We start from the raw sequence: 57671 nt of genomic DNA on the forward strand, positions 1-57671 counted from the left end.
TCCTGAAAAATCGTTAGTAGTTAAAATCAACAAGAAATCAGGCGGTCGTAATAACTCCGGTAAAATGACTATGCGTTATCTCGGTGGGGGACATAAAAAAGTATACCGATTAATTGATTTCAAACGCGATAAAAAAGATATCCCTGCAAAAGTAGCTACTATTGAGTACGATCCAAATCGTACTGCTCGTATTGCATTGTTGCATTATGCAGATGGTGAAAAACGTTACATTCTTGCTCCAGCTGGTTTAGTAGTTGGTCAAACTGTAATAGCAGGTGATAAAGTTGCCCCAGAAGTTGGTAATACATTACCATTAGCAAACATTCCATTGGGTTCTATCATCCACAACATTGAATTAAATCCTGGGCAAGGTGGTTCAATTGCTCGTTCGGCTGGTACTTATGCTCAATTGTCTGCTCGTGATGGTAAATATGCCATCATCAAATTGCCTTCGAGCGAAACACGTATGATCTTATTGACTTGTGTTGCTACGATTGGTTCAGTATCGAACCATGAAAGATCTAACCAAGTGTTAGGTAAAGCAGGTCGCAAACGTTGGTTAGGTCGTCGTCCAAGAGTTCGTGGTGTTGCGATGAACCCAGTAGATCACCCTATGGGTGGTGGTGAAGGCCGTACTTCAGGAGGTCACCCACGCTCACGTACAGGTGTATTAGCTAAAGGCTTCAAAACACGTTACAAGAAGAAAACATCGAATCGTTACATCATTGAGAGAAGGAAAAAATAATGGCTCGTTCAATTAAAAAAGGTCCTTATATCGATCACAACTTAGAGAGAAAAGTTCTTTCTATGAATGAAACTAACAAAAAGTCAGTTATCAAAACATGGTCTCGTAGATCAATGATTTCCCCTGATTTTGTTGGCCATACCTTCGCAGTGCACAACGGGAATAAATTTATCCCTGTTTATGTAACAGAGAATATGGTAGGTCACAAGCTTGGTGAATTCGCTCCTACGCGTACATTCAGAGGCCACGCAGAAAAGAAAAAATAATAGGTAATGGAAGCAACAAAAAAACTTAAAAAGTCTGTCTTAATTAGACAACGCAAAGAGCAAGAGAAAGCTCAAAAAGGAGGAGCTTCGGATGCCAAATTATTGAACTGCCCGACTTCGCCTCGTAAGATGCGCTTAGTGGTAGATTTAATTCGTGGTCAACGTGTTGAAAATGCATTATACATTTTAAAACACTCAAGTAAAGAAGCTGCTGCTCGTGTAGAAAAATTATTATTATCTGCAATCAAAAACTGGGAAGCCAAAAACGAAGGTAAATCAGTGGAAGAAAGCGAACTAATTGTAAAAGAAGTATCAGTAGGTGGTGGTCGTCAATTGAAAAGATTACGTCCGGCTCCTCAAGGTCGCGGATACAGAGTTCGTAAACGTTCAAATCACGTTACGTTGGTAGTTGATAGCAAATTAAACGTTGAACAAAACTAATTTATTGAGAAATGGGACAAAAAGCAAATCCAATAGGTAGCAGATTAGGAATCATCAAAGGTTGGGATTCTAACTGGTTCGGAGGTAAAAACTATTCCGATAAATTAGTTGAAGACGAAAAAATCAGAAAATATCTTTCTGTTCGTATCGCAAAAGGTGGTGTAGCTAAAGTTGTTATCGAAAGAACGTTAAAACGTATCACTGTTACAATTCACACTGCTCGTCCAGGTATCGTTATCGGAAAAGGTGGTCAAGAAGTTGACAAGATCAAAGAAGAGTTGAAGAAACTGACTAAAAAGGATGTTCAAATCAACATTTTCGAGATCAAACGCCCTGAGTTAGATGCTAAGTTAGTAGCAGAAGGTGTCGCTAAACAATTAGAGGCACGTATTTCATTCCGTCGTGCAATGAAAACTTCAATCGCTTCTACCATGCGTATGGGTGCAGAAGGTATCAAAATCATGTGTTCTGGTCGTTTAGGCGGTGCTGAAATGGCGCGTACTGAACAATACAAAGAAGGAAGAACTCCTTTACACACATTGCGTGCTGATATCGACTACGCTTTAGCTGAAGCATTGACTACATACGGTAAAATTGGTATCAAAGTTTGGATCTGTAAAGGTGAGGTTTACGGTAAACGTGACTTATCTCCAAACATTGGTCAAGCATCTGGTGTAAAATCACGTGGCAACCACGAAGGTGGTGGCGAACGTCGTGACAACCGTAATAACAAAGGTGGTCGCGGTGGAAATAACCGTGGTGGAAACAACCGTGGTGGAAGCAACCGTGGTCCGAAAAAAGATTAATAGTTTTATTTAGATTACAACAAAAACCTGCTGAAGAAGCAGATTTAAAAAGTATACGAACATGTTACAGCCAAAAAGAACGAAGTTCAGAAAGATGCAGAAAGGCCGCATGAAAGGTAACGCTTCTCGTGGAGCGGAGTTAGCTTTCGGTTCTTTCGGTATCAAAACAATGGAGCAAGCATGGATCACTAGTCGTCAAATCGAGGCAGCTCGTATTGCGGTTACACGTTATATGAAACGTGAAGGTCAAGTTTGGATTCGTATTTTCCCTGACAAACCGGTTACGAAAAAACCTGCAGAGGTACGTATGGGTAAAGGTAAGGGTGCTCCAGAATACTGGGTAGCAGTAGTACGCCCAGGCCGTATGTTATTTGAAGCAGAAGGTGTGCCTTTGGAAATTGCCAAAGAAGCTTTACGCCTTGCCGCTCAAAAACTTCCGGTTCAAACTAAGTTTGTGATTCGTAGAGACTACGTTGAAGCATAAAATCTTGGTAATGTCATCATTTAAGCGTTAGGGCCGTTACCCCTAACGCTATATATAAACCGATGATAACCCAAATAACAACTGAAAAAACATGAAAAATTCAGAAATTTTAGAATTATCTAATGAGGACTTAAAAGCTCGTCTTGTAGAAGAGAAAACAGCCCTTACAAAATTGAAATTTGCACATGCTGTTTCAGCTATTGAGAACCCTAACGTGATCAAAGCAGCACGCAGAACTATCGCTCGTATCAGTACAGAGATCAGTGCACGCAAAGCTGCAGCTAAAAATGAAACAGCCTCTGAGGCATAAATTTAAAGTCGAAATGGAAAGAAATTTAAGAAAAACAAGAATCGGCTTAGTAGTTAGCAACAAGATGGACAAATCTATCGTGGTATCAGTGGAGCGTAAAGTGAAACACCCGATCTATGGTAAGTTCGTTAAAAAAACTACTAAATTTAAAGCTCATGACGAAACTAATACCTGCGGTATCGGCGATACGGTATTAATTATGGAAACTCGTCCGCTGAGTAAAACAAAAAACTGGAGATTAGTTGAAATTATAGAAAGAGCTAAATAACATGGTACAACAAGAATCAAGACTTAATGTAGCTGACAATAGCGGTGCTAAACAAGTTTTAGTAATCCGTGTATTGGGCGGTACGCGCAAGCGTTATGCATCAATCGGAGATAAGATTGTTGTATCGGTGAAAAGCGCTATGCCTTCAGGAAACGTGAAAAAAGGTTCCGTTTCTAAAGCAGTAGTCGTTAGAACGAAAAAGGAAATCCGTCGTAAAGATGGTTCATATATCCGTTTCGATGACAACGCCGCTGTATTATTAAATAATAATGATGAACCACGTGGTACACGTATCTTTGGCCCTGTGGCTAGAGAGTTGCGTGAGAAACAGTTCATGAAAATTGTATCATTAGCACCGGAGGTTTTATAATTATGGCACAGAAAACAAAAACAACTACGCACAAAATCAAAATTAAAAAAGGTGATTTAGTGAAAGTTATCGCTGGTAACTCTAAAGGTGTTCAAGGAAAAGTATTAACTGTTTTAGTGGATAAAAATAGAGCTATCGTTGAGGGCGCTAACATCGTGAAAAAACACACTAAACCAAGTGCAGCTAATCCTAATGGTGGTATCATTGAGAAGGAAGCTGGTATTCACATCTCTAATTTAGCTGTTATCGATCCTAAAACGGGTGCAACTACACGTGTAGGTCGTAAGTTAAACGCAGATGGTAAATTAGTTCGTTACGCTAAAAAATCAGGGGAGGAAATTAAATAATGACTTACGTACCAAGATTAAAAGTGAAATATGCGGAGGAAATCCGTAAAGCACTTCAAGAAAAATTTCAGTATAAAAGTATTATGCAGGTTCCTAAACTTGAGAAAATCGTTGTTTCACAAGGCGTAGGAGCTGCAACAGCTGACAAAAAATTAATCGATAACGCTATCGCTGAGTTGACTTTAATTACAGGTCAACAAGCTGTCGCTACAAAATCGAAAAAAGATATCTCGAACTTTAAATTACGTAAAGGTATGCCTGTAGGGGCACGTGTTACTTTGCGTGACAACAATATGTTTGAGTTCTTGGATCGTTTGGTAGCCGTATCGCTTCCACGTATTCGTGACTTCCGCGGTATCAACGATAAAGGCTTTGACGGACGTGGTAACTACAACTTAGGTATCACTGAACAGATCATTTTCCCTGAGATCAACATTGACAAAATCAACAAGATCCAAGGTATGGATATCACTTTCGTGACTTCTGCTCAAAATGATGTTGAGGCTTTAGAATTGTTGAAACAATTCGGTTTACCATTTAAAAATCAAAATACTAATAACAATGGCTAAAGAAGGATTAAAAGCACGCGAAGTAAAACGCGCTAAATTGGTAGCTAAATATGCAGCAAAACGTGCAGAATTAAAAGCTGCTGGCGATTACGCTGCATTAGATAAATTGCCTAAAAATGCTTCTCCAGTACGTTTACACAATCGTTGTAAATTGACTGGCCGTCCTAAAGGATATATGCGTCAATTCGGTATCTCTCGTGTAACATTCCGTGAGATGGCTTTAGATGGCAAAATCCCAGGGGTGAAAAAAGCTTCTTGGTAATTAAAAAAAAATACTTAATTTTGCCCGGGCAATTCAACTTAGGATTGCCGGGTTTTTTGCATTTTAAAATCGTTTAACAGATAGAAGGTCCCATACCAACGGTTGGGAGGGAAACCGCTGTCACAAATTTTCATATATAATGACTACAGATCCAATTGCGGATTACCTTACACGAGTAAGGAATGCCATCAAGGCCAACCACAGGGTTGTTGAAATTCCTGCATCGAACCTAAAAAAAGAAATCACTAAAGTTCTTTTTGATAAAGGTTACATTGCTAATTACAAATTTGATGAGAATGGCGTACAGGGTACGATCAAAATCGCATTGAAATATAACCCAATTAGCAAAATTCCGGCTATTCGTACGTTGACACGTGTGAGTAAACCTGGTTTAAGAAAGTATGCAAGCGTTGATACTATGCCCCGTGTTTTGAATGGTTTAGGTATTGCTATCTTGTCAACATCTAAAGGTGTAATGACAGATAAAGAAGCTAGACTTCAAAATGTTGGTGGTGAAGTTTTATGTTACGTTTATTAATCTAGGTAAAAGCACAAAGAAATGTCAAGAATTGGAAAAGCGCCTATCGCTATCCCTGCTGGGGTAACTGTTACTATTTCGGACAAAAACTTAGTTTCAGTAAAAGGTCCTAAAGGCGAATTAACACAACAAGTTGACCGTGACATCACGATTGCTCAAGAAGAAGGCAATATCGTTGTAACACGTCCAACTGATCAAAAGAAACACAAAGCATTACACGGTCTATACCGCTCCCTGTTGGCTAACATGGTTCACGGTGTGACTGAAGGTTACAAAACTACGCAAGAGTTAGTCGGTGTAGGTTACCGTGCTTCAAGTACTGGTAACGTATTAGAGTTAACTTTAGGTTTCTCTCACCAGATTGTTTTTGTATTGCCAAACGAAGTTAAAGTATTAACTACTGCTGAAAAAGGTAAAAACCCTACAATCACTTTAGAGTGTGCCGATAAACAATTGATCGGACAAGTAGCGGCTAAAATCCGTGGCTTCCGTAAACCAGAACCTTACAAAGGAAAAGGTGTTAAGTTTGCAGGTGAAGTATTGAGAAGAAAAGCAGGTAAATCAGCTAAAAAATAATAATCATGGCAGGACAAAAAGCATCTCGTAGAGAGAGAATCAAAAAAGGAATCAGAAAAAACCTTGCTGGAACGTCTGAACGTCCACGTTTATCGGTTTTTAGAAGTAACAAAGGTATCTATGCGCAAATCATCGATGACAATGCAGGTAAAACATTAGTTGCTGCATCTAGCTTATCAAAAGAATTTGCTGCATCAGGTAACAAAGTGGAACAATCTAAAGCTGTCGGTAAATTGGTTGCTGAAAAAGCAGTAGCAGCAGGTATTAATAAAGTAGTTTTTGACCGTAATGGGTACTTATACCATGGCCGTATCAAATCTTTGGCTGAAGGTGCTCGCGAAGGCGGTTTAGACTTTTAATCATAGAAAAAAATGGCATTAAGCAATATAAAAAGAGTAAAATCAAGCGAAATTGAATTAAAAGATCGCTTAGTAAGTATCCAACGTGTAGCAAAAGTTACTAAAGGTGGTCGTACTTTCAGCTTCTCTGCAATTGTTGTAGTAGGTGATGAAAACGGTATTGTTGGTTATGGTTTAGGTAAAGCTAAAGAAGTAACTGAAGCAATCACTAAAGGTATCGATGACGCAAAGAAAAACTTGGTAAAAGTTCCTATTATCAAAGGTACTGTTCCTCACGCACAATATGGTAAATATTCTGGTGGTTCAGTTTTGATTAAACCAGCAGTAGGTGGTACAGGAGTTTTGGCTGGTGGTGCAATGCGTGCAGTATTGGAGTCTGCTGGTATCAAAGATGTATTGGCTAAATCATTAGGTTCTTCTAACCCACACAACGTGGTAAAAGCAACTGTAGCAGCTTTATCAGATATGCGTGATGCATATACAGTAGCACAACACCGCGGTGTCGATTTGAACAAAGTATTTAACGGTTAATTATCATGGCAAAAATCAAAATCACCCAGATAAAGAGCGTTATCGACAGAAGCGAGCGCCAAAAGAAAACTATTGAGGCATTAGGTTTGAAAAGAATCAACCACTCAGTAGAAGTTGAAGCTACTCCATCAATTATTGGAATGGTACGTAAAGTAAACCATTTAGTAGCTATCGAAACTATTTAATATTAGCATATGGAAGAGGTCTTTTGACTTCTTCCATTACTTGTTATTAATAATCATTATTTTTTAATCGCTAGTACCTGTTTAGTGAGAGCGAAGGGCTAGCACAATTTAGTTTAAAAATGAACTTAAGTAATTTAAAACCTGCAAAAGGTGCAGTAAAAAGTAGCAAACGTATTGGCCGTGGTACTGGTTCTGGTCGTGGTGGTACTTCAACACGTGGTCACAAAGGTGCTGGTTCTCGTTCAGGTCACTCTACGAAAATCGGTTTCGAAGGTGGTCAAATGCCTTTGCAACGCCGTGTGCCTAAATTTGGTTTCAAAAACATCAACCGTGTTGAGTATAATGGTGTAAACTTAGATACTTTACAAGCGTTGATCGAGAAATACAATTTGACAGCTGTAGATTTCGACGCATTGAAAGCTCATGGTTTAGTGTCTAAAAATGACAAAGTTAAAATCTTGGGTCGCGGTGAGTTGAAAGCTAAAGTTGAAGTAACAGCGCACGCGTTTACTGCTTCTGCTCAAAAAGCTATTGAAGCTGCAGGCGGTTCTATCGTTAAAATTTAATAAATGAAGAAACTAATCACAACCTTAACCAATATTTGGAAAATCGATGATTTACGTACGCGTATTCTAAATACCTTACTTTTTCTTTTGATTTACCGTATTGGATGTCACGTGGTATTACCAGGTGTAAATCCTCATGCGCTGGCTTCTGGTCAGAAAGAGGGTTTATTGGGCTTACTGGATATGTTTGCGGGTGGTTCATTCTCCCGTTCAGCTATCTTTGCTTTAGGGGTAATGCCATATATTTCGGCATCCATTGTTGTTCAATTGCTGGGCATCGCGGTTCCTTATTTCCAAAAGATGCAGAAAGAAGGGGAAAGTGGTCGTCAAAAAATGAACCAAATTACTCGCTATTTAACTTTAGGGATTACTTTGCTTCAAGCTTTTGCCTATGTGCGTACTCAGATCGAGCCAAGTGCTAAGACAATTGCAGATCCATTGTTCACTATTCTTACTGCAGTAGTTTTGACAGGCGGTACTTTATTTGTGATGTGGTTAGGGGAAAAAATTACAGATAAAGGTATCGGTAATGGTATTTCTTTGATCATCATGACTGGTATTATCGCTCAATTGCCAAGTGGTATCACTGCGGAATGGGTTTCGAGAATGGCGAAAGGTGGTGGTGGTCCAATTCCATTGTTGCTCGAATTTGTGGCTTTGTTCTTTGTTGTGATCTTTACGATCTTGATCGTACAGGGCGTTCGTAAGATCCCTGTGCAATACGCGAAGAAAATTGTTGGAAACAAGCAAGTCGGTGGGGTGCGTCAGTATATTCCTTTAAAGGTAAATGCTGCAGGTGTAATGCCTATCATTTTTGCGCAGGCAATTATGTTTGTGCCGATGAGTTTGGGGCAGTTCTTCCCAAATCTTCAATCGGATTTTTTGACTTCGTTGAGTAACTATACTTCTGTAGCGTATAACGTAACATTTGCGGTGTTAATTATCGCATTTACGTTTTTCTATACAGCAATCATGGTGAATCCTCAACAGATGTCGGACGACATGAAGAAGAACGGAGGTTTTGTTCCGGGTATTAAACCGGGATTAGAGACGAGTAATTTTATAGACCGCGTAATATCAAATATTACATTTCCTGGCGCGATTTTCTTAGCGATCATTGCTATTCTTCCTGCTATTGCAAGTTTGTTTGGTATTAATAATCAATTTGCGCACTTCTATGGAGGTACGTCTTTATTGATTTTAGTAGGTGTGGTGTTGGATACTTTGCAACAGATTGAATCTCATTTGTTGATGCGTCATTACGATGGATTAATGAAAACAGGTCGTATTAAAGGCCGTTCGGCTGCGTCTGTTGAGGGAATGGATCATTCGGCAATTTAATTTCTTTAGATGTCTAAAGTATTTTATAAGTCAGCAGAAGATATAGAGCAATTGCGAAAGTCAGCAGATGTTCTTTCGCAATTGCTTGGTGAAATCGCAAAAGTGATTAAGCCCGGGGTAAAGACTATATCTCTTGATAAATTAGCTTATGAGTATATTCATGATAATGGAGGGACGCCAGCGTTCTTAAATTATCAGGGATTTCCATATTCTTTGTGTATATCTGTCAACGATCAAATTGTACACGGTTTTCCCAGCGATTACGAAATTAAAGACGGAGATCTTGTTTCAGTCGATGGAGGTGTTAATTTGAACGGTTTTATCAGTGACTCTGCTTATACCTTTGGTGTAGGTGAAATATCTGAGGAAGCACAATTGTTGTTGGATGTAACAAAGGAATCATTGTACAAAGGTGTTGAGCAGGCTGTTGCTGGTAAGCGTGTTGGAGATATTTCTTCGGCTGTCCAGGAATATGTGAGCAAATTCGGATTCGGAATTGTTCGGGAACTGGTAGGACATGGTGTAGGTTACCACTTACACGAAAAACCTGAGGTTCCTAATTATGGAAAACGAGGTGCTGGCCCAAAACTGGAAGAAGGTTTGGTCATTTGTATCGAACCGATGATCAACGCAGGGCGTGCTGGGGTTCGTTTTTGGGACGATGGTTGGACAGTAAGTACAGTGGATGGAAAATTATCAGCGCACTTTGAACAGATGGTTGCAATCCGAAAAGGAGAACCCGATGTGTTGCTGACATTCGAACATGTTGAGAAAGTTTTGGGTAAAAAGTAATTGGTTTTCAATTATTTTATTTATCTTTGCACTCCTGTTCGCAGGCTTTTAAATTAAATTTAATCGAGAATATATGGCTAAACAAGCCTCAATAGAACAAGACGGTATAATTAGAGAGGCACTTTCTAATGCTATGTTTAGGGTAGAGTTGGAAAATGGACATGAAATCATTGCCCATATTTCTGGTAAAATGCGTATGCACTATATCAAAATTTTACCTGGTGATAAAGTTAAATTGGAAATGTCTCCGTATGATTTGACTAAAGGAAGGATTACTTATCGCTACAAATAGCAGTAAGCCCTTGTATTAGCACAAGCTTTTGAAAAAATAAATATCATGAAAGTAAGAGCATCAATAAAAAAACGTAGCGCGGACTGTAAGATCATCCGTCGCAAAGGTAAAGTTTTTGTAATCAACAAAAAGAATCCTAAGTTTAAACAACGTCAGGGTTAATTCATTAAAAAAATAATAGCTTAATATTATATGGCAAGGATAGCAGGTATTGATTTACCTAAAAACAAAAGAGGTGTGATCGGCCTTACCTATATTTTTGGTATCGGTCGTACAAGAGCTGAATATATCTTGGAAAAGGCTGGTATCAGCGAAGATGTGAAGGTACAAGAATGGAATGATGACCAATTGGCAGCAATTCGTACTATCATTAACGACGAACTGAAAGTTGAAGGAGCATTGCGTTCCGAAGTTCAATTAAACATCAAACGTTTAATGGATATCGGTTGTTACCGCGGATTGCGTCACCGTAAACATTTACCAGTTCGTGGTCAACGTACTAAAAACAACTCACGTACTCGTAAAGGTAAACGTAAGACAGTTGCAAACAAGAAAAAAGCTACTAAATAATAAATAAGAAATGGCTAAAACTAAAAAAGCTGCAAAAAAGCGTATCGTTGTTATCGAACCTGTAGGTCAGGCTCACATTAACGCAACGTTTAATAATATCATTGTAACTTTGACGAATAATCAAGGTCAAACTATTTCTTGGTCTAGTGCTGGTAAAATGGGTTTCCGTGGTTCTAAAAAGAACACGCCATATGCTGCTGGTCAAGCTGCACAAGACTGTGGAAAAGTTGCACACGACTTGGGTCTACGTAAAGTTGAAGTGTTTGTAAAAGGTCCTGGTGCTGGTCGCGAATCTGCAATCAGAACATTACAAACTGTGGGAATTGATGTGACTACTATTAAAGATATCACTCCACTTCCTCACAACGGTTGTCGTCCTCCAAAACGTAGAAGAGTTTAATTAATTTAAAGATAAGATTCATTGGCTATAGGCTGATAGATACTTTAATTGTAAAAAAAAATGGCTAGATATACAGGACCTAAGTCCAAAATTGCCCGTAAATTTAGAGAGCCGATCTTCGGCCCAGATAAAGCGTTAGAAAAGAAAAATTACCCTCCTGGACAACATGGAGCTTCTAAACGCAGAGGTAAACAATCTGAATATGCTATTCAGTTGTTAGAAAAACAAAAGGCAAAATACACTTATGGTGTATTAGAGCGTCAATTCGCAAACTTATTTGCTAAAGCTTCCTCTAAACAAGGTATTACAGGTGAGATCTTCTTGAAATTACTAGAAGCTCGCTTGGACAACGTAGTTTACCGTTTAGGTATTGCTACTTCTCGTGCCGCTGCTCGTCAGTTGGTGTCCCATAAACATGTTACTGTTAACGGCGAAGTTGTTAACATTCCATCATATAGCTTACGTCCTGGTGACGTTGTAGCAGTTCGTGAACGTTCTCAAACGCTTGAGGCCATTACAAATTCAGTTGCAGGTCGTACTGTAAATAAATTTTCTTGGTTAGAGTGGAATGCGAAGGAATTGAAAGGTACTTTCTTAAGCTATCCAGAAAGAGCTGATATTCCTGAAAACATTAAAGAGAACTTAATCGTTGAGTTATACTCTAAATAATAAATAAAATAGAAGAATGCATAGTCCAATTTTGGGGTATGCATCTTCTATTGTATTACTATTATTATTACAAATAAAAAATTAAAAGAAAATAAATGGCAATTTTAGCATTTCAAAGACCGGATAAAGTTATCATGCAAAAATCTACGGATTTTGATGGTACGTTTGAATTTCGTCCATTGGAGCCTGGTTTTGGTGTAACCATTGGTAATGCTTTGCGCCGTATTCTATTGTCCTCTTTAGAAGGATATGCAATTACGTCGATAAGGTTTTCTGGCGTTTCGCACGAATTTTCAACGATAAAAGGTGTTGTTGAAGACGTAACTGAAATTATCTTGAACTTGAAACAAATCCGTTTCAAAAAAACAGGTGAGATTGGCGACAACGAAAAGGTATTTGTAGTAATCAATGGTCAAGAACAGTTCTTAGCTGGTGATATCACCAAGTTCTCTAATAACTTTACGGTCTTAAACCCTGACATGGTAATCTGTAACATGGATAATTCAGTGACAATTGAATTGGAATTGAGTATTGCCAAAGGTCGTGGATACGTAAATGCTGATGAGAATAAAGTCGTTGATGCGCCAGTAGGTGTTATCGCAATCGATTCGATCTTTACTCCGATCAAGAATGTTAAATATACCATTGAGAATTACCGTGTAGAGCAAAAAACTGACTACGAGAAATTATTGTTGGATATCTCTACTGATGGCTCAATTCACCCTGAAGAGGCGCTGAAAGAAGCTGCTAAAATCTTAATTCAACATTTTATCTTATTCTCTGATGAGAATATGCTTCTTGAGTCTCAAACTAAAGAAGAAACTAAAGTTGTTGATGAAGAAATCTTACACATGCGTAAGATCTTGAAAACAGAGTTAGTAGATCTTGATCTCTCCGTGCGTGCATTGAACTGCTTGAAAGCTGCTGATATTCGCACATTAGCTGAGTTGGTTACTTACGACGTAGCTGATATGTTGAAATTCAGGAACTTCGGTAAAAAATCGTTAAGTGAAATTCAAGAGTTGGTGAAATCGAAAGGTTTGTCATTCGGAATGAACTTGGCAAAATACAAATTAGACGAAGAATAATAATTTAATAAGCGACCACTATATATAATTCCTCTTGTGCTAATGGCTCAATTTGATGGAATATAAACCATTGAATGTGTAGTAGATTAGGGAATGCAAGAACGGTATATGTAGTATAATAAAATCCAAAATGAGACACGGAAAAAAAGTAAATCACTTAGGCCGTACGGATAGCCATAGAAAAGCAATGTTGGCTAACATGGCAACGTCATTGATCAAACACAAACGTATTACAACTACTTTGGCTAAAGCAAAAGCGTTGCGTACGTATGTTGAGCCTTTGATTACTAAATCTAAAAATGATACGACTCACTCTCGTCGTACAGTATTCGCTTACTTGAAAGATAAAGATGCAGTTTCTATCTTATTCCGCGAAGTATCTGAAAAAGTGGCTAATCGTCCAGGTGGTTATACACGTATCATCAAAATGGAAAACCGTTTAGGTGATAATGCAGAAATGGCTTTCATCGAGTTAGTTGATTACAACGAAATCTACGGTAAAAAAGCTGCTGCTTCTGAGAAAAAAGCTACTCGCCGTCGTGGTGGTGCTAAGAAAGCTGCTGCTGCCGAAACTGAAGCTCCTGCAGAAGTTAAAGCTGAAGTAGAAGGTGAAGAAAAAGTTGACGGAGAATAGTCTTCTTCTGATATAGCATAAAAAAGTCCTCTTTTTAAGGGGACTTTTTTTATTTTATAACCATTCCTACCGTTATAACTAATATATTTGTATTGCTAAAATCTGATAGCTTTTTCTATTACTAGCTATTTCGTTTATCAATCTATAATTCATTAAGATGAAACCATTTAATGTTTATCCCATTAATCCCATTAACATTGTAAAGGCTAATGGATCGACGGTGTGGGATGCCGAAGGAAATGCTTACTTGGACTTGTATGGTGGCCATGCGGTGATATCGATAGGACACACGCACCCACATTATGTACAACGTATCACAGAACAATTGAACCGTATTGGCTTCTATTCAAATTCTGTTGAAATTCCAATTCAGCGTGAACTTGCCCGATTACTAGGGGAAGTTTCCGGTAAGGTTGATTATGATGTATTCCTTTGTAATTCGGGCGCGGAAGCAAACGAAAATGCGCTTAAGCTAGCTTCTTTTTATAACAAACGGAAAAAGGTTATAGCGTTTTCAAAAGCTTTTCATGGCAGAACGTCACTTGCAGTGGCAGCAACAGACAATCCAAGTATCGTGGCGCCCGTTAATGAGACAGACCATGTTGTATTCCTTCCTTTTAATGATGAAGAAGCTTTAAAGGCCGCCTTCGAATCATATGGCAATGAAATATCGTCTGTGATTATTGAAAGTATTCAAGGGGTAGGAGGGATCAGAGAAGCTTCAGTCTCCTTTCTTCGCTTGATCCGATCTCTTTGTAACCAATATAAGGCTGTGTTTATTGCCGACGAAGTACAATGTGGGTATGGAAGAACTGGCTTGTTTTATGCGCAAGACTACTCCGGAGTTGATGCAGATATTTATACCATGGCAAAGGGTATGGGAAATGGTTTCCCTATTGGCGCAATTAGTATTTCACCGAAATTTGAGGCTAGTTATGGCAGCTTAGGAACGACATTTGGAGGAAATCATATGGCCTGCGCAGCTGCATTGGCTGTATTGGAGGTTATCCAACAAGAGAAGCTTATGGAAAATGCTGCTCAGGTGGGACAATATCTTATTGATGAACTTAAACAGATTGAGGAGATTATAGAAGTAAGAGGTCGAGGTTTAATGATCGGTATAGAATTGCCGGAATCTTTGGCTCATGTAAAGAAAGATCTCTTGTTAAAGAATCGTATATTTACTGGAGAAGCTAAGCCTTTTGTCATTCGCTTGCTGCCTGCTTTGAATATTACGAAGGAGCATGCTGATCAATTTTTAGTAGCATTGAAGAAGCAGATCAGTGCAGTAACGGTTGCATAAGACTGTCGCTGGGTTTAATCCATGATGGTTTAGCCTGAGCAGATTTATTGTGTTGTATTAGTTTAAATATATACTGAGTGTGACGTGTCTAAATATTGTCCGTTGAAGTGCACTCGAATAAATAAATATAGATGAAAAGATTTTTCTCTGTTAAGGATGTACCTAGTATAGCTGACGTTGTTCAAGAAGCGTTGGTTTTGAAGGCTGCACCCTATGATAATCAGGAACTTGGTCAGCATAAGACGTTGGGACTTGTTTTTTTGAATCCGAGTTTGCGTACGCGTTTAAGCACACAAAAAGCGGCGATGAATTTGGGGATGAATGTCATGGTCATGAATATGGATAAAGACGGCTGGGCTCTTGAGACACAGGATGGTGTTGTGATGAACGGGACAACTGTTGAACATATTCGTGAGGCCGCAGCTGTAATGGGTGAATATTGTGATATCTTGGGACTACGGTCGTTTCCAAAACTGAAAGATCGGGAAGAAGATTATAGCGAAGACCTCTTTAACAAATTCATGAAGTACTGTGGCGTTCCTGTTGTTTCCTTAGAGAGCGCAACACGTCATCCGCTACAGAGTTTGACGGATATGATAACCATCACGGAGTACAAGAAAGTTGAAAAACCAAAGGTAGTATTAGCTTGGGCTCCCCACGTTAAGGCTTTACCTCAAGCAGTACCCAATTCTTTTGCAGAGTGGATGTGTAAAGCACAAGAGGAAGGATTGGTCGATTTCACGATAGCTCAGCCTATGGGATACGAGTTAAGTGAAGAGTTTACTGCTGGTGCAACAATATCAAATAATCTCGAGGAAAGTTTAAATAATGCTGATTTTGTTTATGTAAAAAATTGGTCTTCTTATCAAGAATATGGTGAGGTATATGGTGTGGAAGATAATTGGATGATGGATAATAAGAAGCTAAGTTTGACGAATGACGCTAAAGTCATGCATTGTCTGCCTGTAAGAAGAGATCTGGAGTTATCATCTGAGATTTTGGATGGGCCAAATTCACTTGTGATTAAAGAGGCTAGCAACCGTGTATGGGCTGCTCAGGTTGTTTTGAAACGTATGTTAGAGGATTTGGTATAATCCAGTCCTATTGATTATTGAAAAACTATTTTTATTGGGAAAAGTTGCGTAATGGCTAATAGTGTATTAAATATAATTAAAATTGGTGGCAATATTATTGATGATGAGCACCAATTGGATTCTTTTTTAGAAAAGTTTTCCGCATTGTCAGGAAAGAAAATTCTTGTCCACGGCGGGGGTAAAATTGCGACTCGTTTAGCCAATGAATTGGGGATTCAAGCCCAAATGATTGAGGGACGTCGTGTCACAAATGAGGAAATGTTACGTGTGGTAACGATGGTATATGCTGGATTGACAAACAAGACTATCGTTGCCAAATTACAAAATCTGAAATGTGATGCTGTTGGATTAACAGGAGCGGATGGTGATGTTATAAAAGCTATAAAGCGTCCCGTTAAGGATGTCGATTACGGTTTTGTGGGTGATTTGCTCCATGACTCTGTGAACACCCTTGCGATTAAGAAATTTCTAGAAGCCGGGTTTGTTCCTGTATTTTCAGCGATTACACACAACGGCCTTGGTCAATTGCTTAATACCAACGCGGATACCATCGCCTCCTCATTGGCGGTGTCTTTGGCTTCGTTGTATGAAACGTCTCTGGTTTACTGTTTTGAGAAGAACGGTGTTTTACGTGATGTAACAGATGAGAATTCTGTCATCCCAACCATTAAGTCTGAAGAGTTTGAACAGCTGAAGGAATCCGGTGTCGTTCATGAAGGAATGATTCCTAAGTTGCAAAATGCATTCAATGCTATAAATAAAGGTGTACAAGAGGTCTATATTGGAAATGCTAATAATTTGCATTTATTCCAGCAAGGGCAGTTTGGTACCTGTTTGACATTAAAATAAAAATCTAACCTAAACCTAACGATCGCTATGAAAAAGGTCACCATTATCGGAAGTGGTAATATCGGTCTTTCTTTGGCAAAGGGACTTGTAAAAAGTGAATTTGCGCATGCTGCTGATATTACATTGACAAGGAGAAATCTGAACGCTTTGGCCGAAGAAGCGAGCCGTGGCTTTTCAGTAAGCAATGATAATAAAACCGCAGTACAGGGGGCTGATATTGTCGTCTTTGCTATCTTACCGCAACAGCTTAAAAAGGTGCTGCTAGAAGTAGCCCCTGTAATTGAAAAGACAAATCAAATTTTTGTGTCCATTGTATCGGGAGTTTCCTGTGCTGATTTAAAAGCAGAGTTGGGTGAGGATGCCACGGTAATACGTGCGATGCCAAATACGGCCATAGCAATAGGTCAATCAATGACATGTATCGCCAGTGACAATGCTTCGGACGATAGTTTGAAAGAGGTTGAAAATATGTTTGAATCGGTGGGTTCAGTGGTTGTCATTAATGAAGATCTCATGACATCGGCAACGGCATTATGTGCATGCGGTATCGCTTTCTTTCTTCGTGCTATCCGTGCAGCTTCACAAGGCGGAGTTGAAATTGGATTTCATGCACATGATGCACTTAAAATGGCTGTTCAGACCGCAAAGGGGGCTGCTGACTTGTTGCTGCATACCAATGCTCATCCTGAAGGAGAGATTGATAAAGTAACCTCACCAAAGGGCTGTACAATTGCGGGACTAAATGAGATGGAACATAACGGTTTTAGTTCTGCCTTTATAAAAGGGATTAAGCTGTCTGCAGATAAGGCAGGAGGATTGTATCATGAAGGATAAGGAATGCCTGTTTGAGGATGCCTTAAATCTTTTGAAACAATTAATTGGATTATCCTCTTTAAGTAGAGAAGAGGAACTTACAGCAAATCTTATTTATGGTTTCTTTGAGGAACGAGGCATCAAAACCTATCGAAAGGGCAATAATATTTGGGTATATAATGCCCATTATGATCGTGCTAAACCAACAATACTGCTCAACTCTCATCACGATACAGTAAAACCAAATACAGGTTATACAAGGGATCCGCTAAAGGCTACGGTAGAGGACGGGAAATTGTACGGTCTGGGAAGTAACGATGCTGGTGGCTGTCTGGTTTCTTTGATCGCAACTTTCTTGTATTTTTACCAGCAGTCGGATTTAAAATATAACTTCTGTCTCGTTGCAAGCGCCGAAGAAGAGATTTCTGGTAGGAATGGTATAGAATCTGTTTTGGATGAAATTGGTCCTATTGATTTTGCTATTGTGGGGGAGCCCACCTTGTTGGATTTGGCTGTTGCAGAAAAAGGATTGATGGTATTGGATTGCACCACTGTGGGAACCGCTGGCCATGCTGCTCGTGATGAAGGAGATAATGCGATCTATAAAGCGATCAAAGATATTGATTGGTTTCGAAATTATTTGTTTGAGAAAACTTCACCGACCTTAGGTCCAATTAAGATGTCGGTAACAGTTATTCAGGCGGGATCGCAGCATAATGTTGTACCGGCTACCTGTAGCTTTGTTGTCGATGTGAGGACTACAGACGCTTATTCGAATGAAGAGACATTAGCTATTATCAAAGCTCATGTGAAATCGGAGGTCTCAGCGCGTTCGACACGTTTGAAGTCTTCTTCGATTTCTGACAGCCATCCAATCGTTAAAGCGGGTATTGCACTGGGACGTAAAGTTTATGGCTCACCTACGATGAGTGATCAGGCTCTTATCCCTGTTCCCTCTTTGAAGTTAGGGCCTGGCGATAGCGCACGCTCACATATGGCGGATGAATTTATTTATATTGACGAGATTAGGGCAGGAATAGATCTCTATATCGGCATGTTAGAAATGATAGTATAAAAAAAGCTTCCATTTTTTGATGGAAGCTTTTTTTATACTAGACCAAGCTGATTTGACGTTTTATACTCTCTTCGAGAGAGATAATGGTCTCTGTACGTTGGATTCCAGGCACAGATTGAATATCTTCATTCAGTACTTTTCTGAGGTGCACTGTATCTCTACAGATTATTTTGGCAAAAATACTGTATTGGCCAGTACAATAATGTAATTCGACCACTTCTTTGATTTCTTTCAATTTATCTACTGCATCTGCATATTGTGAACCTTTTTCAAGATAGATACCCAAAAAAGCTGTAATATCAAATCCGACTTTTTGAGGATTGATAATCAGATTTGATCCTCTAATGATACCTAGTTCTTCCATCTTCTTCATTCTAACGTGAATTGTACCACCTGACACGATTAGCTTTTTTGCTATTTCGGTATAAGGAATAGAGGCATCGTTCATTAGAATAGACAAGATTTGGATATCCAAATTGTCTAGATCATAGTTTGCATATTGATTTTCCATTAACAATGGGTTTTGTGTTCATTAACTGGCCGTTGCATCAGAATCGGACCAATAGCTAAAATAATTAAATTTATTTCAAAATTACTAAGAATTTTCGGTTTATAGATGTAAATTTAATAAAAAATACGAATTGATATTGATAATGTTATATGTTTTTGATAGAAAGTGGTTATACTTATTTTAGCGCATATTTTGTTGTTGGATAAGTAATTGCTATCATGGACGATAGCAATATTGGGCTAGATTATTTAAGTATATATTGCGAATAATTAAAGAATATCGATTTACTGTACTATAAATTTGATGATTTTGTTTTATCGTATGATCATTTAAAAATTTGAACGCCATATTTTGATAGAGTAAATAAAATAAAGAGGAAAAGGAGATGGAAGAAGTTCAAGACGTAAAGATTTCGAAGAAGAAACCAATTTTTGAAGTTGGTGAGGGACTGCATAAGTATCTTAAGCTGTATCAGCGCGATGAAAAGCTGCCAATAGGATATAAGGATCTTCTGAATTTCACGGAAACAGTACCTGTCATGGATAAATTTGGCAACGACACCTTTTGGGAGACTCCACTATATCCACACTACTTTATGGATCAATTGTATGACGGACTAAAGGTGATTTATGCAAAATTGAAAGCATCGGGTAATACGCGTATAGTACAACATAAATATATTGATCGTGTAGAATATTGCGGTTTTGGTAATACGAAGCCATTTCGTATACGGATCGTAAATCGTCTAAATGATGTTTACGATTATTTCTACATCAAACAGGCCGACGCCTCGAGAATATATGGATTGGAGCTGGAAGAAATATTGTCTCCCAATCAGGTAAATTACATGGTAGACCACGATACGCTGGTTGAAGAACATATTGTCGGAATTCCTGGAGATACGTTTTCAAAAACACGGATGTTTTCTCCGGATTATAATTTGACCCGAATTTCCAAAGAATTTGTAAAATTTAATGAGAGATGTATTATTACCTTATTGGGTGATATGCGAGCCTATAATTTCGTCATGCAGATTACGCCTGATTTTGATGATTTTCAATTTAGAATTAGAGCTATTGATTTCGACCAACAGTTTTATGAGGGGAATCCGAAAGTTTATATGCCTCAATTTTTTAAGGAAAACCTTCCCTATGTTAAGCTGGCCATGGAACATTTGAACGAAAAGACAGTATTACAATATCAACAAGAGGAGCGTTCTTCTATTGTACACAGAGTTCGAAGCGAAAGACACCGAATTGCTGATTTGAGGGATGCTTCGCAGACGCAGGTACTCTCCACTTTAGAAAATATTAAACAGCTACGCGAGGGCTATGCGGAATTCTATCAGAATAACTCCTACCTCAAATGTAAAACGATGACCGATATCGTCGAGTTAAACGTAAAAAGTGTGATTCGTCAGGTGCAGATGTAATTACTTGACGCGATCCTTATTGTCTTTGATGAAGGAGGACCATCCTGAGTAGGATTTACTGCTGCCCGATACCGCATTCTTCTGAAAAGAATGGCAGACAGCAATTGCCAAGCCGTCGGTAGCATCTAGAAACTGAGGTGTTTCTTCAAATTTCAATAGATTCTTTAACATTGCAGAAACCTGCTCCTTCGTGGCATTTCCATTCCCTGTGACAGATTGTTTTATCTTTCTTGGAGAATATTCGAAAATCGGAATATCTTGTGCAAGTGCTGCCGCCATGGCAACACCCTGTGCTCGTCCTAACTTAAGCATTACCTGTATGTTTTTGCCATAAAACGGTGATTCGAGTGCTACACAGTCGGGATTATATTCTTGCATCAAAGCAGAGGTTTTTTTGAAAATACGTTGTAGTTTTAGTGCCTGATCATCTAAATGGCCCATTTTGATCACACCCATGGAGATCAGTGATATATTATTGCCCACTTCTTTGATGATACCATATCCGAGTACGACTGTTCCAGGATCGATTCCTAAAATTATTCTTTCTTTCGCCTTTTCCTTCTGCATATGCAATAATACAAATTTTGCGTTTTATTCGTGGATTGCATGCGACAAAACTTAATCATTTGGCTAAAATTTAGTAACATTGCTCTCTAATTATCAAAAGTTGACTGGAATACAAAAAAAATACGTCAGTCTTTTATTGAAGATATTGGTGTTTGCCCTAGCGACCTGGTATATCGTCGTGAAAGTATCTGATAAAAGCAATATTGAGAAGTTTAAGACACTAATTGCTGGCTTGGAACAACATTCTGTTGCATGGACGCTTGTCCTGATCGTAGTATTAATGCTTGTCAATTGGTTGCTTGAGGTCGTAAAATGGCGATACCTCGCATCTAAATTGGAAAATATTTCTTTTTGGAGGGCATTTCAGTCAGTTTTTTGCGGACTCTCATGGGCTATTTTTACCCCTAATAGGATTGGAGAGTATGGCGGGAGGGTACTTTTTCTACAACCCCAGCATAGGGCTAAGGGCGCTGTGGCGATGGGAGTAGGATTATTTGCGCAATTGGTTTTGACAAGTGTTGCCGGCGCGTTGAGTATTGCTTGGTTTGTCTGTAAATTTCTTTCGCCCCCTTTATCGGTACAATTTGGCGTATGGCTGCTCGCTATTATCTATGCTGCTGGATTTGTCATATTATATTTCAACGTAAAATGGATTGACTTGTTGGTCGGTAAAATTAAGTTTTTGACCCGTATTAAACCTTTTTTTGAAGTATTAGAGCATTATTCAATGTCCGAACTTAGTATTGTTCTTTTAAATTCCTTAGCACGATTTATCATTTTTACATCTCAGTATATCATCTTAATGAAGCTTACATTGCCTGAACTGCCGCTGTTATCCATGATTCTGATGATTTTTATCCTGTTTTTTGTCCAGGCCGCCTTACCAACATTGGATATTTTTGATTTCAGTGTAAGAAGTTTTGTAGCTAGTAATCTATATAGTTATATCACGACACAGGAAATAGCTGTCATGGCTATTGTTTCCTGTATTTGGTTTGTGAATTTGATTATTCCGGCAGTATTTGGTTCTATTTTTGTTTTTAAGATTAATTTTTTCGGTGATACAAATACTTAACTATTTATTGATCAGTTTTGCCTGCGTTTACGCAATTCTGGTTTTATGGATGGGTAGAGGCTGGTTCTTAATCCCAGTACCCAGCAATCTTATTCAGCCAACAAAAGCGATTTCTGTGATTATAGCTGCGCGGAATGAAGAGCTCAATATAGGCCGTACCATCGACTGCATATTGGCCCAGGATTATCCTGCAGCACTCTTGGAACTTATTATTATTGACGACCATTCAGACGATAATACGTCGTTGATTGTGAAGAAATACGCTGGAAAGGGGGTGAGGCTAATTCAATTGAATGAAAATGGACGTTTGAATTCATACAAAAAACTGGCAATTTCAAAGGCCATAGCATGCTGTAAGGGCGATATTATTATAACCACTGACGCAGACTGCCGTATGGGACCAAATTGGTTAGCAACGGTCGTCGGTACATTCGAAAAAGAAAATGCCTATTTACAGTCTTCTCCGGTAGTGTATTCAGAAGAAAAAGTTTTTTTTGAACGACTCCAGACCTTGGAATTCCTTTACTTGATAGGCCTTGGCGCTGCGGGTATTGGAAATAAGAAACCAACAACTTGTAATGGGGCGAATCTGGCATATCGGAAAGATATTTTTGAACAGATGGGTGGATTTAAAGGAATCGATGAGCTTGCCTCGGGAGATGATGAACTTTTCTTACATAAAGTCGCAGAACAGTATCCTGAAAAAATAACGTTTTGCAAATCAAAAGATGCTATTGTTTACACGGATGCCAAACCAGATCTAAAGTCATTTATCAGTCAGCGCCGACGCTGGGCTTCGAAAAGTACCAAATATAAAAATAAAGGTGTGATCGCCTTGGGAATTTCCATTTGGTTTTTTAATGTATTGATTTTAGTTGCTTTGGTTCTCGCTCTTTTTGGCGTAAATTTCGTTGCCTGGGTCGTACTTTTTGCATTGCTGTTAAAGATGATCGTCGAATTTCTTTTTATTCGGCCCTTAACTGTATTCGCAAGCAGAAAGGAACTCTTATGGTATCTGCCTTTACTGAGCTTAGCGCATATCTTTTACCTAACTTATATCGGCATATTGGGTAATGTTGGGAAGTATGACTGGAAAGGTCGGCAAGTCAAATAATTTTTTCCTATTTTTCGACCCTCAATCTTATGGCTTCTTCAGCTGATTTTACGATTTCCTCAATTGTCTTTCCTTCCGTATCTAAGGGATTGAGTACCTCCCACGTCATATGGAGAAACGGTGTCAGTGGGTACATCCCATATTGTACCATTTCGTAGGACCCGGTGATGGCAACCGGAACAACGAGTGCATTTGGATTTTTCTTTAATAATGTGGCAATTCCACCAACATGGAAGGCTTTCATTTTCCCCGTCTTTGATCGCGTTCCTTCCGGAAAAATAAACGCCGACCAGTTTTTGGTTTTCATATTGTTGGCGAGTTTCAGTATCTCGGCAATAGATTGTTTGGGGTCATTGCGATCGATATTTGCGGCGCCGCCATGTTTCAGGTTAAAAGAGATACTCGGTATACCACTAGCAAGTTCTATTTTGGAAATAAACTTCCCATGAAATCTACGTAAGAAATAGATCATTGGGGGGATATCAAACGTACTTTGGTGATTGGCTACAAACACAATGGGCTGTCCCGTTGGAATATTTTTATTGTCGATAAATGTCACGCGGTTAAATAGCGTGTAATAGGAAGCGACAAGACAGGCATTTAATATATCTACACTCCTTTTATGGGCATTGTATCCTCCTAGCTTCAAACATAGCCACTGTATGGGGTGGAAGATAATCAAGGATAAACCAAAACAAAACCAAAATATTATAGATAGGAAATAGCCTAAAAACTTCTTCATAAACGTTATTTAATGATACAAATATATCATTAAGCAATGGTTTTTGAAAGATATTGATTTTATAGCGTTTTGTTTTAATATTATTAATGTTATCTTTAATAATGTTAATATACATATTGTTTAATGAAAAAAATACCAATTGATTGTCCCTGTTGTGAAGCGAAGTTAACGGTTTCTAAGTTGGTGTGTGACTCTTGTGAGACTGAGGTTGTCGGTAAATTTTCATTGCCCTTACTCATGCAGCTCACTGTCGAGGAACAGGAATTTGTCATGAACTTTTTGAAGCATTCAGGAAGTTTAAAAGAAATGGCAAATCAAATGGGAAAATCCTATCCGACAGTCCGCAATATTCTCGACGATCTGATTTATAAATTGAAATCTCTTGCTCCTACAACGACCTAGACAAATTCTCCGATTAGCGGCTGAAAGCGGTGTAAAAAGGCGATCATACATTGGAGGGAGTTGGTAAAACGGAGATGCTTTTGTTTGGTATGTTTGGAATCATCAGTTTATTATTGCTGTTTTATCAGTTCAATTTGTTGGTGAGGGGTATGAATGTAATCGTTAACAATAAGAAAATGGAGATCAGTAAACTATTTGTGGCATTATATTTTATATTGCATCTAAGTAACAGTTATATTTTTAGTAGAAAACGACAATGAGAAAAATTTTATACCTATTTATCATTTATTTCCATTTTTCATGTTCCCATGCACAGACATTTGATGGCTCATGGAAGGGCGAGGTAAGTGTTTCGGGGCAGAAGTTGCTATTGGTATTCAATCTACAGCAAGATAGCACAGGAAACTGGAATGGAACCTTTGAAAGTCCAATGCAAACGTCACAAAAATTTGCAATAAGCCAAATACGGATCCAACACGATTCAATTTGGATGGATGTGAAAAATATCGGTTTAGCTTATGCTGGTTTTTTGGATCGGGACAAAGATGTGATGAAAGGCGGCATGAAGCAGGGAACTTTTGAATCTGCGATGATTCTGGTTAGGAGCGAAAATGAACAGAGTGGACTGTCTCGTAAGCAGGATGTTTTTCCTCCCTATGACTATATGGAAGAGGAAGTATCATTTAAAAATAACAAAGGTAATTCATTTTTAACGGGATCCTTAACCTATCCAAAGGGTAAAGGACCATTTCCTGCAGTAGTATTGGTCAATGGTAGTGGACAACAGAACAGAGATTCTGAAATGTTTGGCCACCGACCTTTTAAGGTTCTCGCTGATCATCTTACTAAAAATGGTTTTGCGGTACTGCGTTATGATGACCGAGAAATAGGTGGATCGAAAGGCGAAGTGAATTTAGCGACAACGATCGATTTTGCTTCTGATGCGAACGCCGCAGTAGATTTTTTAAGCAAAAAAAACATCGTTGACGTTGATAAAATCGGGATGATTGGCCATAGCGAGGGTGCTTTAATTGCCGAAATAGTCGCATCCGAGAATGATAACGTAAAGTATATTGCAATGCTATCTGGACCGGTATTAAAAGGAGACTCATTGTTAATCTTACAGAGTTATGCTTTAGGAAAGGCGGGTGGATTGTCGGAAGCTGCATTAACGATCAATAAAGCAAATAACAGAAAATTATATACTATTTTAATGAGGGATGAACCACCAAAGGTTTTGTCTGAAACTTTGGAACAGGAACTTATTCATCAAAATAACAACAATCCGTTGACTCCCGATATGAGAATTAAACTCAGTCCGATGATGAGTCCTTGGTTTAGGACTTTTCTCAGAATTGATCCGGCTTATTATCTGAAGCACCTGAAAGTACCTATTTTTGCTTCTTTTGGCGGGAAAGATGTTCAGGTGCCTGCAAATGAAAATATTTATAGCCTTCAGCGTCTGCACCTAAATACGACAGATGTGACAATTAAAAATTATCCAAACTTAAACCATCTTTTTCAAAATTCTCAAACGGGTAAAATCGAAGAATACTTTGAGAATTCAGAAAGCTTTAACGAGCAACTGATGGATGATCTGACAAAGTGGCTTAAGATGAAAACCAAGTAATTCATTATCTATCCGCATAGTTTTAAACAAAAAGAAGGTAATTTAATAAGCGGCTAAATTACCTTCTTTTTGTTTTTGTAACGATTTTAAGTTGGGGCAGATCGTATACTTACTAGGGTGTTGTATTCGCTACAGGAAGTATTTTTCCATTAAAATAGCGGTGTCCATTTTGAGCGAAATCCGCGATATAGCGCCCCATTTCGAAGGCCAATGTACCGGCTTCAACACCCGGAAAAGCGGCCTCAAACATTTCAGTCTGAGAAGATCCCAACGCTAAACAGTTAACCTTAATTCCCTTTTCCTTAAATTCTTCAGCCAAACACTCTGTGAGTATCGATAATGCTCCTTTGCTGGCTGAATATGCTGAAAGACCAGAAAACTTCATGGATCCCTGGAAACCGCCCATGCTGCTGATATTTAAGATATGTGATCCTGCCTGCATCATGGGAACAACATGTTGTATCATATTAACGTGCCCCATTACATTGATCTGCAACATTTCAGCAAAATCTTGTCCATCAGTTTCCATAAATGGCTTATAGATGAGTGCACCCGCATTGTTTATCAAAATATCAACCTTATCAAATTTTGACTGAATGAAGGGGACTAGCGTAGCATAGTCGTCGTAGACAATATCAAATTGGGCAGGATATAACGCTCCGCCATCAAAATTGAGTTGGCCTGCAATTTCGTGAAGCTTTCTTAGTTTGTCCGCTGATCTGGCCAATGCAATTACGTTGTTGTCCTTTTTAGAGGTCAAATCCAATACCGCTTCAAATCCAACACCACTGCTGGCTCCTGTAATAATAATATTTGCCATGTTATTCTTCTAGTTTTTGACTTTGTTCAACTTCTTCGACAGTAGGCAATTTATCTTCCCCGATGGCTTTGGGATGGAAGATATAATAAATTCCCGAAAGCGCAACGAGAGCAGAAATAATATAAAATAACAATGTGATTAATACCGCATTGTGTGAGTCGACATGAAAGATACCAGCTCCCCACATAATCACAAGTTCACGCATGCCTAAACCTCCAACGGAAAAGGGGATGATTGAAACTAGTGAAGAGGCCAGGAATAAAAACAGGTAAGGGGAGAATTTGCCGCTAAAACCCAAAGCATAAAGTATGAGGATTGCTGCTATAACTTGCATCGACTGTACGCCGATGGCCTTTAAATACGCTTTTAAAAATGTTGATTTGTATTCCTTAAAGAACTTGGTGACGATAAAATAATAGAGAATGCTCCCTAAAATAAATAAAATAATGGTCAGATAGTTTGGAATTCCCAGCTGTGGCATATAGGTTACCAGTGCTGCAATGATAAGGCATAATGCCCATAAACCACTTAATCTGTCTAAAAATAGAGCCGTAAATAGTTTTCTTCCTTTAATATTAAATCGTTTCCTGAGGAAGAATATCTTGTACCCATCTCCGCCCACACCACCAGGTAAAATAAGGTTATAAAATAGGCCGAGTTGATACAATTTTAAATTATATCTTTCGGTGACATCCAGGCCGATCGCTTTTAAAAACGTCAATAAGCGCGAAGAGGAAATAAAAATAGAGATACTATACGCGACTAAAGCAAAGAATAGATAAAGTGGGTTGGAATGGATGATGGCTTCTTTTAGATCTTTTACTGATACCTTGCTGAATACCCAATATAAGGCGCCCACTGTAACAACAATCTTTGCTATATTTTTGGCTATTTTGAGCCCCTTCTTTCTATCCATATAAAGTTATGCGTTCAATCCTCTTGGCTGTAATTAGCGATTTGGCGAATCCAAAGTTAGAAACTTTGTGGAAATGTGCAATTGTGCTTAAGCAATCGTTGGGTAAATTCTTGAATACAATAATATCAAATACAAAATACCAAAGATAGTCGCGAGCGAAAATAGCCAATTTAGGTCAATTCTGTTATATTTGTGCTTGAGTACAGCAATCATTAATCCAATGATGATGCAAAATAATAAAATAGGCGCTACCAGGGCTATCTTATTCGTAAATGCAAGGCTTATCTGATCCAATTTGCTTTTTGCTTCCTGTCCTAAGAAAAGCGGATAAGTAGCAAAGGCCAATAAAATGACGAATAACCGCAGTAGAGTTTTTGCTATTATTTTGCTTATGGTATGATTTTTGGCTGTAATCTTCATGATTTGTGAATTAATTTACTCCAAAAATACAATTTGAAATTAAAATTTATACATATGAATCGATTCGTTTTATCATTAGCAACTGTTTTTGCTATCGTGACCTTATTTTCTTGTGGAGCACAAAAGCAAGGTACATCAACTGGAAGTCCTTCTTCCAATACGAGTGCAGCTTCTGGTCCAAGCGCTTCTGATTGGAAATCTGCCGTTAAAGGAACTTGGACATTGAATACAATCGATAGAGAAAATTTACCATCTTCATTCACAATTAAAAGTGTTTTTGAAGAAGCTCCTGCAGAATGTTTTGTAGGCAGTACATGGAATTTTATTGGAAATGGCAAGGGGTCAATTACCTTTAACGCTCAGGGAACTTTGTGCGCTCCAGGTGCATCACGCGAGATCTTTTGGTCTATCTATAATCCTGGAAAAGGTCTAGGGGAACCACAGTTTCAGTTTAAAAAAATCTATGCAGGCGACAAAGCAAAGAACGTAACGACTGGTTATCGCTTAGATTTATCTTATTCGGATGGGAATAAATTAGTTATGCGCATGCCATTGACAGTTGCTAATGGAGAGGCGTATTTAGTCTTTAATTTCACGCGTTCTAATTAATCGCAAAACGATAAAAGTAGAAAAACATTAAGCTATAGGATTTCCTATGGCTTTTTTTGTTTAAAATTTAATACTTTTACATTCCCAATTCATTATGATTATTTATGCCATAGCTGGGGGGATTCACAACATTTTGAAGCAGTGCATGCATAGAATCTTGTGGACGGATACGCTTATCGTAGATATGATGATGGGACAAATACCTGGTGATTCGTCGGGTATTGCATAATCTAGAGAGAAACATGGCTGAACAACACACCAAAACTGCTTTAATAACGGGTATAACAGGACAAGATGGTGCCTATCTAGCAGAATTCTTATTAAAAAAGGGATACAAAGTACACGGCTTAAAGCGTCGAAGTTCTTTATTTAATACGGATCGTATTGACCATCTTTATCAAGATCCTCATCTTGACAATAGAAATTTTACTTTGCATTTTGGCGATTTGACTGATTCAACCAATTTAATTCGTATTATACAAGAAACCCAACCAGATGAGATCTACAATCTTGCTGCTCAGTCTCACGTAAAAGTTAGTTTTGACACCCCAGAATATACTGCAAATGCAGATGGTATCGGTACATTACGTATTCTTGAAGCGGTGAGGCTATTGGGGATGATTGAGAAAACCCGGATTTATCAGGCCTCTACTTCTGAGCTTTATGGTTTGGTGCAAGCGGTTCCACAAAGTGAAACAACACCTTTTTATCCCCGAAGTCCTTATGCTGTAGCCAAAATGTATGGTTATTGGATTACTGTAAATTACCGCGAAGCCTATAAGATGTATGCCTGTAATGGTATTTTATTTAATCACGAGAGCCCGGTAAGGGGAGAAACCTTCGTGACACGTAAAATCACCAGAGCAGTTGCAAAGATAGCTCTTGGACTTCAGGATAAGCTATACCTCGGTAATCTGTCCGCGCAACGCGACTGGGGGCATGCGAAGGATTATGTGGAAGCGATGTGGTTGATTCTTCAGCAGGAAACACCCGAAGATTTTGTAATAGCAACAGGTGTGACCACTACCGTTAGAGAGTTTGTGCGGATGGCATTTGCTGAATTGGGTATTGAGATTGAATTTAGTGGAAAGGGAGAACAAGAAAAGGGTGTTATTATCGATATTGATGAAGAGCGTTTGCTGCAGTTGAATATCGATCAGTCAATGATTAAATTTGGTCAGACTGTTGTCAAAGTTGATCCTGCATATTATAGGCCGACTGAGGTCGACTTACTTATTGGTGATCCGACAAAAGCAAATACAAAACTTGGATGGCAGCCAAAATATGATCTCCAAATGCTGGTAACAGATATGGTACAATCTGATCTTCACTTGATGAGGAAGGAAGAATACTTGAAAAAAGGAGGATTTGAGACTTTAAATTATTTTGAATAAGTTACAATCTGTAGCAGAAAATAAAACTGGAATAATTTTTGTTTAAACATTCAATGGTATAGATCTATACTATGAATATGACAGTATATTATGATAAATTCAGACGTTGTTTCGAGTAAGAAAGAAGAAGAAAAAAAGAAAGATTCTTCGAAAATTTACTTCTTTATCATTGCGATAGCAGCATTACTTGCAACGAATATATATTTTTATGTTAAGTTTAAAACCAACGGTGAAAAGGTTTATACGCTTACAGTAGAAAAAGAGAATCTTCAGGTACAGATAGATCGTATTGAGGCTGAATTGGATAAAATTGATGTAGAAAATGTGCAATTGACTCCTGAGATGACGCTGCAAAAAGAGGATTCCAGAATGGAGATTGCGGTGCTTCGTAAGAAGCTCGAAAATAAAAGTATTACTCCCAAAGATATCGATGAAGCGCAACAGAAGATCAACCAGCTTAAAAAACAGGTTGATACCTATCGCGTAAATGTTCAAAGGCTGATTCAGGAAAATCAAATTTTATCCAAACAAAATCTCAACCTGAACGAATCTGTAGTCGAAAAGGAAAAGCAAATTACTTCATTGGTTACTTCAAATTCTGAATTGAAAGAGAAGGTTGCAACAGCTTCTGCCCTGAAAGTTTCAAGCATTAGTATGAATGGCCTTGAAGTCAAAAAAAATGGAAAGGAATTAGTTGAAGAACGTGCGAAGAAAATTGACAAGTTAAAAATCAGTTTTACCATTGCTGATAATCCTTTAGCAAAAAATGGAGAACGTGATATATATGTTAGAATTATCGACCCACAAGGAAATCTAGTCGTGCAGGACGATAATATTTTCTATGTACATGGCGAGAAATTACAGTATACATTTAAACATAATATTTTGTTTACCAACAAGGGGGAAGATTATATCATTTATTGGGCAGCAGAGCAGGGATTTTCTAAAGGTGCCTATACGGTATTGTTATATGAAGATAATGCAATCATGGGACGATCTACGATTGTATTGCGTTAAGAGGAGATAAACAAATAAACTAAAAGCTCTTTACATGATTGTAAAGAGCTTTTTTTGTGAAGTACAAATTCTTACTATATCGATCCGTAACCATAAGGGCATGGCTTTCAAGTAGCTTTAACGTATCAAAATCCATCAATACTGAGCTATAAGCTGGATATACTTGGTTTCTCCAATTTCTCTTATCTCTGTTGTGGCTAAATCACTATTAAGATTCTGCCTGCTGTAAGGGAAGCAGGATATGAAATGTCGTGCCTTCGCCTTCTACGGTCTCAAAATAGATCTGACCGTTACTGGCTTCGATTGTTTTCTTGACAAGTACCAATCCTAAGCCATTTCCCGAACTTTTTGTGGTGAAATTTATCTGGAAAATTTTATCCTGCATTTCCTTCGGAATTCCATACCCATTGTCTTTGACATCGATTTTAACAAAATTATCCGAGTAGCGTTCAATGGAAATTTCGATCTTCATGTTTTTTCGGCCATAGCCACCCTCGATAGCATTTTTTATTAAATTATTGAACGTCCGCAAGAGTTCATTACCATCCGCTTTTACAATCAATGTTTTATGATCAGCGTTATTGATGAGACGGATACTTACACTCGGCGTATTATTGTATAACGAAATAGACTTTGTTATTTTTTCAACGATATTGATATTCTCCATCATCGTATTTGGAAATTTTGCAAAATGCGAAAATTCGGATGCAATATGCGTTAGAGCATCGATTTGCTCGATAAATGAAATAGAGAATTTATTAAATCTGTCTGGAAATTTAGGATCATCATCTTTGTAAGATCTGCGTAGTTGCTGAATACCCAATTTCATTGGTGTCAATGGATTTTTAATTTCATGTGCTATCTGCTGAGCCATCTCACGCCAAGTGGATTCCCGCTCCGTATCTTTGATTTTATTGGCATAGTCTTCAAGCTTTATGATCATAAGGTTGTATTCTTTGATCAATGTACCTATTTCATCATTTCGCTGCCAAAATAACGGCTCATTGGGTTGTCCCAAGCGCAGCTGTGAAATTTTCTTACTGATGATGCTCAGTGGATTGGTGACACTGTTGGCAACAAACGTGGCATAAAACCCAAAGCCAATGATGATCAGCGAATAAATGTTTACTATGGTATTTAATAGAAGATTTTTATTGATATTTTCTTCTTTTTGAAGGGAGAAGTTTGGTATGCCAATATAAGCCAGGGTATTGTAATTTTTGTCCCTGATGGTGGCATAACTAGTTTCAAATTGGAAAGTACCTATCCGCTCATCTTCAATCGTCTCTGACTTTTTTAATATCGATAGATTCTTCAGTGCAGCGGGATTGATGAATGTAGAGAAAAGCTCCAAATCGTAAATTCTACGCTGTGAACTATAGAGCAACCTGCCTGATTTGGAATAAAGATTAAAGTCCTTGGAAATTGTTTCGGACAATGTCTTTAGAATGCTGATGAGTTGAGTTTCGGTGGAAATTTCATCCGTATATGTCAGCATATTTTCCATCCGTTTGCCAAGTTCAATTATAAAACGTTCTTTACTTGTTTTATTGTTGTTATAAAGTTGTTTATTGATACTGATATAAGAAATTACACCTGAAATAAGAATAGCGAGTATAACGGAGGAGATAATAGATGTCTGAATACGTGTAGAATATTGTATCTTATTCACAATTCTGTAGAACTGATACTTTAAATTTCGGAAAGTAAGCTTGGTGTTTTTAAGAAAAATATAGAGTGATTTTATGAAGTGGTACAGCATAAAAATCATAAAGAACACCAGGAATAGAAAAGATGTCGTTGCTAAATAGTCCCAAAAAGAAGGTTTTTGTTTACTGATAACATAGGTTGAAAATTTATTGGCGATGTAGGCCATGTGCAGGTATGCATCTTTGTCTAGGATCTCAATATATTCTCCAGGAGTACCTTTGAGACCTCTTAAATTGTTTTCATATGTATATTTTCCAAATTGTGTTATTAGAGAACCTGCTTTATAAAGGGCTATCGAATAGTCTCCTTTATTATAATACTGTGAGTTGTTGATCCGCATATCGGTAAGGATTTCGGGATAAGGGACCGTGTAACTGAAGTCTTTATTGGAGAGATTGATAATAACGTTGACGATTCTATTTTGGTCAATCGACACTGGAATGATAGAAAAGTATTCATGTGTACCGAGTTCTCCGCCGGCACGATAGAAGTTTTGAGTTACTTTTATCGACTTATTGATCACTTTTTCGCGATACTCATTGAGCTTATTCTGGCTTGCAGCATTCAGCGGATTATTGTTCTGATCATAATAATAGGCTTTGAATTCGTATTTGGAGAGATAGCCGCTAAAGTATTTTTTCTTAATGAAGTCGTTGATGCCCTCTGTGTTTGTGTAGGGTAGACTGATATTAAATAGATGCTTTAATTCTTGATCGTTTGCCAGGCTGCTTTCAATATCGGAGAATAACGACACAGCATTCACATCATCTTCGGACTGTAGGTTGCCCAACAATATCTTCATATCAATCAAGTTTCTTTCCTGGTAGAAACGAGCGTGCGTAATAGCACTTATGATTGCCCAAAGTATCAGTACCGCGATATAGTTTGTGAGTATATGCCGATTGAAATATTTCTCACCGAAAGATTTAATAAGAATAATTAGCGCGAGTAGTAAGTTGACAAGGCTATTTTTTTCTATATAAAAGGAAATGATCAAAATGACAAAGATGACGCATGCCAGTTGGATATTTAGTAACTGTGTTGGCTTTAACTCTAATTTTTTAAGAAAAAAGAGCACAAGGTCGATGTAAATACTTAAGGCCAAAATACCTATGCCGACAATGCCAAGATCGACCCAACTTAAGAAATGTAAATCGACCAGTTTTGTAAAATCAAAATAAATATTGTTGGAGTGCGTAATTAACGTTCCGGCGATATCGTATAATAGCCCGAACGACAGGTATATACTCAGAATAAATCCGATGGCTATGGGCACTCTAAAGAGCCGGATATTTTTTATTTTGTCAAAATTAAGCTCTTTGCGAATTGAATAGATAAATAGAATGAGCCATAATATTAAAATTGTGGTGGACATGACCGACCAGATGTTCGGGAAGAAACGATTATAGGCATAGTTGCGCGAGTCGAAAATTGAAAATGTCGCATTTTCAGATAGCAAATTCCATTTGAGATCGGCGAATTTGACCAAACTAAATATCGCCAACAGCAGTAGTATAGACCACCAGGCCCTGCCTGTTTTGGCCATATGAAGGCAAAGGCTATTGAAGAAGATCAACCATGCAATTAAAGCAAGTAACCAGCAGAAAAATTGCAAAATTGTGTAAGCATTTTCATGCTCTCCGTCTTTGAGCTTAACAGAAAAAAGGTAAGATCCCTCTTTACTGTAAATGTTTTTAATGGTTACCGTATCTGTATAGGAGGCAATATCAATATTTCTGGAGTCGAAGAAGTTTCTCCGCAGTGAACTGCTTAAATAGAGATTGTTGTTATTGGTATATCCTTTTACAATAATATAGGCGAGTATACTGATATTACCAATTGTTTTCTTTCTAACGACGTAAGAGCGGTTATCATCTTGGATAAAATTGGATTTTTCAGGAAATCCCTGATCAGTAATCGGTACAAATAGATGTGTGCTCCACATCTTCGGCTCGTGGTCCTTAAAAAGAAATAGATAGACATTTTCTTTGGTTTTGAATTTTTCAAAGGCCTGATAAACCGCGATTGGATACTGATCGTAGTTTTTGAAAGTTTTGAGCAAAAGAGAATCGTTGAAAATACGGTCTACTTTTTTCTCTTGCTGAGCGATATAGTTATTTAGTGATTTTGTATCAATGTCTAATATTTCCTTATTGGTAACAGATTCTTTGATGGTGATAGCTGTTCCTATAAAGCATAGCGTTAAGATAAGTAAGAGTAGTCGAATTTTTATACCAGAATTCACGTTCATCAATTTACATTATTGTAAATATAAAAAAAAGTCCTTGCTTTCTTAGGGCAAGGACTTTTATATTATTTTTCTACATGACCTCCTTTGATTGGTCAGAGAGAATTTTTGCACTATTTTCGCTGCTTTGTAAGCTATTGAAAACACGAAAGGTATCGAATACCAATAATTAAACGTGAGGCTCTTCTTGTCTGAAGATTTTAGCAGTCAAGTACTCACGGTTTAAGCGAGCAATGTTTGTTAATTTGATACCTACAGGACATTCAGCTTCACAAGCACCAGTATTGGTACAGTTACCGAAACCTTCAGCATCCATTTGATCTACCATTGCCTGTGCACGTTCGTAACGTTCAGTTTGCCCTTGAGGTAACAAAGCAAATTGAGATACCTTTGCCGATACGAATAACATTGCAGAAGCATTTTTACATGCTGCAACACAAGCACCACAACCGATACATGTTGCTGATTCGAAAGCTTCGTCAGCAATACGTTTAGGAATAGGAATAACGTTTGCATCAGGAACACCACCTGTATTGATATTCACATATCCACCTGCTTGTTGGATACGGTCAAATGCGGTACGGTCAACCGCAAGGTCTTTCAATACTGGGAATGCCGCAGCTCTCCAAGGTTCAATCACGATAGTTTGTCCATCATGGAAGCTACGCATGTGCAATTGACAGGTTGTAGTACCTTCTTTAGGACCGTGAGGGCGACCATTGATTACTAATGAACACATCCCACAGATACCTTCACGACAATCGTGATCGAAATATACTGGATCTTCTCCTTTACGAGTCAATTCTTCATTGACAATATCAAGCATCTCTAAGAAAGACATATCATCAGCGATATCGTTTGCCTGATAAGTTACAAATTGACCTTTATCTTTATCATTTTTTTGACGCCAAACTTTCAGCGTTAAATTCATATGTTGTGCCATGATAATTTTCCTTCTTATTTATAACTTCTTTGTGTTAACTGAACGTTCTCGAATACCAAGTCTTCCTTGTGTAATTCCTCAGGTACATTGTCTCCTTTGTATTCCCAAGCAGATACATAGGCGAATTCATCATCGTTACGTTTTGCTTCACCTTCTTCAGTTTGGCTTTCCAAACGGAAGTGACCACCACAAGACTCAGCGCGTTGTAAGGCATCAACAACCATTAATTCACCCAATTCTAAGAAGTCAGCTACGCGACCAGCTTTTTCTAACGAAAGATTTAATTCTTCGTTCTCTCCTAGAACTCTAACATTTGTCCAGAATTCTTTTTTCAACTCTTGGATCAAACCTTGTGCTTTTTGTAGTCCTTCAGCTGTACGAGCCATACCACAATACTCCCACATAATGAGACCTAATTTTTTGTGGATATCATCAACAGTTTGTGTACCGTTTAAAGACAACAATTTGTTGATTTTCTCTTCAACTTCCTTACGTGTAGATTCGAAAGCAGGATGGCTGTGATCTACTGGTGCAAATGAACCTAATTTTGCTAAGTAATCTCCAACAGTGTAAGGAATGACGAAGTAACCGTCGGCAAGACCTTGCATTAATGCCGATGCACCTAAGCGGTTTGCACCGTGATCAGAGAAGTTACACTCACCCAAAGCATATAAGCCAGGGATTGTTGTCATCAAGTTGTAATCAACCCAAACACCACCCATTGTGTAGTGTACAGCTGGGTAGATACGCATTGGTTGTTTGTAAGGGTTCTCGTCAGTGATTTGATAATACATGTCAAATAAGTTACCATATTTAGCACGTACAGCGTCCTCTCCTAGACGGCCGATAGCTTCTTTGAAATCCAAGAATACCGCGAAACCAGTTTTACCGACACCACGACCATCATCGACAGCTTCTTTCGCATTACGAGAGGCCACATCGCGTGGTACCAAGTTACCGAATGAAGGATATTTACGCTCCAAGAAATAATCTCTGTCTTCCTCTTTGATATCATTGGCTTTGATCTCACCTTTGCGCAATCTTTCAGCCATCTCCTGAGTTTTAGGAACCCACACACGGCCGTCATTACGTAAAGACTCTGACATCAATGTTAACTTCGATTGGTGATCGCCAGTTACAGGGATACAAGTTGGGTGAATCTGTGTATAACAAGGGTTAGCGAAGTAAGCGCCACGTTTGTGTGCTCTCCAAGCAGCTGTAACATTACAACCCATCGCATTTGTAGACAAGAAAAATACGTTACCGTAACCACCTGTACACATCAATACTGCGTGTGCAGCATGCGTTTCTATTTTACCTGAAACCAGGTCACGAGTGACGATACCTTTAGCATGACCATCGATCATAACAAGGTCTAACATCTCATGACGCGTATAGGATTTTACTTTCCCTTTTTTTATCTGGCGGTTCAATGCTGAATAAGCACCTAACAATAATTGTTGTCCAGTTTGACCACGGGCATAGAATGTACGGCTTACTTGCGCGCCACCGAAAGAGCGGTTATCTAATAAACCTCCATATTCACGTGCAAATGGAACACCTTGAGCGACACATTGGTCGATGATATTAACAGATACCTCTGCCAAACGGTAAACGTTGGCCTCACGGGAGCGGTAATCACCACCTTTGATTGTATCGTAGAATAAACGGAAAACAGAGTCTCCATCGTTTTGGTAACTCTTTGCTGCATTGATACCACCTTGTGCTGCAATAGAGTGTGCACGACGTGGTGAATCTTGATAACAGAATGTAATTACATTGTATCCTAACTCGGCTAATGACGCTGCTGCAGATGCACCAGCAAGTCCTGTACCAACAACAATAACTGTAAATTTACGTTTGTTAGCAGGGTTAACCAGCTTCAGATTAAATTTATGATTTGACCACTTTTGGGCTAATGGGCCCGCTGGTACTTTTGAATCTAACATATCTCTTAATTTTATATTGATCGATAGAGCCGGAGCTTTATCTTAAAAGATTCTGAATTATTTAAAGAAGAAAAACAATGGCATTATTGCAAAGCCAATTGGAATTAATACCCCAAATACCCAAACACCGATTGCTCTGACAATTCCAATATATCTTCTGTGGTTAAAACCTAAAGTTTGGAATGCAGATTGGAAACCGTGAATTAAGTGGAACGCCAAAGCTGCCATCGCAATAACATACAAAGCTACCAATGCAACATTTTTGAAAGCAAAGTCAACTTGCTTGTACAAATCTCTTGCTTTTACGATTTGAACATTGTTTTCTACCGTTTCTTGGTAGTCATGAAATTCAGATGCTTGAAGTTCTCTCGCTGTGGTTTGCCCTGTTGCCAAATCAGTACGGTATTCGATGTACGGCACTTCATCATTGTGAAACTTCCACCAAAAATTAGACATGTGTGTCGCTAAGAATACTAAAATGACAGTACCTAAGATACCCATGTTGCGTGAATTCCACTTGCTGTTTGCTTGACCATCATATTTGGCATAACCAATAGGACGGGCGGCCTTGTTTTTCATCGACAATGTAATAGCATAGATGACGTGAACAATTACCGAAGCATACAATAAGTAAGAAACAACTTTGATTGGTGTAAAGTGAGTCATAAAATAGGCGTACTTGTTGAACGCTAGACCCGCATCATCTTTAAATAATTGCAAGTTACCAACCAAGTGAACAACTAGGAATAAACATAGGAAGATTCCTGTTAAGCTCATGATTAGCTTCTTCCCAATCGAAGAACTGAAAACTGGCTTTGATTTACTCATTATCCTTGTAATTTAATTTTAATTAGGCAAATCTACTATTTGCTATTAAATATGATACCATTTTGACAAGAAAAAGCAATAATTTAGAACGGTTCTAAAGTTTATTCAAATAAAAAGTCCGTTTTGAAAAAAAACGGACTTTCGAACGGTATAGAAACGCAGCTTAACCTGCTATAGAATACTAAATAATCTGTAGCCTAAACCGATACTCCACATATTGATTTTTGGATTAGCCTGACTCTCATTGTTGACTTTATTTAAGCCCATTTCATAACGGAGATCTATGCGCAAACTGGAAACATCAGCACCTACACCAAATGCCCATGAAGTACCACTCTTTTTATAGTTATTTGGATTTAATTGATCAATGAATTTAGCCTGCTTGTCATCTACATTAAATGAAAATATTGGACCAGTTTGAATCCGTGCGCCAATCGGTCCCAAACCAAAACGTTTACCCAATAAAACGGGAACATCAATACTGGTGAATTTAACATTAGTGGTAGTTGTCGAGCCATTTTCATCCTTTCCATTAACAGTCGTGTTTTTACCTGTTAAATATAACTCAGGTTGAATATGGAAACCTAATACACCAACACGGCCATAAAGGCCCGCTTGGTAGCCAGCTTTCGTGTCAGAATTGAAATATTTGCCATCGCTTTTAAGCTTTGAGAAGTTTAACCCTCCCTTAACACCCACCTCAAATCCAGGTAGAAGCTGCGCCTGTGCCGTTGCTACGCTACCACAAATCAAAAGTAATGCTGGTAAAATCTTTTTCATAATCTTTTATTTATGTATATATTGTATCTTTAAAGAAACTTTTACAGTTCAGTAAAGATATACAAATTTTATACCTAAATCTTAGTTATGCTGAAAATTAACGAAGAACAATGGCAAGTAGCCAAAGAAAAACTCCGTCGCAAGTACAATCATTTAAGTGACGAAGATTTAGCTTTTCAAGCAGGAGAAGAAGATAAGTTGATCAGTAGGTTGTCTTTGCGTTTGCGGCGGAAGCCTTCCTATATTTTATTTACAATAGGTAAAGAGATTCAGGATATCAGTAGCAATAGATTATGAGTAATACCATTAGCTGGAGCGATTTTGAGAAGGTGGATTTGAGGGTAGCAACAATTTTGGATGCGCAGGATTTTCCAAAAGCGAAGAAACCGGCCTATCAATTGAAACTCGATTTTGGTGATAAGATAGGTATACTGCAAAGCAGTGCCCAGATTACGGTACACTACAGCAAAGAAGAACTGATCGGAAAACAAGTCGTTGCAGTCGTGAATTTCCCCAAAAAACAGATCGCTAATTTTTTTTCGGAATGCTTGGTGACCGGTTTTCCAGATGAAAATGGGGATATTGTTTTGACTTCTGTTGATAAAAAATTACCAAATGGATCTAAACTTAGCTAAGTTTGTGTCATGACATTTCTAGATTTTGAAGGAACACAACTGATCGATAGCGATGAATCTTTTATGCGTATGGCATTGAACGAAGCAAAGATGGCATATGAAGAGGGAGAAGTGCCTATTGGAGCAGTTATTGTTCATCGCGGGCGCGTAATAGGGAGGGGGCATAATTTGACACAACGATTGAATGATGTGACAGCTCACGCAGAGATGCAGGCATTTACAGCAGCTGCGAATTATCTTGGTGGTAAATACCTGGATGAATGTACTTTATATGTCACCATAGAGCCTTGTATTATGTGTGCTGGAGCAGCTTATTGGACACACATCGGGAAAATAGTGTATGGAGCAAAAGACGAAAAGCGCGGTTATTCACATTTTCATGATAAAATATTGCATCCCAAAACGGTAATTTCACACGGTGTTTTGCAAGCAGAATGCGCTGATTTGGTAAAATCATTTTTTCGTCAAAAACGGTAGTAAGATATTGAATTTATTGTAACACATAAAAACATAACGTTATATATTGTGTTATATTTGTATATATAAACAAAGTAATAATCATTTAAATTAAAATAGATATGGCATTTGAATTAGAAGCGTTACCATACGCAGCCGACGCATTGGAACCACATATTGATAAGACTACAATGGAAATCCACCATGACAGACACCATCAGGCCTATGTGGATAATTTAAATAAAGCAATCGCAGGCACAGACGCAGAGAATCTATCATTATTGGATATCATCAAAAATGTAAGTAAATATTCTGCAGCTGTACGTAACAACGGCGGTGGCCATTATAACCACTCTTTGTTTTGGAAAGTTCTGGGTCCAAACGCTGGCGGAGCTCCAACGGGTGAATTAGCTGAAGCAATCGATGCTACTTTTGGTTCATTTGATGAGTTGAAAAAACAACTTCAAGCTGCTGGAGCCACTCGCTTTGGATCTGGTTGGGCTTGGTTAATCGTTGATGCTGATGGAAAATTAGCGGTAACTTCTACACCAAATCAGGATAATCCATTGATGGATGTTGCTGAAGTGAAAGGTACACCAATTCTAGGTATTGACGTTTGGGAGCACGCTTATTATTTGAAATTTCAAAACAAGCGTCCAGCGTATCTGGAAGAAATTTTTAATGTGATCAATTGGGATGCCGTAGCGCAGAACTATGCCGCATCAAAATAAAACTTCATTTGATAATAAAATCAGAAAAGCGACAATTCAATTTATTGTCGCTTTTTTTCTGAAAGTTTCCCGCGGTATTAGCTATGAAGAATCTTCAGTTCGCTCTACTTGCTGTTTGTATCTAAGGTATCGCGAAGATTTATTTCAGTAAACTGAGTCTATTTTACATATTATTTGGATTTGTGCAGCATTGCTGATAAAACTAGTACGACATCTATCGTGTACAAACAAATAGACAACTATGCATATGAAAAATTTTCTTATAATTTTTGTGGCACTTGTTACCTTTACATCCTGTCAGGGGCAGAAACCGCAGACCAAGCAAGAGGACTTCTCTAAATTGCCATTAAAAAATGCGGCTAAGCTGGATACAGCGACATTTGCCGCGGGCTGTTTTTGGTGTACCGAAGCACAATTTAAAGAACTGAAAGGTGTTGTAAATGTTGTGTCAGGATATACCGGAGGATGGACCAAGAATCCGACATATGCCCAAGTTTGTAGCGGGAGCACCGGGCATGCCGAAGCAACTCATATTATTTTTGATCCCAATCTGATCAGTTACGATAAGCTATTAGAGGCATTTTTTGTAGCACACGATCCTACTGAACTTAATCGACAAGGAAACGACGTTGGTACGCAATATCGGTCAGCTATATTTGTGCATACTAAAGAACAGCTTGACAAGACCCGGTATTATCTTTCGGCTTTGGAAAAAGAAAAGGTTTTTAATAAACCTATTGTAACCGAAGTAGTTCCGGCAACGATATTTTATCCGGCAGAAGACTATCATCAAGATTATTACCGCTTAAATGGAAAGGAACCTTACTGTCAATTGGTCATTAAACCGAAATTGGAAAAATTTAAACGTATCTTTTCCAAGGTGGTAAAAGAGGGACAGTAACTTTGGGTATTCATAATATTTAAGGTAATTTTACGCTATTAGCGCTATTTAGTGTCAAGTCAATAAGTTGAAATCATGTTCTTTCATACCAAATAATAGGTTGGATAGACTTCATGATTAATAAATAGTGTTTTTGATTGAATAATAAATACTTGTAATATGTCTAAAGGATTTTTTACAGTTCCTGTTCCTACCAATGAACCGGTGTATACTTACGCTGTCGGAACAAAAGAACGCAAATTGTTGAAAGCAGCAATTGATGAGGCACGTTCAAAACAGATCGATATCCCAATGTATATTGGCGGTAAAGAAATCACTACTTCTAAAAAAGTAACAATAGCTCCTCCACATGACCATCAACATATTTTAGGTCAATACAACCAAGGTGATAAATCTCACGTAACAGACGCAATCAATGCCGCTTTAACAGCAAAAAAAGATTGGGAAAATCTTGCATGGGAAGATCGTGCGGCGATTTTCTTAAAAGCTGCTGAATTGATTTCAGGAAAATACCGTTATGAGCTGAATGCTGCGACGATGTTGGGGCAATCTAAAAACCCCTATCAGGCAGAAATCGACTCAGCATGTGAAATCACTGACTTTTTGCGCTTTAATGTGCAATACATGACTGAGATCTATAAGCAACAACCTCCTATTTCAGGAAAAGGTGTTTGGAACCGTGTGGAACAACGCCCTCTGGAGGGGTTCGTATTTGCATTAACCCCATTTAATTTTACAGCTATCGCAGGTAATTTACCTTCATGTGTCGCCATGATGGGAAATGTCGTGGTATGGAAACCATCCAATACACAGATCTATTCGGCGAATGTACTAATGAAGATCTTCCGTGAAGCCGGACTTCCCGATGGAGTTATTAACTTGGTATACGTTTCTGGTCCTGATGCAGGTGATGTGATTTTCCAACACCCTGATTTTGCAGGTATTCACTTCACAGGTTCAACAGGAGTATTCCAGGATATCTGGAAAACGATTGGTAATAATATTCACCGATATAAAACGTATCCACGTATTGTTGGTGAGACAGGTGGTAAGGATTTTATCGTTGTTCATCCCTCGGCAGATCTGAAAGTTGCTAATACGGCATTGGTTCGTGGCGCCTTTGAATACCAAGGTCAAAAATGTTCAGCAGCATCACGTGCCTATATTCCTAAATCATTGTGGCCTGCATTGAAAGAATCTATGACGAACGATGTGAAGTCATTTACAATCGGTGGAACAGAAGATTTTACAAACTTTATCAATGCTGTTATTGATGAGAAATCATTTGATAAATTGGCAAAATATATCGATAGAGCTAAAGAATCTACTGATGCAGAAATTGTAGTCGGTGGTACTTACGATAAATCTAAGGGCTATTTCATTCATCCAACAATTATTGAAGCTTCAAAGCCAGATTACGAGACCATGGTTGAAGAGTTGTTCGGGCCAGTTTTGACTATATATGTTTACGAGGATGCTCAGTTTGAAGAAACATTAGCTATCGTCGACAAAACTTCCATTTATGCTCTGACAGGTTCCATTATTGCACAGGACCGTTATGCTATCAATTTAGCGACAGATAAATTAAGACATGCTGCGGGTAACTTCTATGTGAATGACAAATGTACTGGTGCTGTCGTAGGTCAACAGCCTTTTGGTGGTGCTAGAGGTTCTGGTACAAATGACAAAGCCGGGTCAATGATCAACTTGCTTCGTTGGGTGTCTCCACGTACAATCAAAGAGACATTTAATCCGGATACAGATTATAAATATCCTTTCTTGGAAAAAGGAGAATAAGGAAGCGAAGCTACCTTGATAAATGGAAAAGAACGCTTAAAGCGTCCTTTTCTATTTTTAAAAGAATTTCACTTCTCTACGCACATTTATTCTATTTGCATAGGATTAATTTTTATTATAGCATTAGGCGCGTTCAGCGAATTTTTTAGTGCGTTTGATTGTGAACATAATAGTATTCGATTTCTTGTAGCTTTACGGACTCAGTCTTTGAACTTTTTAACCTTGTGGCAAGGTTAAAAATAGGTCCTATAAAAAAGTAGCCATCCTATACAGAATGGCTACCTACATTATACTAATTTTTACAGCAACTAGTCTTCGTTTTCCTCGACGTTAAGCATAGGATCTTCTCCTGTTACTTCGGCGCGGATTTTTCCCTCAAGTTCATCCATTAAATCAGGATTGTCGAATAACAAGGATTTGACAGCATCCCGGCCTTGTCCTAGTTTCGTGTCACCATAGCTAAACCAAGAACCTGCCTTTTTTATGATGCCGTATTCAACACCTAAATCGATGATTTCACCGACCTTAGAGATACCTTCACCAAAAATGATATCAAATTCTGCGATACGGAATGGAGGGGCTACTTTATTTTTTACGATCTTAACTTTTACGCGGTTACCCGATACTTCATCAGAGTCTTTGATTTGTGATGTACGACGGATATCTAAACGAACAGAAGAATAGAATTTAAGTGCGTTACCACCCGTTGTCGTTTCTGGGTTCCCAAACATTACACCAATTTTTTCACGCAACTGGTTAATGAAAATACAACAGCAGTTTGTTTTTGAAATTGTACCCGTCAGCTTACGTAAAGCTTGGGACATTAAACGAGCTTGAAGTCCCATCTTAGAGTCACCCATCTCACCTTCGATTTCGCCTTTTGGTACCAAAGCTGCAACGGAGTCAATAACAATAACGTCGATTGCTCCAGAACGGATTAGGTTATCCGCAATTTCTAAACCTTGTTCACCGTTATCTGGTTGAGAAATCAATAAATTCTCCACATCTACGCCTAATTTTTGAGCGTAGTATTTATCAAAAGCATGTTCAGCATCGATGATAGCTGCAATACCGCCTTTTTTCTGTGCTTCGGCAACAATGTGTGTTGCTAAAGTAGTTTTACCTGAAGATTCTGGTCCATATATTTCAATGATACGGCCTTTTGGTACACCACCTATCCCTAAGGCGATATCCAAACCAAGAGATCCTGTAGAAATAGCCTCGATAGGCTCAACAGCAGTATCTCCTAATTTCATAATTGAACCTTTTCCAAAGTTCTTCTCTAATTTATCTAACGTCAGCTGTAACGCTTTTAGTTTATCTGTGTTGCTCATATTTTTAGTATATATTTCTCAAAATTAAAAATTAAAAATCATAAACCAACTATTATTCACTAAAAAAATTAGCTTTTTATTTCTAGCTTATCCGAAACACTTTTGATACGATGATTTTTTTCGAAATATTTGCACATATAAGTGATCGGGCATTTCTCGCAGCGTGGTTTTCGGGCTAGACAGATGTATCGTCCATGTAAAATTAGCCAATGATGCGCAATCGCAATCGTATCTTTAGGCAAGTTTTTCACCAACTGTTTTTCTACGGCCAACGGCGTTGTGGCGCGATAGGTTAGGCCTAAACGATTTGCTACACGAAAAACATGTGTGTCTACGGCCATCGCTGGATTATGGTAGACGACAGAAGAAATGACGTTAGCAGTTTTTCGACCAACGCCCGGAAGTTTCACAAGATCCTCGATTTTTTCCGGCACCTTATTGTCGAACTGCTCAAGCAGCATTTTAGCCATGCCGACAAGGTGTTTAGCTTTGTTATTCGGATAGCTTACCGATCGTATATAGCTAAATACTTCTTCTACGCTAGAAGCTGCCAAACTATGTGCATCGGGATAGCGCTCAAACAATTTGGGCGTAACCTGATTGATCCTTTTATCTGTACACTGTGCAGATAAAATAACCGCAACAAGTAATTCAAATGCATTACCATAATTGAGTTCTGTCTGTGCATCAGGACTATTTTTGGAGAAATAATCTACGAAAGCCTTGTATCGTTCTTGTTTTAACATTGCTTCAAAACTAGCCAAAATTTCCATCAAAAAAGAAATTTTGGAATGCATTACATGGGGAATAATCTACCCTTAGATTGCAAGGTGCAAAAAAACTGTCGCTGGTTTAGACCAATTGTTACTAGCGATGTAAGTTTAAAAAAGAAAGGCCTAATCTCGAGATTAGGCCTTTCTTTTTTCCAGTTGTTTAGAATATGCGAGGATATTCTTAATACATCTTTTGCTTGGATGAAGCAACATTTTTGGTAATTGAAGTTTCAATTCATTTTCAATGTCCTCGTCTGTCATTACCTTTTCATTTTGGGTGATCAAATTTTGAACTTCGTTTTCTGATTGGGTAAAATTTTCTACCATAAGCATCTTGTGTTTTGTCTCTGTAAGTTAAATAATTAAACGGACAAAAGATGGTTTTGGTATAAAAAACGAGAAAATATTTATTTTTTCTTTCTATTGGTATATTCCTCTGCTTTAATGATGGCATTATAGGCATTGACAATACCTCCAGTGACGGATATATCGGCTAAGCGAACCGTTTTTGTTGCATCTTCACCAACTTTCACGCGTACCAGTTGGTCTGGCTTTTCCACAGATTCCATAATAATCTTTTTGGTCTCCACAGCACTTAAAGTTGGATAATAAGAACGGATCATTGCGGCTAAACCGGCAACAACGGGAGCAGCCATACTAGTACCCTGTTCTTCTTTATACTTCGAATCCGGTATGGTTGAATTGATGCGCACACCAGGTGCAAAAACATCGACAGTTTTTTTGCCATAATTGGAAAAATCCGCAAGAAGTTCGTTGTCCAGGTGGAGGCCAGTTGCACCTACTGTGATCCAAGCATTGGCAACTCCGGTTGTATCCCCTTTTGCATCAGTATAATATTTCATCGGAAAATTAGGCTCAATATCGTTATCTTCACTGTCATTCCCTGCGGCATGGATCATCAATACATCTTTTGATTCAGCATATTTGATTGCATCATCTACCGTCTGTTTATTATAGGTGTAACCCTTTCCGAAGCTCATATTAATTACTTTTGCGCCGTTGTCTGTTGCATAGCGAATCGCATTTGCCACATCTTTATCGCGCTCATCACCATCAGGGACAAGTCTAACGGTGAGTATCTTAACATTGTCTGCTACTCCGTTAATACCAATGTTGTTATTACGTTTTGCACCAATAATTCCCGCCACATGGCTTCCATGTAATGCGTCTGGCCCTTTCACATCGGCATTACCATAGTATCGCTCCGAAGCATCTTCGTAATCATCACCAACGATAGGTCGAGAATTGTACGTTTTATTTAAATGGTAATCTACCTGGTTATTGAAATATTTTGCGCCTTCGGTAATATCATCGAAAAATTTGGCAAAACCACCATTTTGTATTTCATCTTTTGCATAGCCAAGTGCAATCCGTTGGGTGCTCGAGGTTGCTTTAAAATTGTCTATATCTTCTTGCGTGATGTCTTCGGGTTTCTTGCCGATTTCACGCACGACAGCATCTATATTGCGTTTAAGCGCGTCATATGAAAACTGTCCCATTTTCGCTTCTTCGAGTTTGTTTTTATATTCAGCAGTCATCTTTCGATAGTTGGCGAAGGCTTTTCGGCCTACGTCATTGAGCTCAGATGCAGCTGTGATGTTAGCAAATTTTTGATCCAATGCCTTAAGCAGCCTTGTCAATTCCAAGTTGTCAAACTGAACATTCTTTCCATCAGCGTTTCCAATAAAATTCCAGCCGTATTTATCGTTGATATAACCATTGCCATCATTGTCCACACCATTGGCGAGAGTATCTTTGGTATTGATCCACACCACATCTTTGAGATCCTCATGATGAATATCCACCCCACCATCCAGTACACCAACAATGACTGGGATAGATTTTTTCCCTTTCAACAAAGTTTTATATGTTTTTTCGGTACTGATTCCCATAACCCCATCCGTTTTATAATCCAGATTGAACCAATTTGCTGGAATGGTATCCGACTGCCCGAAAGAAAAGAGGGGTAAAGCGCCTAAAGTAATGAGATATAGTGATTTCTTTAAATTCATATGCAAATAATTATTGATAAGGTGTCTGCACTCATTTTTTTCAATGAAGCTATGACACCATGATAAGCTATTCTGTTTATATTAAATTTTCTTCCTGCGCATGTTCTTCCTACGCAGGTAAGTGCAACAACACCCGACTGAAGTAGGATAGCAAAGATAATGCTAATGGCTCTTCTGAAACTGTTAATTTTTATTAAAAGTGCCTATAATCTATCCCTTCACGCCGAACTGTTGAAGAAATATCTTAAATTCAACCCATTTATAAACAAATTCTGTTTTACTCCAGTGAAACAGTCCGTTTCCTAAAAAGAGTTCATCAAAATAGCATATTAAAAGAGCATGCAACACCATAAAAAAATATATTGGCCTAACGTGATGGCCCCAAAAGCAGCTGTTTATCCCCATATCAGAAAGGTACATAATGATACTGTTCAAGATGATTATTACTGGATGATCGATTACTTTAAAAAGGGAGAAAAAGCGCAAGAAGTGATTGATTATCTAGAGGAAGAGAATTCTTATACCAACTTGATGCTTGAAGATACTGCGCACCTGCAGGAAGATCTATTTCATGAACTTAAATCCCGTATTAAAGAAAAAGATGAGTCAGTGCCTTATTATAAAAACGGCTACTATTATTATAGCCGGACAGAAGAGGGAAAACAATATTTTAAATTCTGTCGGAAAAAGGGTACACTCGATGCCGAAGAACAAGTATTGCTTGATGTAGACCAGCTTGCTCAGGGACATGCATATTACACAGCAAAAGGATTTTCAGTGAGTCCGGATAACCGGTTGCTCGCTTTTAGTGTAGATACCGTTTCCCGTAGAGAATATACCATATATGTGAAGGATCTGGAAACTGGAGCAATTTTCCCCGATCAGATAAGGAATACCGAGGGGGCGGCAATTTGGGGAAATGATAACCTAACCCTTTTTTATACCGCAAAGAACCCTATTACGTTGCTCAGTGAAAAGATTATGCGGCATACATTGGGAAGTGATCCGGCTTCGGATGTGGCTGTTTATGAAGAAAAAGATAACACAAATTATATTGCAGTTGGTAAATCGAAAAATGGAAAATATATCTTTATCAACTCGGAGGGAACATTATCCTCGGAAATCTGGTTATTGAATGCGGATTTCCCGCAGTCAGCATTTCGTGTTTTTCAGCCTAGGATTCACGATGTTCTTTATTCTGTTGTTGTATTGGAAGATCGGTTTTTAATTCTTACGAATGATGGGGCTATTAATTTTCGAATCATGCAATGTCCATTGGATCGCACCGAGCGTATTCATTGGCAAATATTCTTAGACCATCGACCAGATGTATTGATCAGTGATATCGAAGAATTTAAGGATTTCTTGGCGATTGCTGAACGGAAAAATGGATTGACCCAATTGGCAATTTATAATTTAAGGAGTAAGCATCAGCACTATTTGGATTTCGGAGAAGTTGCCTATACGGTATACCCGGGTATTAATGTTGAATACAACAGTGATAAGTTACGATATGGTTATACCTCTTTAGTGACGCCAAATTCGGTTTACGAGTATGATATGGCCGAACAGCGTAAAGTATTATTGAAGCAACAGGAAGTTTTGGGGGGGTATGACCAAGCAGCCTATATTACCGAACGTATCTTTGCTATTGCAAGAGACGGTGTTCGGGTACCTCTATCTATTGTATATAAGAAAGGAACCAAACTGGATGGCACAGCCCCTTTATTGCAATATGCATATGGCTCCTATGGGGCTTCGATGGATCCTACTTTTTCAAGCAATAGGCTGAGTTTACTGGATCGTGGATTTATCTACGCCTTGGCACATATTAGAGGTGGAGAAGAAATGGGGCGTCAATGGTATGAAGAGGGAAAAATGATGCACAAGATGAATACCTTTTATGATTTTGTGGATTGTGGTCAATATTTGATTGACCAGCATTATTGTACATCGGAACATCTCTATGCGCAAGGGGGGAGTGCCGGAGGTCTGCTAATGGGAGTAGTTGCTAATATTGCACCCGAGCAATACCATGGCATTATAGCTCAGGTTCCTTTTGTGGATGTTGTGAATACGATGCTGGACGATACAATACCGTTGACGACAAATGAATATGATGAATGGGGTAATCCAAATGATGAGGAGGCTTATTTTTATATGAAAAGCTATTCGCCTTACGAGAATATTGAACCGAAAGAGTATCCAAATTTGCTTGTTACCACAGGGCTACACGATAGTCAGGTGCAGTATTTTGAACCGGCTAAATGGGTGGCCAAACTGCGTGCAACAAAAATTGGGGATGCGGTTTTACTCTTGAAAACAGATATGGATTATGGCCACGGTGGAGCCTCTGGTCGGTTTGACTATTTAAAGGAAATCGCATTGGAATATGCTTTTCTCTTTAAATTGGAAGGAATTATTCCAGACTATGCAAACGAACAATAAAAAAAGCGGTATTAACCGCTTTTTTTATTGTTGAGCATGATTAATACTATCCTGTTGTTTTTGTAAACGCTCTTCTCTTTCGATTTCTCTCGAATCTATCTGATGCTGTTGATAATTGTCCATTGCCACTTTACTGGCTTTCTGCGACACGTATATAGCCAATATGGCAACGATAGTAATGATTGCTATCCCCCAGGCATACTTATGCTTGTCTTGTTTAACGAGCCAATACATAAATACAATGTAAGGGACCGCAAAAATAATATAGAAAATTAAACTCGGTGACATATTATTCTCCATTAAATGATCCTTACAAAAGTATCGTTTTTGACTAAAAATAACGAACCTATAGAGAAAACAACAATTTCAATTGATAAAGCGTTAAACCTTTATCTGTTTTATTGTTAAATTAACATCGCTAATATGTGCAGTATAGTCCCGTATTGTTGCGGATTAATCGCTTGAAAATGAAGCTTACATAGTAGCCTTTATGTTAGATTTTGAATTTTTAATTTTTGCAAAAAATCAATGAGAATATTGTGGAAAAGAAAAAAATATTTTTATACATTTGCATCGTCAGAAACAATTGACAGATCATAAAAAAATGAAACAGAACAAAAAGAAAGATTATTCTTATACGCAAACTTTTGAAAAGTTTATGAAGAAGGTCTTCTGTGCTTTCATTTTCGTAGAAATACCTGTTTTACGCTTCCGACGACCCATACTACCTCGGGCTTGATTTGAGGTAGTGAATCTTTCCAAGTAAGACCATGATTGTCCGATGGTTTTGAATCCGTTATTTTAATTTATTTAGTCAACAAAACACGGCGGTAGTTGTTGTTTTATTATTAGGGTCGTAAGTCAATGACTATATCAGATTTTTTAATTATCCCGGCTAAACCTGAGCATGCACATTATGCAGAGGTTATTTGCGACGAAATGTTCGAGTCTGCAAAGGCTCGTGGCACTGGTATTGCGCGTCGTAAACCAGAGTACGTTGCCAACAAAATGAATGAAGGTAAAGCAGTGATTGCTTTACATAAAGATGGCCGATGGGCAGGTTTTTGTTATATAGAAACTTGGGGACATGGTGATTATGTTGCCAACTCCGGTCTGATTGTCAATCCCGAATTCCGAAAAGTAGGTTTGGCCAAAGCAATCAAAAAAAGAGTCTTTGACCTTTCTCGTGAAAAATACCCCAAAGCAAAGATTTTTGGCTTGACAACGGGATTCGCCGTAATGAAAATCAATTCGGAATTGGGTTACGAACCGGTTCCATATTCCGAACTGACTACAGATGATGAATTCTGGAAGGGCTGCCAGAGTTGTGTCAACTATGAGATCCTGATGAGTAAAGACCGTAAAAATTGTATGTGCACAGCCATGCTTTGGGACCCGGAAGAAAAAGAGCGTGAATTGCGTGAGAAGATCCAGCGTAAGCATGAAGCCAAGGAACGCTTGGAAAGAATTACACAAAAACAATCTTTGTTAAAACGTATACAGGCGAAGTTCTGGAAATCGGCAAACAAGTTTGCGTCTATCAATTTGTCTAAGCACAATAAAGTCGCAAAGGGATTTTGATAAGTTTAATAGGAGCGATTTGATGTCATACATCGTTCTCCGCAATTTCATACATAGTATGTCAACTGGCTTAGCAGCCATTGAAAATAAATAATGAACAGTGATGAAACAGCAGGCTTCAGGCTTAATTAAAGCCGGTCGCTTAAGAAGAGTTTCAGCATAATAAAAAAACAATTTATCTCAATGAAAAAAGTAGTTTTAGCATTCAGCGGAGGATTAGATACTTCGTTTTGTTGTATTTATCTTACGCAAGATTTAGGTTTAGAGGTTCATTCCGTCGTTGTAAATACAGGTGGTTTTTCGGATGAAGAATTGAAGAATATTGAGGCACGTGCTTATGCATTAGGTGTAAAATCACATACGGCGATTGACGAAACAGCAGACTATTACCGCGAAACTATTAAATACTTGATCTTCGGTAATGTGCTAAAGAATGCGACTTACCCATTGTCAGTGTCTGCCGAGCGTGTATGTCAGGCTACTGCTATCGCAAACTATGCAAAGCAAATCGGCGCTGAATGTGTCGCCCACGGCTCTACAGGTGCAGGAAATGATCAGGTGCGTTTTGATATGATTTTCCAGACGTTAATCCCAGGGGTTGAAATTATTACGCCTATTCGCGATCTACAATTGTCCCGCGAAGCAGAAATAGAATATTTGAACAAACATGGGGTTGAATATTCCGCCGAAAAAGCGAAATATTCGATCAATAAAGGACTTTGGGGTACCTCTGTTGGTGGAGCAGAAACATTGACATCCAATCAATATCTGCCAGAATCGGCTTGGCCGACTCCAGTGACTTCTTCAGAACCACAGCAAATTACAATAGATTTTGAAAAGGGCGAGCCAGTAGCTTTAAACGGAGAAAAAATGGCTTCTGTTAAGGTCATTCAGGAATTGCAAGCTATTGCTCAACCTTATGGAATCGGTCGTGATATTCATGTCGGAGATACCATCATCGGTATCAAAGGGCGTGTGGGTTTTGAAGCCGCAGCTTCAGTGATTCTAATTAAGGCACATCACACCTTAGAAAAGCATACCTTAACCAAATGGCAATTATCCTGGAAAGATCAGATCGCTGCTTTCTACGGTAATTATATGCACGAAGGTCAGATGCACGATCCGGTGATGCGCGATATCGAAGCATTCTTACAATCCTCACAAGAGACTGTGACTGGCCGCGTGATAGTTGAACTTCATCCATATCGTTTTGTAGTTATCGGTGTGGAGTCTGAGCATGACTTGATGTCTAATAAATTTGGTAGTTACGGTGAAATGAATAAAGGTTATACAGGTGACGACGTGAAAGGTTTCTCCAAAATTTTTGGAAATCAAACGATCATTTGGCACAAAGTGAATCAAAAATAAACCATGTTTTATGCAATGTATTTTCCCCTATGACGAAATTAATAGAAAAAAATGCATTGCATAACATTTTAAAGCATACCTAAATACTAAATTCAAGAAAATGATAAGAGTTGGGATAATTGGTTCGGCAGGATATACCGGTGGTGAGTTATTACGTGTGTTGATTTACCATCCTGAGGTGGAAATCGTATTTGCCAATAGTGCTTCTAATGCCGGAAATAAGTTATATGAAGTACACAATGATTTATTCGGAGATACGGAATTGACGTTCTCCTCTGATTTTCACTCTGATATTGATGTCTTGTTTTTATGTGTTGGCCATGGCGATGCACGTAAATTTTTGGATGCAAATGCAGTTGATGCATCTGTGAAGATTATTGATCTTTCACAAGATTACCGGCTCCGGGCAAATACGGCTTATCAAGGACAGCAATTTGTATATGGGCTTCCGGAATTAAACAAAGAAGCAATCAAGATCGCACAATATATTGCAAATCCAGGATGTTTTGCAACAAATATACAGTTGGCGCTGTTGCCATTGGCTAGTAAAGGTTTGTTGCCAAATCAGCTTCATGTCAATGCAACTACTGGGTCTACGGGAGCGGGACAGAAACCAGGAGCGACGACACATTTTTCTTGGCGCAACAATAATCTTTCGGCCTACAAGTCTTTTGAGCACCAGCATTTGCAGGAAATTTCCGAGTCGCTGGATCAACTTCAAGCGGGGTTTTTACCTGTGTCCAGCAAGTCATTACTGGAACGTGCCGCTGAAAGAATTAATTTTGTGCCGCAGCGTGGTGATTTTGCCAGAGGAATTTTTTCGGCAATTTATGTTGATACGGACTTGTCCGAAGAAGAGGCTTATGAAGTGTATGAGACGTATTATGCAGCCCACCCTTTTACGCATGTCAGCAAAAAAAATATCGACCTCAAGCAGGTTGTCAATACGAATAAAAGTATTATCCACCTCGAAAAGCATGGAAACAAGTTGCTTATTTTAAATGCAACAGACAATCTGCTGAAAGGGGCGTCTGGACAGGCGGTGCAAAATATGAACTTAATGTTCGGTTTAGATGAACGTACAGGATTAAATTTAAAGAGCGTTGGTTTTTAACTAATCAGCTCAGTGATAACCTTACAATCGATGTAATGTTATTAACATAGTTATTAACATCATGTGGAAAAGTGAAGAGTCAAGCCCTTCACTTTTTTTATGCATTGGTCATTTGTAGTACAAATCTTGGTGGTTTGATACGTTTTATCTCCTTTTCTCATCAATCGATTACAGCTGGAATCTTCTTCTTTTTATGGCTGTTTTTTTACACAATCGATTGATATACATTTGATTTCTTTTTCTCTAAATCTAACCCTTATCTTCATCCAATAATCCGGCTCAGGAACCGATACCATCCTTATTCAATAGTAAAGTGAAGGATAGCTTATACGTCAAATTTCAGAACGGATATAGCAGTTGGGCGATGTGAGGGCTTCGGGTATAACGGTAGCTTAAATTCATGGAAAGCATGAATGACCAAGTTGGTATACTAATCTGTGCATATATACATTGATAAATAAAATATGAAAAGAAAACACTTTATCCAGTACTTCTTTATGGGGGCCTTATTCTGTGGGTCAATTTCGAGTATCGCGCAGACAGCGCAACAGACTTTTACAGTTCCGCTTGCAGGCAATGCTTTCATTACCGCAGGACAAACTGGTAATGCAGAGATTTCTGGTCGAAATGGTCTTGTGAGATGGTCCAGCGAAAAAGAAGTGGCATCGGTCTATTTTAGAGCACAGAAAGCAGGGAAGTTAACACTAAAGCTGAAAGCAAAAAATGATGGTGGTAGATCTAAAATCGAAATCGCAGCATTGGGAAAAAAAGCGATCGTAGATGTAGAAGGTACTGAACTATCGGAAACAGCTGCTTTATTAATTGATATCAAGGTTCCAGGTTATGTACAGGTCAACTTAACAGGAGTAAGTAAATCAGGTCGTCGCTTCGCCGATGTAACAGCATTAGTTGTTAGTGGAGAGGCTGCATCCAATGGTCTTATCTACTCGAGTGATCCCGAATATTATTACTGGTCCAGAAGAGGGCCTTCCTGCCATTTAAATTACACAGTACCTACAGCAGGCAATGTCAGCTACTATTATAATGAGGTGACGGTTCCTCCAGGAGAAGATAAAGTTGGTTCCTATTTTATGGCCAACGGTTTTGGAGAAGGATATTTTGGTATACAGGTAAATTCGGAAACAGAACGGCGTATTCTTTTTTCAGTATGGAGTCCATTCCATACGGATGATCCGAAAAGTATTCCGGAGGAACAGAAAATCCATTTGCTGAAAAAAGGAAAAGAGGTGCATTCCGGAGAATTTGGCAACGAGGGTTCTGGCGGACAGAGTTACCGCAAGTATTTTTGGAAGGCGGGGGTAACCTATAAGTTTCTCTTGAAAGGAGAGCCCGATGGAAAAGGAAATACTGATTATACCGCTTGGTTTTTTATTCCGGAAGAGAATGCCTGGAATGTGATTGCAAGTTTCAAACGCCCACAAACGAATACCTATCTGAAGCGATTCCACAGTTTCTTGGAGAATTTTAGCCCTAATCAAGGGTATCTAGGTAGAAAGGTTGAGTTTGGCAATCAATGGGTATATGATGGGCAGTGGAAGGCTGTTCAAGAGGCGTCATTGAGTGTCGACAATACGTACCGTGCTAATCAGCGAATTGATGCAATTGGTGGTATAACAAAAAATGGTTATTTTCTAAAAAATGGTGGTTTCTTTAATGAAATCGTTAAGCCAGGAAGCAAATTTGAATTTGTTAATAAGGGAAAAGCTCCAAAAATTGACTTTGATAAATTACCTTAAAACCTATGTTTAATTTTCTTTTAAATATTTAGTAATCAATGGGCGCGGTTGGATTAAAGTTGAACAGGGGATTTTTACAGGAGCGTTGGATGCCCAATATCATTATAAATATGATCTGCAATTTAGAGATGGCAAAACTCGATTCGAACCCATTTTTGATTGTGTAAAATATGGCTCCAGTACAACGTTAAGTTTAGTTGGAAAGAAAACATTCGGATCAGGGGCAAGCGGTCTTTTTACTGAAGAAGGAAAAATAATTAGTAAAAGAGAGGTGCTGCTAATTGACAAAAATGTAACTGAATTTATTCATTCGTTGAAAGAAAAAATTTCATCAATTACTAGTAATAATTGGTAAAAAATAAAAGAGTCGCATCAAAATGCGACTCTTTTATTTTTTAACCTCTATTTCTCAATGAGCTTAATATCTCGTTCTACCGAAACATTATCACCTGTAATTGCATTACCTTCTTTGTCTACTAAAGTCAGTTTTACTTTAGTATCGCCTAATGGTAAGCCTTTTATTTCATAAGGCCCCCATTTATCCAATGTAAATGTCTGCCCGTTGATATCCGCTACGACCTTATTTCCATCTGGTGCAAGTTTAGTATTGACCAAGTAAAAATCCAACAATAGATTTTTTGTTTCATCACCCTTGTACTCACCTTTAGGTCGAGAATAGAATAGCGACGGTTCCTTTGGCATTGCATCCGTTGTCAATTTACCTGTGGCATCAATTTTAAATTTTACCAACTTAGACGCTTCAGTAGTTTTTATGGACTCATGATACGATCTCGATAAAAAAGAGAGTAGATAATGCTCCGAATTTAACGCTACAGTCACGGAGTGCTCTGGCTTATAAAGAGCCGTGTAAGGTTTATTATCTAAAATAAAATGAATGTGTTGTCCATCGTGTGAGTTTGCCATGTGAGTAGCATGGGCATCATCGGTCATTTCAGTCAACTTGAAATTTTTAATTGCATATTTTACCGATACTTTTGCGGAGTCAGTACCTACCTTTTCCGAACTGATCGATGCTATCTGTAGATCAGCTCCAGGAAATTCTTTGGAATCTGCAATTGGGCTAACCGTGATA

The 57671-nt window shown here is 38.4% G+C and carries 67 protein-coding genes (2 of these 67 only partly in view); 50 read left to right on the forward strand and 17 right to left on the reverse strand.

Features of this window, described 5'->3' with window-relative positions; translation table 11 throughout:
• The 31 genes from rplB to B2W36_RS09835 all read left to right on the forward strand — a co-directional run.
• On the forward strand, positions 1–745 hold the 3' portion of the coding sequence (gene rplB, locus B2W36_RS09685) for a 50S ribosomal protein L2 (RefSeq protein WP_046674867.1). Its footprint begins 83 nt before the window's first position; the window shows 745 of its 828 coding nt (coding positions 84–828); the start codon falls outside the window, past its left edge; the stop codon is at positions 743–745.
• The gene (gene rpsS, locus B2W36_RS09690) at positions 745–1011 is read left to right on the forward strand and encodes a 30S ribosomal protein S19 (RefSeq protein WP_002997495.1); all 267 of its coding nucleotides are present in this window, start codon (positions 745–747) and stop codon (positions 1009–1011) included. The genes rplB and rpsS overlap by 1 nt, the downstream gene beginning before the upstream one ends.
• Positions 1012–1017: 6 nt before the next feature.
• Complete coding sequence (gene rplV, locus B2W36_RS09695; protein WP_070570408.1) at positions 1018–1452, forward strand: 50S ribosomal protein L22; 435 nt, start codon at positions 1018–1020, stop codon at positions 1450–1452.
• 11 nt (positions 1453–1463) lie between these two features.
• On the forward strand, positions 1464–2258 hold the full coding sequence (gene rpsC, locus B2W36_RS09700) for a 30S ribosomal protein S3 (RefSeq protein WP_046674869.1): 795 nt from the start codon (positions 1464–1466) through the stop codon (positions 2256–2258).
• A gap of 61 nt (positions 2259–2319) precedes the next feature.
• Entirely contained in the window at positions 2320–2742 is a 423-nt protein-coding gene (rplP, locus tag B2W36_RS09705; protein WP_046674870.1) for a 50S ribosomal protein L16, read from the forward strand.
• Between the two features lie 91 nt (positions 2743–2833).
• Positions 2834–3052 (forward strand): 50S ribosomal protein L29, encoded by a 219-nt coding sequence (gene rpmC / locus B2W36_RS09710; protein WP_153844935.1) that lies wholly within the window; start codon positions 2834–2836, stop codon positions 3050–3052.
• 13 nt (positions 3053–3065) lie between these two features.
• Positions 3066–3320, forward strand: coding sequence for a 30S ribosomal protein S17 (gene rpsQ, locus B2W36_RS09715; protein WP_046674872.1), 255 nt, complete (start codon positions 3066–3068; stop codon positions 3318–3320).
• Position 3321: 1 nt separating this feature from the next.
• Positions 3322–3690: a 50S ribosomal protein L14 gene (gene rplN, locus B2W36_RS09720; RefSeq protein WP_046674873.1), complete on the forward strand. Its 369-nt coding sequence runs from the start codon at positions 3322–3324 to the stop codon at positions 3688–3690.
• A 2-nt stretch (positions 3691–3692) separates the two neighbouring features.
• Complete coding sequence (gene rplX, locus B2W36_RS09725; RefSeq protein ID WP_070570406.1) at positions 3693–4037, forward strand: 50S ribosomal protein L24; 345 nt, start codon at positions 3693–3695, stop codon at positions 4035–4037.
• On the forward strand, positions 4037–4606 hold the full coding sequence (gene rplE, locus B2W36_RS09730) for a 50S ribosomal protein L5 (protein WP_046674875.1): 570 nt from the start codon (positions 4037–4039) through the stop codon (positions 4604–4606). The genes rplX and rplE overlap by 1 nt, the downstream gene beginning before the upstream one ends.
• Positions 4599–4868: a 30S ribosomal protein S14 gene (gene rpsN, locus B2W36_RS09735; protein WP_209577701.1), complete on the forward strand. Its 270-nt coding sequence runs from the start codon at positions 4599–4601 to the stop codon at positions 4866–4868. The genes rplE and rpsN overlap by 8 nt, the downstream gene beginning before the upstream one ends.
• A gap of 136 nt (positions 4869–5004) precedes the next feature.
• Positions 5005–5406: a 30S ribosomal protein S8 gene (gene rpsH / locus B2W36_RS09740; protein WP_223584601.1), complete on the forward strand. Its 402-nt coding sequence runs from the start codon at positions 5005–5007 to the stop codon at positions 5404–5406.
• A 21-nt stretch (positions 5407–5427) separates the two neighbouring features.
• Positions 5428–5982, forward strand: a complete 555-nt coding sequence (rplF, locus tag B2W36_RS09745) for a 50S ribosomal protein L6 (protein WP_209577702.1) — start codon at positions 5428–5430, stop codon at positions 5980–5982.
• Positions 5979–6341, forward strand: coding sequence for a 50S ribosomal protein L18 (gene rplR / locus B2W36_RS09750; RefSeq protein WP_370877906.1), 363 nt, complete (start codon positions 5979–5981; stop codon positions 6339–6341). Before rplF ends, rplR begins: the two co-directional genes overlap by 4 nt.
• 12 nt (positions 6342–6353) lie before the next feature.
• Positions 6354–6872, forward strand: coding sequence for a 30S ribosomal protein S5 (rpsE, locus tag B2W36_RS09755; protein ID WP_209577706.1), 519 nt, complete (start codon positions 6354–6356; stop codon positions 6870–6872).
• Between the two features lie 5 nt (positions 6873–6877).
• Positions 6878–7057, forward strand: a complete 180-nt coding sequence (gene rpmD / locus B2W36_RS09760) for a 50S ribosomal protein L30 (RefSeq protein ID WP_046674880.1) — start codon at positions 6878–6880, stop codon at positions 7055–7057.
• Between the two features lie 119 nt (positions 7058–7176).
• Positions 7177–7623 carry a 50S ribosomal protein L15 gene (rplO, locus tag B2W36_RS09765; RefSeq protein WP_046674881.1) on the forward strand — a complete coding sequence of 149 codons (447 nt, stop codon included), beginning with the start codon at positions 7177–7179 and terminating at the stop codon, positions 7621–7623.
• A gap of 3 nt (positions 7624–7626) precedes the next feature.
• Positions 7627–8964, forward strand: coding sequence for a preprotein translocase subunit SecY (gene secY / locus B2W36_RS09770; protein WP_293887611.1), 1338 nt, complete (start codon positions 7627–7629; stop codon positions 8962–8964).
• A 9-nt stretch (positions 8965–8973) separates the two neighbouring features.
• Positions 8974–9756, forward strand: coding sequence for a type I methionyl aminopeptidase (map, locus tag B2W36_RS09775; RefSeq protein ID WP_209577710.1), 783 nt, complete (start codon positions 8974–8976; stop codon positions 9754–9756).
• Between the two features lie 73 nt (positions 9757–9829).
• Positions 9830–10048, forward strand: a complete 219-nt coding sequence (infA, locus tag B2W36_RS09780) for a translation initiation factor IF-1 (protein ID WP_002997456.1) — start codon at positions 9830–9832, stop codon at positions 10046–10048.
• 45 nt (positions 10049–10093) lie between these two features.
• Positions 10094–10210: a type B 50S ribosomal protein L36 gene (gene ykgO / locus B2W36_RS09785; RefSeq protein ID WP_013665024.1), complete on the forward strand. Its 117-nt coding sequence runs from the start codon at positions 10094–10096 to the stop codon at positions 10208–10210.
• A gap of 30 nt (positions 10211–10240) precedes the next feature.
• Positions 10241–10618 carry a 30S ribosomal protein S13 gene (gene rpsM, locus B2W36_RS09790; protein WP_209577713.1) on the forward strand — a complete coding sequence of 126 codons (378 nt, stop codon included), beginning with the start codon at positions 10241–10243 and terminating at the stop codon, positions 10616–10618.
• A 10-nt stretch (positions 10619–10628) separates the two neighbouring features.
• Complete coding sequence (gene rpsK, locus B2W36_RS09795; protein WP_046674885.1) at positions 10629–11018, forward strand: 30S ribosomal protein S11; 390 nt, start codon at positions 10629–10631, stop codon at positions 11016–11018.
• 60 nt (positions 11019–11078) lie between these two features.
• The gene (rpsD, locus tag B2W36_RS09800; RefSeq protein ID WP_293881583.1) at positions 11079–11687 is read left to right on the forward strand and encodes a 30S ribosomal protein S4; all 609 of its coding nucleotides are present in this window, start codon (positions 11079–11081) and stop codon (positions 11685–11687) included.
• A gap of 95 nt (positions 11688–11782) precedes the next feature.
• Entirely contained in the window at positions 11783–12775 is a 993-nt protein-coding gene (locus B2W36_RS09805) for a DNA-directed RNA polymerase subunit alpha (RefSeq protein WP_046674887.1), read from the forward strand.
• 130 nt (positions 12776–12905) lie between these two features.
• Positions 12906–13409, forward strand: coding sequence for a 50S ribosomal protein L17 (gene rplQ / locus B2W36_RS09810; protein ID WP_209577717.1), 504 nt, complete (start codon positions 12906–12908; stop codon positions 13407–13409).
• 157 nt (positions 13410–13566) lie between these two features.
• Positions 13567–14712: an aspartate aminotransferase family protein gene (locus tag B2W36_RS09815; protein WP_293887612.1), complete on the forward strand. Its 1146-nt coding sequence runs from the start codon at positions 13567–13569 to the stop codon at positions 14710–14712.
• 131 nt (positions 14713–14843) lie between these two features.
• The gene (locus B2W36_RS09820) at positions 14844–15806 is read left to right on the forward strand and encodes an acetylornithine carbamoyltransferase (RefSeq protein WP_293884703.1); all 963 of its coding nucleotides are present in this window, start codon (positions 14844–14846) and stop codon (positions 15804–15806) included.
• Between the two features lie 51 nt (positions 15807–15857).
• Complete coding sequence (gene argB / locus B2W36_RS09825) at positions 15858–16655, forward strand: acetylglutamate kinase (protein WP_293884702.1); 798 nt, start codon at positions 15858–15860, stop codon at positions 16653–16655.
• 27 nt (positions 16656–16682) lie between these two features.
• A complete protein-coding gene (proC, locus tag B2W36_RS09830; protein WP_293884701.1) occupies positions 16683–17489 on the forward strand; it encodes a pyrroline-5-carboxylate reductase in 807 nt (268 codons plus the stop codon).
• Entirely contained in the window at positions 17479–18543 is a 1065-nt protein-coding gene (locus B2W36_RS09835) for a M20 family metallo-hydrolase (protein ID WP_293887613.1), read from the forward strand. The genes proC and B2W36_RS09835 overlap by 11 nt, the downstream gene beginning before the upstream one ends.
• A 37-nt stretch (positions 18544–18580) precedes the next feature.
• Here B2W36_RS09835 and B2W36_RS09840 read toward each other — a convergent pair whose 3' ends face one another.
• Complete coding sequence (locus B2W36_RS09840; RefSeq protein WP_046674894.1) at positions 18581–19054, reverse strand: Lrp/AsnC ligand binding domain-containing protein; 474 nt, start codon at positions 19052–19054, stop codon at positions 18581–18583.
• A 385-nt stretch (positions 19055–19439) separates the two neighbouring features.
• Here B2W36_RS09840 and B2W36_RS09845 point away from each other — a divergent pair, with 385 nt between their 5' ends.
• On the forward strand, positions 19440–20486 hold the full coding sequence (locus B2W36_RS09845) for a hypothetical protein (RefSeq protein WP_293884699.1): 1047 nt from the start codon (positions 19440–19442) through the stop codon (positions 20484–20486).
• Here B2W36_RS09845 and ruvC read toward each other — a convergent pair whose 3' ends face one another.
• Positions 20487–21053, reverse strand: a complete 567-nt coding sequence (gene ruvC, locus B2W36_RS09850) for a crossover junction endodeoxyribonuclease RuvC (RefSeq protein WP_209577727.1) — start codon at positions 21051–21053, stop codon at positions 20487–20489. It abuts the gene before it with no gap.
• A gap of 100 nt (positions 21054–21153) precedes the next feature.
• Between ruvC and B2W36_RS09855 the strand changes: the two genes are divergently transcribed.
• Positions 21154–22128 (forward strand): lysylphosphatidylglycerol synthase domain-containing protein, encoded by a 975-nt coding sequence (locus tag B2W36_RS09855; protein ID WP_293887614.1) that lies wholly within the window; start codon positions 21154–21156, stop codon positions 22126–22128.
• Positions 22112–23242: a glycosyltransferase gene (locus tag B2W36_RS09860; protein ID WP_293887615.1), complete on the forward strand. Its 1131-nt coding sequence runs from the start codon at positions 22112–22114 to the stop codon at positions 23240–23242. Before B2W36_RS09855 ends, B2W36_RS09860 begins: the two co-directional genes overlap by 17 nt.
• Positions 23243–23249: 7 nt before the next feature.
• Here the strand turns inward: B2W36_RS09860 and B2W36_RS09865 are convergent, their stop codons facing one another.
• Entirely contained in the window at positions 23250–23984 is a 735-nt protein-coding gene (locus tag B2W36_RS09865) for a lysophospholipid acyltransferase family protein (RefSeq protein ID WP_293884696.1), read from the reverse strand.
• Between the two features lie 123 nt (positions 23985–24107).
• Between B2W36_RS09865 and B2W36_RS09870 the strand changes: the two genes are divergently transcribed.
• On the forward strand, positions 24108–24386 hold the full coding sequence (locus B2W36_RS09870) for a DUF2089 family protein (protein ID WP_293887616.1): 279 nt from the start codon (positions 24108–24110) through the stop codon (positions 24384–24386).
• 256 nt (positions 24387–24642) lie between these two features.
• Complete coding sequence (locus tag B2W36_RS09875; RefSeq protein ID WP_293884692.1) at positions 24643–26016, forward strand: alpha/beta hydrolase family protein; 1374 nt, start codon at positions 24643–24645, stop codon at positions 26014–26016.
• A gap of 112 nt (positions 26017–26128) precedes the next feature.
• On the opposite strand, the gene B2W36_RS09880 is transcribed toward B2W36_RS09875, so the two are convergent.
• The 3 genes from B2W36_RS09880 to B2W36_RS09890 form a co-directional block, all read right to left on the reverse strand.
• Complete coding sequence (locus B2W36_RS09880) at positions 26129–26836, reverse strand: SDR family NAD(P)-dependent oxidoreductase (RefSeq protein WP_293884691.1); 708 nt, start codon at positions 26834–26836, stop codon at positions 26129–26131.
• Between the two features lies 1 nt (position 26837).
• A complete protein-coding gene (locus B2W36_RS09885; RefSeq protein ID WP_293884690.1) occupies positions 26838–27752 on the reverse strand; it encodes a lysylphosphatidylglycerol synthase transmembrane domain-containing protein in 915 nt (304 codons plus the stop codon).
• Positions 27753–27839: 87 nt separating this feature from the next.
• Positions 27840–28172, reverse strand: a complete 333-nt coding sequence (locus tag B2W36_RS09890; RefSeq protein ID WP_293884689.1) for a hypothetical protein — start codon at positions 28170–28172, stop codon at positions 27840–27842.
• Positions 28173–28226: 54 nt separating this feature from the next.
• Between B2W36_RS09890 and B2W36_RS09895 the strand changes: the two genes are divergently transcribed.
• The 3 genes from B2W36_RS09895 to B2W36_RS09905 all read left to right on the forward strand — a co-directional run bounded on the left by B2W36_RS09895 (position 28227) and on the right by B2W36_RS09905 (position 31192).
• On the forward strand, positions 28227–28781 hold the full coding sequence (locus tag B2W36_RS09895; RefSeq protein ID WP_293884688.1) for a lipocalin family protein: 555 nt from the start codon (positions 28227–28229) through the stop codon (positions 28779–28781).
• 242 nt (positions 28782–29023) lie between these two features.
• Positions 29024–30175, forward strand: a complete 1152-nt coding sequence (gene gmd, locus B2W36_RS09900) for a GDP-mannose 4,6-dehydratase (protein WP_209577742.1) — start codon at positions 29024–29026, stop codon at positions 30173–30175.
• A 90-nt stretch (positions 30176–30265) separates the two neighbouring features.
• The gene (locus B2W36_RS09905; protein WP_293884687.1) at positions 30266–31192 is read left to right on the forward strand and encodes a hypothetical protein; all 927 of its coding nucleotides are present in this window, start codon (positions 30266–30268) and stop codon (positions 31190–31192) included.
• A gap of 208 nt (positions 31193–31400) precedes the next feature.
• On the opposite strand, the gene B2W36_RS09910 is transcribed toward B2W36_RS09905, so the two are convergent.
• From B2W36_RS09910 to B2W36_RS09930, 5 genes are all read right to left on the reverse strand, one after another.
• Complete coding sequence (locus tag B2W36_RS09910; RefSeq protein WP_293884686.1) at positions 31401–35153, reverse strand: ATP-binding protein; 3753 nt, start codon at positions 35151–35153, stop codon at positions 31401–31403.
• Between the two features lie 166 nt (positions 35154–35319).
• Entirely contained in the window at positions 35320–36093 is a 774-nt protein-coding gene (locus B2W36_RS09915) for a succinate dehydrogenase/fumarate reductase iron-sulfur subunit (RefSeq protein WP_293884685.1), read from the reverse strand.
• Positions 36094–36107: 14 nt separating this feature from the next.
• Entirely contained in the window at positions 36108–38042 is a 1935-nt protein-coding gene (locus tag B2W36_RS09920) for a fumarate reductase/succinate dehydrogenase flavoprotein subunit (RefSeq protein ID WP_293884684.1), read from the reverse strand.
• Positions 38043–38099: 57 nt separating this feature from the next.
• Complete coding sequence (locus B2W36_RS09925) at positions 38100–38870, reverse strand: succinate dehydrogenase cytochrome b subunit (RefSeq protein WP_209577750.1); 771 nt, start codon at positions 38868–38870, stop codon at positions 38100–38102.
• Between the two features lie 171 nt (positions 38871–39041).
• The gene (locus B2W36_RS09930) at positions 39042–39650 is read right to left on the reverse strand and encodes a porin family protein (RefSeq protein ID WP_293884683.1); all 609 of its coding nucleotides are present in this window, start codon (positions 39648–39650) and stop codon (positions 39042–39044) included.
• Between the two features lie 87 nt (positions 39651–39737).
• On the opposite strand from B2W36_RS09930, the gene B2W36_RS09935 reads away from it, so the two are divergent.
• The 6 genes from B2W36_RS09935 to pruA all read left to right on the forward strand — a co-directional run bounded on the left by B2W36_RS09935 (position 39738) and on the right by pruA (position 44170).
• Entirely contained in the window at positions 39738–39947 is a 210-nt protein-coding gene (locus B2W36_RS09935) for a hypothetical protein (RefSeq protein WP_293884682.1), read from the forward strand.
• Complete coding sequence (locus tag B2W36_RS09940; protein WP_293884681.1) at positions 39944–40285, forward strand: tRNA-binding protein; 342 nt, start codon at positions 39944–39946, stop codon at positions 40283–40285. Before B2W36_RS09935 ends, B2W36_RS09940 begins: the two co-directional genes overlap by 4 nt.
• A 9-nt stretch (positions 40286–40294) precedes the next feature.
• Complete coding sequence (locus B2W36_RS09945; RefSeq protein WP_293884680.1) at positions 40295–40762, forward strand: nucleoside deaminase; 468 nt, start codon at positions 40295–40297, stop codon at positions 40760–40762.
• 101 nt (positions 40763–40863) lie between these two features.
• The gene (locus B2W36_RS09950) at positions 40864–41472 is read left to right on the forward strand and encodes a superoxide dismutase (protein WP_293884679.1); all 609 of its coding nucleotides are present in this window, start codon (positions 40864–40866) and stop codon (positions 41470–41472) included.
• Between the two features lie 247 nt (positions 41473–41719).
• The gene (msrA, locus tag B2W36_RS09955; RefSeq protein ID WP_293884678.1) at positions 41720–42373 is read left to right on the forward strand and encodes a peptide-methionine (S)-S-oxide reductase MsrA; all 654 of its coding nucleotides are present in this window, start codon (positions 41720–41722) and stop codon (positions 42371–42373) included.
• A gap of 159 nt (positions 42374–42532) precedes the next feature.
• Positions 42533–44170 carry an L-glutamate gamma-semialdehyde dehydrogenase gene (gene pruA / locus B2W36_RS09960; protein WP_293884677.1) on the forward strand — a complete coding sequence of 546 codons (1638 nt, stop codon included), beginning with the start codon at positions 42533–42535 and terminating at the stop codon, positions 44168–44170.
• A 308-nt stretch (positions 44171–44478) separates the two neighbouring features.
• Here the strand turns inward: pruA and recA are convergent, their stop codons facing one another.
• The 4 genes from recA to B2W36_RS09980 form a co-directional block, all read right to left on the reverse strand.
• On the reverse strand, positions 44479–45504 hold the full coding sequence (gene recA / locus B2W36_RS09965; RefSeq protein ID WP_209577765.1) for a recombinase RecA: 1026 nt from the start codon (positions 45502–45504) through the stop codon (positions 44479–44481).
• Between the two features lie 68 nt (positions 45505–45572).
• Positions 45573–46250, reverse strand: coding sequence for an endonuclease III (nth, locus tag B2W36_RS09970; protein WP_293884705.1), 678 nt, complete (start codon positions 46248–46250; stop codon positions 45573–45575).
• Positions 46251–46412: 162 nt separating this feature from the next.
• Positions 46413–46604, reverse strand: a complete 192-nt coding sequence (locus tag B2W36_RS09975) for a hypothetical protein (protein WP_209577767.1) — start codon at positions 46602–46604, stop codon at positions 46413–46415.
• Between the two features lie 80 nt (positions 46605–46684).
• On the reverse strand, positions 46685–48310 hold the full coding sequence (locus B2W36_RS09980) for a S8 family serine peptidase (protein ID WP_293884676.1): 1626 nt from the start codon (positions 48308–48310) through the stop codon (positions 46685–46687).
• A 339-nt stretch (positions 48311–48649) separates the two neighbouring features.
• Here B2W36_RS09980 and B2W36_RS09985 point away from each other — a divergent pair, with 339 nt between their 5' ends.
• A complete protein-coding gene (locus B2W36_RS09985; protein ID WP_293884675.1) occupies positions 48650–50758 on the forward strand; it encodes a S9 family peptidase in 2109 nt (702 codons plus the stop codon).
• Between the two features lie 24 nt (positions 50759–50782).
• Here the strand turns inward: B2W36_RS09985 and B2W36_RS09990 are convergent, their stop codons facing one another.
• Positions 50783–51046: a hypothetical protein gene (locus B2W36_RS09990; protein WP_293884674.1), complete on the reverse strand. Its 264-nt coding sequence runs from the start codon at positions 51044–51046 to the stop codon at positions 50783–50785.
• A gap of 576 nt (positions 51047–51622) precedes the next feature.
• On the opposite strand from B2W36_RS09990, the gene B2W36_RS09995 reads away from it, so the two are divergent.
• The 4 genes from B2W36_RS09995 to B2W36_RS10010 all read left to right on the forward strand — a co-directional run bounded on the left by B2W36_RS09995 (position 51623) and on the right by B2W36_RS10010 (position 56578).
• Positions 51623–52339 (forward strand): GNAT family N-acetyltransferase, encoded by a 717-nt coding sequence (locus B2W36_RS09995; RefSeq protein WP_209577775.1) that lies wholly within the window; start codon positions 51623–51625, stop codon positions 52337–52339.
• Between the two features lie 183 nt (positions 52340–52522).
• Positions 52523–53707, forward strand: coding sequence for an argininosuccinate synthase (argG, locus tag B2W36_RS10000; protein WP_209577777.1), 1185 nt, complete (start codon positions 52523–52525; stop codon positions 53705–53707).
• Positions 53708–53807: 100 nt separating this feature from the next.
• Positions 53808–54821, forward strand: a complete 1014-nt coding sequence (argC, locus tag B2W36_RS10005) for an N-acetyl-gamma-glutamyl-phosphate reductase (RefSeq protein ID WP_209577779.1) — start codon at positions 53808–53810, stop codon at positions 54819–54821.
• 464 nt (positions 54822–55285) lie between these two features.
• Positions 55286–56578 (forward strand): DUF3472 domain-containing protein, encoded by a 1293-nt coding sequence (locus B2W36_RS10010; protein WP_293884673.1) that lies wholly within the window; start codon positions 55286–55288, stop codon positions 56576–56578.
• Between the two features lie 402 nt (positions 56579–56980).
• Here B2W36_RS10010 and B2W36_RS10015 read toward each other — a convergent pair whose 3' ends face one another.
• Positions 56981–57671 carry the 3' portion of a hypothetical protein gene (locus B2W36_RS10015; protein ID WP_293884672.1) on the reverse strand. The gene runs 146 nt beyond the window's last position, so 691 of the gene's 837 nt are visible here — the last part of the coding sequence; the start codon falls outside the window, past its right edge; it ends in the stop codon at positions 56981–56983.

Source organism: Sphingobacterium sp. UBA3549, assembly GCF_002376635.1.
Classification (GTDB): Bacteria; Bacteroidota; Bacteroidia; order Sphingobacteriales; family Sphingobacteriaceae; genus Sphingobacterium.

Coding starts and splice junctions, on each gene's coding strand:
- rpsS (WP_002997495.1), top strand. CDS start 745: ATGGCTCGTTCAATTAAAAAAGGTCCTTATATCGATCACAACTTAGAG.
- rplV (WP_070570408.1), top strand. CDS start 1,018: ATGGAAGCAACAAAAAAACTTAAAAAGTCTGTCTTAATTAGACAACGC.
- rpsC (WP_046674869.1), top strand. CDS start 1,464: ATGGGACAAAAAGCAAATCCAATAGGTAGCAGATTAGGAATCATCAAA.
- rplP (WP_046674870.1), top strand. CDS start 2,320: ATGTTACAGCCAAAAAGAACGAAGTTCAGAAAGATGCAGAAAGGCCGC.
- rpmC (WP_153844935.1), top strand. CDS start 2,834: ATGAAAAATTCAGAAATTTTAGAATTATCTAATGAGGACTTAAAAGCT.
- rpsQ (WP_046674872.1), top strand. CDS start 3,066: ATGGAAAGAAATTTAAGAAAAACAAGAATCGGCTTAGTAGTTAGCAAC.
- rplN (WP_046674873.1), top strand. CDS start 3,322: ATGGTACAACAAGAATCAAGACTTAATGTAGCTGACAATAGCGGTGCT.
- rplX (WP_070570406.1), top strand. CDS start 3,693: ATGGCACAGAAAACAAAAACAACTACGCACAAAATCAAAATTAAAAAA.
- rplE (WP_046674875.1), top strand. CDS start 4,037: ATGACTTACGTACCAAGATTAAAAGTGAAATATGCGGAGGAAATCCGT.
- rpsN (WP_209577701.1), top strand. CDS start 4,599: ATGGCTAAAGAAGGATTAAAAGCACGCGAAGTAAAACGCGCTAAATTG.
- rplF (WP_209577702.1), top strand. CDS start 5,428: ATGTCAAGAATTGGAAAAGCGCCTATCGCTATCCCTGCTGGGGTAACT.
- rpsE (WP_209577706.1), top strand. CDS start 6,354: ATGGCATTAAGCAATATAAAAAGAGTAAAATCAAGCGAAATTGAATTA.
- rpmD (WP_046674880.1), top strand. CDS start 6,878: ATGGCAAAAATCAAAATCACCCAGATAAAGAGCGTTATCGACAGAAGC.
- rplO (WP_046674881.1), top strand. CDS start 7,177: ATGAACTTAAGTAATTTAAAACCTGCAAAAGGTGCAGTAAAAAGTAGC.
- secY (WP_293887611.1), top strand. CDS start 7,627: ATGAAGAAACTAATCACAACCTTAACCAATATTTGGAAAATCGATGAT.
- map (WP_209577710.1), top strand. CDS start 8,974: ATGTCTAAAGTATTTTATAAGTCAGCAGAAGATATAGAGCAATTGCGA.
- infA (WP_002997456.1), top strand. CDS start 9,830: ATGGCTAAACAAGCCTCAATAGAACAAGACGGTATAATTAGAGAGGCA.
- ykgO (WP_013665024.1), top strand. CDS start 10,094: ATGAAAGTAAGAGCATCAATAAAAAAACGTAGCGCGGACTGTAAGATC.
- rpsM (WP_209577713.1), top strand. CDS start 10,241: ATGGCAAGGATAGCAGGTATTGATTTACCTAAAAACAAAAGAGGTGTG.
- rpsK (WP_046674885.1), top strand. CDS start 10,629: ATGGCTAAAACTAAAAAAGCTGCAAAAAAGCGTATCGTTGTTATCGAA.
- rpsD (WP_293881583.1), top strand. CDS start 11,079: ATGGCTAGATATACAGGACCTAAGTCCAAAATTGCCCGTAAATTTAGA.
- B2W36_RS09805 (WP_046674887.1), top strand. CDS start 11,783: ATGGCAATTTTAGCATTTCAAAGACCGGATAAAGTTATCATGCAAAAA.
- rplQ (WP_209577717.1), top strand. CDS start 12,906: ATGAGACACGGAAAAAAAGTAAATCACTTAGGCCGTACGGATAGCCAT.
- B2W36_RS09815 (WP_293887612.1), top strand. CDS start 13,567: ATGAAACCATTTAATGTTTATCCCATTAATCCCATTAACATTGTAAAG.
- B2W36_RS09820 (WP_293884703.1), top strand. CDS start 14,844: ATGAAAAGATTTTTCTCTGTTAAGGATGTACCTAGTATAGCTGACGTT.
- argB (WP_293884702.1), top strand. CDS start 15,858: ATGGCTAATAGTGTATTAAATATAATTAAAATTGGTGGCAATATTATT.
- proC (WP_293884701.1), top strand. CDS start 16,683: ATGAAAAAGGTCACCATTATCGGAAGTGGTAATATCGGTCTTTCTTTG.
- B2W36_RS09835 (WP_293887613.1), top strand. CDS start 17,479: ATGAAGGATAAGGAATGCCTGTTTGAGGATGCCTTAAATCTTTTGAAA.
- B2W36_RS09840 (WP_046674894.1), bottom strand. CDS start 19,054: ATGGAAAATCAATATGCAAACTATGATCTAGACAATTTGGATATCCAA.
- B2W36_RS09845 (WP_293884699.1), top strand. CDS start 19,440: ATGGAAGAAGTTCAAGACGTAAAGATTTCGAAGAAGAAACCAATTTTT.
- ruvC (WP_209577727.1), bottom strand. CDS start 21,053: ATGCAGAAGGAAAAGGCGAAAGAAAGAATAATTTTAGGAATCGATCCT.
- B2W36_RS09865 (WP_293884696.1), bottom strand. CDS start 23,984: ATGAAGAAGTTTTTAGGCTATTTCCTATCTATAATATTTTGGTTTTGT.
- B2W36_RS09870 (WP_293887616.1), top strand. CDS start 24,108: ATGAAAAAAATACCAATTGATTGTCCCTGTTGTGAAGCGAAGTTAACG.
- B2W36_RS09875 (WP_293884692.1), top strand. CDS start 24,643: ATGAGAAAAATTTTATACCTATTTATCATTTATTTCCATTTTTCATGT.
- B2W36_RS09880 (WP_293884691.1), bottom strand. CDS start 26,836: ATGGCAAATATTATTATTACAGGAGCCAGCAGTGGTGTTGGATTTGAA.
- B2W36_RS09885 (WP_293884690.1), bottom strand. CDS start 27,752: ATGGATAGAAAGAAGGGGCTCAAAATAGCCAAAAATATAGCAAAGATT.
- B2W36_RS09890 (WP_293884689.1), bottom strand. CDS start 28,172: ATGAAGATTACAGCCAAAAATCATACCATAAGCAAAATAATAGCAAAA.
- B2W36_RS09895 (WP_293884688.1), top strand. CDS start 28,227: ATGAATCGATTCGTTTTATCATTAGCAACTGTTTTTGCTATCGTGACC.
- gmd (WP_209577742.1), top strand. CDS start 29,024: ATGGCTGAACAACACACCAAAACTGCTTTAATAACGGGTATAACAGGA.
- B2W36_RS09905 (WP_293884687.1), top strand. CDS start 30,266: ATGATAAATTCAGACGTTGTTTCGAGTAAGAAAGAAGAAGAAAAAAAG.
- B2W36_RS09910 (WP_293884686.1), bottom strand. CDS start 35,153: ATGAACGTGAATTCTGGTATAAAAATTCGACTACTCTTACTTATCTTA.
- B2W36_RS09915 (WP_293884685.1), bottom strand. CDS start 36,093: ATGGCACAACATATGAATTTAACGCTGAAAGTTTGGCGTCAAAAAAAT.
- B2W36_RS09920 (WP_293884684.1), bottom strand. CDS start 38,042: ATGTTAGATTCAAAAGTACCAGCGGGCCCATTAGCCCAAAAGTGGTCA.
- B2W36_RS09925 (WP_209577750.1), bottom strand. CDS start 38,870: ATGAGTAAATCAAAGCCAGTTTTCAGTTCTTCGATTGGGAAGAAGCTA.
- B2W36_RS09930 (WP_293884683.1), bottom strand. CDS start 39,650: ATGAAAAAGATTTTACCAGCATTACTTTTGATTTGTGGTAGCGTAGCA.
- B2W36_RS09935 (WP_293884682.1), top strand. CDS start 39,738: ATGCTGAAAATTAACGAAGAACAATGGCAAGTAGCCAAAGAAAAACTC.
- B2W36_RS09940 (WP_293884681.1), top strand. CDS start 39,944: ATGAGTAATACCATTAGCTGGAGCGATTTTGAGAAGGTGGATTTGAGG.
- B2W36_RS09945 (WP_293884680.1), top strand. CDS start 40,295: ATGACATTTCTAGATTTTGAAGGAACACAACTGATCGATAGCGATGAA.
- B2W36_RS09950 (WP_293884679.1), top strand. CDS start 40,864: ATGGCATTTGAATTAGAAGCGTTACCATACGCAGCCGACGCATTGGAA.
- msrA (WP_293884678.1), top strand. CDS start 41,720: ATGAAAAATTTTCTTATAATTTTTGTGGCACTTGTTACCTTTACATCC.
- pruA (WP_293884677.1), top strand. CDS start 42,533: ATGTCTAAAGGATTTTTTACAGTTCCTGTTCCTACCAATGAACCGGTG.
- recA (WP_209577765.1), bottom strand. CDS start 45,504: ATGAGCAACACAGATAAACTAAAAGCGTTACAGCTGACGTTAGATAAA.
- nth (WP_293884705.1), bottom strand. CDS start 46,250: ATGTTAAAACAAGAACGATACAAGGCTTTCGTAGATTATTTCTCCAAA.
- B2W36_RS09975 (WP_209577767.1), bottom strand. CDS start 46,604: ATGGTAGAAAATTTTACCCAATCAGAAAACGAAGTTCAAAATTTGATC.
- B2W36_RS09980 (WP_293884676.1), bottom strand. CDS start 48,310: ATGAATTTAAAGAAATCACTATATCTCATTACTTTAGGCGCTTTACCC.
- B2W36_RS09985 (WP_293884675.1), top strand. CDS start 48,650: ATGCAACACCATAAAAAAATATATTGGCCTAACGTGATGGCCCCAAAA.
- B2W36_RS09990 (WP_293884674.1), bottom strand. CDS start 51,046: ATGTCACCGAGTTTAATTTTCTATATTATTTTTGCGGTCCCTTACATT.
- B2W36_RS09995 (WP_209577775.1), top strand. CDS start 51,623: ATGACTATATCAGATTTTTTAATTATCCCGGCTAAACCTGAGCATGCA.
- argG (WP_209577777.1), top strand. CDS start 52,523: ATGAAAAAAGTAGTTTTAGCATTCAGCGGAGGATTAGATACTTCGTTT.
- argC (WP_209577779.1), top strand. CDS start 53,808: ATGATAAGAGTTGGGATAATTGGTTCGGCAGGATATACCGGTGGTGAG.
- B2W36_RS10010 (WP_293884673.1), top strand. CDS start 55,286: ATGAAAAGAAAACACTTTATCCAGTACTTCTTTATGGGGGCCTTATTC.